This window comes from Halomonas organivorans (genome assembly GCF_014192055.1).
In the GTDB taxonomy this organism is placed as follows: Bacteria; Pseudomonadota; Gammaproteobacteria; order Pseudomonadales; family Halomonadaceae; genus Halomonas; species Halomonas organivorans.
In genome coordinates this window covers 112,745-170,415 of record NZ_JACHXM010000001.1, presented here as the reverse complement: position 1 = coordinate 170,415, position 57,671 = coordinate 112,745, and the positions used below count along the sequence as shown (strand labels likewise).

The 57,671-nt window shown below is 65.7% G+C and carries 48 protein-coding genes (2 of these 48 running past the window's edge); 34 read left to right on the top strand and 14 right to left on the bottom strand.

The window, feature by feature from the left end:
- Together FHR96_RS00760 and FHR96_RS00755 are read right to left on the bottom strand one after the other, a co-directional pair.
- Positions 1 to 99: the start of a DNA-3-methyladenine glycosylase 2 family protein gene (locus FHR96_RS00760; RefSeq protein WP_183385735.1), read on the bottom strand. The gene continues 1,323 nt to the left of window position 1, outside the view; 99 of the gene's 1,422 nt are visible here — the first part of the coding sequence; it begins with the start codon at positions 97 to 99; its stop codon lies off the left edge, out of view.
- 99 nt (positions 100 to 198) lie between these two features.
- Entirely contained in the window at positions 199 to 1,209 is a 1,011-nt protein-coding gene (locus FHR96_RS00755; RefSeq protein WP_183385734.1) for an AraC family transcriptional regulator, read from the bottom strand.
- A 215-nt stretch (positions 1,210 to 1,424) separates the two neighbouring features.
- On the opposite strand from FHR96_RS00755, the gene FHR96_RS00750 reads away from it, so the two are divergent.
- The 5 genes from FHR96_RS00750 (at position 1,425) to FHR96_RS00730 (ending at position 6,242) form a co-directional block, all read left to right on the top strand.
- Complete coding sequence (locus FHR96_RS00750) at positions 1,425 to 2,657, top strand: dienelactone hydrolase family protein (RefSeq protein WP_183385733.1); 1,233 nt, start codon at positions 1,425 to 1,427, stop codon at positions 2,655 to 2,657.
- 14 nt (positions 2,658 to 2,671) lie between these two features.
- Positions 2,672 to 3,460, top strand: coding sequence for an SDR family oxidoreductase (locus FHR96_RS00745; protein ID WP_183385732.1), 789 nt, complete (start codon positions 2,672 to 2,674; stop codon positions 3,458 to 3,460).
- A gap of 55 nt (positions 3,461 to 3,515) precedes the next feature.
- On the top strand, positions 3,516 to 4,757 hold the full coding sequence (locus FHR96_RS00740) for a styrene monooxygenase/indole monooxygenase family protein (protein ID WP_183385731.1): 1,242 nt from the start codon (positions 3,516 to 3,518) through the stop codon (positions 4,755 to 4,757).
- Position 4,758: 1 nt separating this feature from the next.
- On the top strand, positions 4,759 to 5,274 hold the full coding sequence (locus FHR96_RS00735) for a flavin reductase family protein (protein WP_183385730.1): 516 nt from the start codon (positions 4,759 to 4,761) through the stop codon (positions 5,272 to 5,274).
- Between the two features lie 74 nt (positions 5,275 to 5,348).
- On the top strand, positions 5,349 to 6,242 hold the full coding sequence (locus FHR96_RS00730; RefSeq protein ID WP_183385729.1) for a SphA family protein: 894 nt from the start codon (positions 5,349 to 5,351) through the stop codon (positions 6,240 to 6,242).
- Positions 6,243 to 6,363: 121 nt separating this feature from the next.
- Here the strand turns inward: FHR96_RS00730 and FHR96_RS00725 are convergent, their stop codons facing one another.
- Positions 6,364 to 7,365 (bottom strand): AraC family transcriptional regulator, encoded by a 1,002-nt coding sequence (locus FHR96_RS00725; protein WP_183385728.1) that lies wholly within the window; start codon positions 7,363 to 7,365, stop codon positions 6,364 to 6,366.
- A gap of 351 nt (positions 7,366 to 7,716) precedes the next feature.
- Here FHR96_RS00725 and antA point away from each other — a divergent pair, with 351 nt between their 5' ends.
- The 10 genes from antA to FHR96_RS00675 all read left to right on the top strand — a co-directional run bounded on the left by antA (position 7,717) and on the right by FHR96_RS00675 (position 17,312).
- The gene (gene antA / locus FHR96_RS00720; protein ID WP_183385727.1) at positions 7,717 to 9,105 is read left to right on the top strand and encodes an anthranilate 1,2-dioxygenase large subunit; all 1,389 of its coding nucleotides are present in this window, start codon (positions 7,717 to 7,719) and stop codon (positions 9,103 to 9,105) included.
- A gap of 3 nt (positions 9,106 to 9,108) precedes the next feature.
- Positions 9,109 to 9,594: an anthranilate 1,2-dioxygenase small subunit gene (gene antB, locus FHR96_RS00715; RefSeq protein ID WP_183385726.1), complete on the top strand. Its 486-nt coding sequence runs from the start codon at positions 9,109 to 9,111 to the stop codon at positions 9,592 to 9,594.
- A gap of 20 nt (positions 9,595 to 9,614) precedes the next feature.
- The gene (antC, locus tag FHR96_RS00710; protein ID WP_183385725.1) at positions 9,615 to 10,631 is read left to right on the top strand and encodes an anthranilate 1,2-dioxygenase electron transfer component AntC; all 1,017 of its coding nucleotides are present in this window, start codon (positions 9,615 to 9,617) and stop codon (positions 10,629 to 10,631) included.
- A gap of 88 nt (positions 10,632 to 10,719) precedes the next feature.
- Positions 10,720 to 11,841, top strand: coding sequence for a muconate cycloisomerase family protein (locus FHR96_RS00705; protein ID WP_183385724.1), 1,122 nt, complete (start codon positions 10,720 to 10,722; stop codon positions 11,839 to 11,841).
- A 35-nt stretch (positions 11,842 to 11,876) separates the two neighbouring features.
- Complete coding sequence (catC, locus tag FHR96_RS00700; protein ID WP_183385723.1) at positions 11,877 to 12,167, top strand: muconolactone Delta-isomerase; 291 nt, start codon at positions 11,877 to 11,879, stop codon at positions 12,165 to 12,167.
- Positions 12,168 to 12,232: 65 nt separating this feature from the next.
- Entirely contained in the window at positions 12,233 to 13,207 is a 975-nt protein-coding gene (gene catA / locus FHR96_RS00695; protein ID WP_183385722.1) for a catechol 1,2-dioxygenase, read from the top strand.
- A gap of 73 nt (positions 13,208 to 13,280) precedes the next feature.
- Entirely contained in the window at positions 13,281 to 14,264 is a 984-nt protein-coding gene (locus FHR96_RS00690) for a TRAP transporter substrate-binding protein (protein WP_183385721.1), read from the top strand.
- 53 nt (positions 14,265 to 14,317) lie between these two features.
- The gene (locus FHR96_RS00685; RefSeq protein ID WP_183385720.1) at positions 14,318 to 14,866 is read left to right on the top strand and encodes a TRAP transporter small permease; all 549 of its coding nucleotides are present in this window, start codon (positions 14,318 to 14,320) and stop codon (positions 14,864 to 14,866) included.
- The gene (locus tag FHR96_RS00680) at positions 14,863 to 16,125 is read left to right on the top strand and encodes a TRAP transporter large permease (RefSeq protein ID WP_183385719.1); all 1,263 of its coding nucleotides are present in this window, start codon (positions 14,863 to 14,865) and stop codon (positions 16,123 to 16,125) included. The genes FHR96_RS00685 and FHR96_RS00680 overlap by 4 nt, the downstream gene beginning before the upstream one ends.
- 5 nt (positions 16,126 to 16,130) lie before the next feature.
- Entirely contained in the window at positions 16,131 to 17,312 is a 1,182-nt protein-coding gene (locus FHR96_RS00675; protein WP_183385718.1) for an alpha/beta hydrolase, read from the top strand.
- A gap of 133 nt (positions 17,313 to 17,445) precedes the next feature.
- Here FHR96_RS00675 and FHR96_RS00670 read toward each other — a convergent pair whose 3' ends face one another.
- From FHR96_RS00670 to FHR96_RS00660, 3 genes are all read right to left on the bottom strand, one after another.
- Positions 17,446 to 18,867, bottom strand: coding sequence for a YfcC family protein (locus tag FHR96_RS00670; RefSeq protein ID WP_246392693.1), 1,422 nt, complete (start codon positions 18,865 to 18,867; stop codon positions 17,446 to 17,448).
- Between the two features lie 61 nt (positions 18,868 to 18,928).
- Positions 18,929 to 20,191, bottom strand: coding sequence for an allantoate amidohydrolase (locus FHR96_RS00665; protein WP_183385717.1), 1,263 nt, complete (start codon positions 20,189 to 20,191; stop codon positions 18,929 to 18,931).
- Positions 20,192 to 20,583: 392 nt separating this feature from the next.
- Positions 20,584 to 21,429 (bottom strand): FadR/GntR family transcriptional regulator, encoded by an 846-nt coding sequence (locus tag FHR96_RS00660; RefSeq protein WP_183385716.1) that lies wholly within the window; start codon positions 21,427 to 21,429, stop codon positions 20,584 to 20,586.
- A gap of 235 nt (positions 21,430 to 21,664) precedes the next feature.
- Here FHR96_RS00660 and FHR96_RS00655 point away from each other — a divergent pair, with 235 nt between their 5' ends.
- Complete coding sequence (locus tag FHR96_RS00655) at positions 21,665 to 22,333, top strand: DUF1028 domain-containing protein (RefSeq protein WP_183385715.1); 669 nt, start codon at positions 21,665 to 21,667, stop codon at positions 22,331 to 22,333.
- 383 nt (positions 22,334 to 22,716) lie between these two features.
- Here FHR96_RS00655 and FHR96_RS00650 read toward each other — a convergent pair whose 3' ends face one another.
- Positions 22,717 to 24,021, bottom strand: a complete 1,305-nt coding sequence (locus tag FHR96_RS00650; RefSeq protein ID WP_183385714.1) for an OprD family outer membrane porin — start codon at positions 24,019 to 24,021, stop codon at positions 22,717 to 22,719.
- A gap of 197 nt (positions 24,022 to 24,218) precedes the next feature.
- A complete protein-coding gene (locus tag FHR96_RS00645; RefSeq protein ID WP_183385713.1) occupies positions 24,219 to 25,667 on the bottom strand; it encodes a M20 family metallopeptidase in 1,449 nt (482 codons plus the stop codon).
- Between the two features lie 254 nt (positions 25,668 to 25,921).
- Here FHR96_RS00645 and FHR96_RS00640 point away from each other — a divergent pair, with 254 nt between their 5' ends.
- Positions 25,922 to 26,824 carry a LysR family transcriptional regulator gene (locus tag FHR96_RS00640; RefSeq protein WP_183385712.1) on the top strand — a complete coding sequence of 301 codons (903 nt, stop codon included), beginning with the start codon at positions 25,922 to 25,924 and terminating at the stop codon, positions 26,822 to 26,824.
- Positions 26,825 to 26,877: 53 nt separating this feature from the next.
- On the opposite strand, the gene FHR96_RS00635 is transcribed toward FHR96_RS00640, so the two are convergent.
- On the bottom strand, positions 26,878 to 28,308 hold the full coding sequence (locus FHR96_RS00635; protein WP_183385711.1) for a YfcC family protein: 1,431 nt from the start codon (positions 28,306 to 28,308) through the stop codon (positions 26,878 to 26,880).
- Positions 28,309 to 28,458: 150 nt separating this feature from the next.
- Positions 28,459 to 28,923: an Lrp/AsnC family transcriptional regulator gene (locus tag FHR96_RS00630; RefSeq protein WP_183385710.1), complete on the bottom strand. Its 465-nt coding sequence runs from the start codon at positions 28,921 to 28,923 to the stop codon at positions 28,459 to 28,461.
- Positions 28,924 to 29,057: 134 nt separating this feature from the next.
- Between FHR96_RS00630 and kynU the strand changes: the two genes are divergently transcribed.
- The 14 genes from kynU to FHR96_RS00560 all read left to right on the top strand — a co-directional run bounded on the left by kynU (position 29,058) and on the right by FHR96_RS00560 (position 49,022).
- Entirely contained in the window at positions 29,058 to 30,287 is a 1,230-nt protein-coding gene (gene kynU, locus FHR96_RS00625; RefSeq protein WP_183385709.1) for a kynureninase, read from the top strand.
- A gap of 28 nt (positions 30,288 to 30,315) precedes the next feature.
- A complete protein-coding gene (locus FHR96_RS00620; protein ID WP_183385708.1) occupies positions 30,316 to 31,158 on the top strand; it encodes an alpha/beta hydrolase in 843 nt (280 codons plus the stop codon).
- Positions 31,155 to 32,015 (top strand): tryptophan 2,3-dioxygenase, encoded by an 861-nt coding sequence (kynA, locus tag FHR96_RS00615; RefSeq protein WP_183385707.1) that lies wholly within the window; start codon positions 31,155 to 31,157, stop codon positions 32,013 to 32,015. Before FHR96_RS00620 ends, kynA begins: the two co-directional genes overlap by 4 nt.
- Positions 32,016 to 32,338: 323 nt before the next feature.
- Positions 32,339 to 33,553: an aromatic amino acid transporter gene (locus tag FHR96_RS00610; RefSeq protein WP_183385706.1), complete on the top strand. Its 1,215-nt coding sequence runs from the start codon at positions 32,339 to 32,341 to the stop codon at positions 33,551 to 33,553.
- A gap of 140 nt (positions 33,554 to 33,693) precedes the next feature.
- Complete coding sequence (locus FHR96_RS00605; protein WP_183385705.1) at positions 33,694 to 35,010, top strand: DUF2252 domain-containing protein; 1,317 nt, start codon at positions 33,694 to 33,696, stop codon at positions 35,008 to 35,010.
- A gap of 80 nt (positions 35,011 to 35,090) precedes the next feature.
- A complete protein-coding gene (locus FHR96_RS00600) occupies positions 35,091 to 36,578 on the top strand; it encodes a glutamate-cysteine ligase family protein (protein WP_183385704.1) in 1,488 nt (495 codons plus the stop codon).
- Positions 36,579 to 37,625 carry a M14 family metallopeptidase gene (locus FHR96_RS00595; RefSeq protein ID WP_183385703.1) on the top strand — a complete coding sequence of 349 codons (1,047 nt, stop codon included), beginning with the start codon at positions 36,579 to 36,581 and terminating at the stop codon, positions 37,623 to 37,625. It begins immediately after the preceding gene.
- Positions 37,626 to 37,691: 66 nt separating this feature from the next.
- On the top strand, positions 37,692 to 39,341 hold the full coding sequence (locus FHR96_RS00590; protein ID WP_183385702.1) for a Glu/Leu/Phe/Val dehydrogenase dimerization domain-containing protein: 1,650 nt from the start codon (positions 37,692 to 37,694) through the stop codon (positions 39,339 to 39,341).
- A 22-nt stretch (positions 39,342 to 39,363) separates the two neighbouring features.
- Positions 39,364 to 42,249 (top strand): response regulator, encoded by a 2,886-nt coding sequence (locus FHR96_RS00585; protein ID WP_183385701.1) that lies wholly within the window; start codon positions 39,364 to 39,366, stop codon positions 42,247 to 42,249.
- Between the two features lie 69 nt (positions 42,250 to 42,318).
- Entirely contained in the window at positions 42,319 to 43,797 is a 1,479-nt protein-coding gene (locus tag FHR96_RS00580) for a protein adenylyltransferase SelO (RefSeq protein ID WP_183385700.1), read from the top strand.
- Positions 43,798 to 44,042: 245 nt separating this feature from the next.
- Positions 44,043 to 44,825: an ATP-binding cassette domain-containing protein gene (locus FHR96_RS00575; RefSeq protein ID WP_343066313.1), complete on the top strand. Its 783-nt coding sequence runs from the start codon at positions 44,043 to 44,045 to the stop codon at positions 44,823 to 44,825.
- A 3-nt stretch (positions 44,826 to 44,828) separates the two neighbouring features.
- Positions 44,829 to 45,692: an ABC transporter ATP-binding protein gene (locus FHR96_RS00570; RefSeq protein ID WP_183385699.1), complete on the top strand. Its 864-nt coding sequence runs from the start codon at positions 44,829 to 44,831 to the stop codon at positions 45,690 to 45,692.
- Entirely contained in the window at positions 45,689 to 47,233 is a 1,545-nt protein-coding gene (locus tag FHR96_RS00565; protein WP_183385698.1) for an ABC transporter substrate-binding protein, read from the top strand. Before FHR96_RS00570 ends, FHR96_RS00565 begins: the two co-directional genes overlap by 4 nt.
- A complete protein-coding gene (locus tag FHR96_RS00560) occupies positions 47,220 to 49,022 on the top strand; it encodes an ABC transporter permease subunit (RefSeq protein WP_183385697.1) in 1,803 nt (600 codons plus the stop codon). Before FHR96_RS00565 ends, FHR96_RS00560 begins: the two co-directional genes overlap by 14 nt.
- Before the next feature lie 153 nt (positions 49,023 to 49,175).
- Here FHR96_RS00560 and katG read toward each other — a convergent pair whose 3' ends face one another.
- The 3 genes from katG to FHR96_RS00545 all read right to left on the bottom strand — a co-directional run bounded on the left by katG (position 49,176) and on the right by FHR96_RS00545 (position 53,376).
- Positions 49,176 to 51,353, bottom strand: coding sequence for a catalase/peroxidase HPI (katG, locus tag FHR96_RS00555; RefSeq protein ID WP_183385696.1), 2,178 nt, complete (start codon positions 51,351 to 51,353; stop codon positions 49,176 to 49,178).
- 221 nt (positions 51,354 to 51,574) lie between these two features.
- Positions 51,575 to 52,384 (bottom strand): hypothetical protein, encoded by an 810-nt coding sequence (locus tag FHR96_RS00550; RefSeq protein ID WP_183385695.1) that lies wholly within the window; start codon positions 52,382 to 52,384, stop codon positions 51,575 to 51,577.
- A complete protein-coding gene (locus FHR96_RS00545; RefSeq protein ID WP_343066302.1) occupies positions 52,381 to 53,376 on the bottom strand; it encodes a LysR family transcriptional regulator in 996 nt (331 codons plus the stop codon). Before FHR96_RS00545 ends, FHR96_RS00550 begins: the two co-directional genes overlap by 4 nt.
- Positions 53,377 to 53,608: 232 nt before the next feature.
- On the opposite strand from FHR96_RS00545, the gene FHR96_RS00540 reads away from it, so the two are divergent.
- Entirely contained in the window at positions 53,609 to 55,108 is a 1,500-nt protein-coding gene (locus FHR96_RS00540; protein WP_183385694.1) for a CoA-acylating methylmalonate-semialdehyde dehydrogenase, read from the top strand.
- 151 nt (positions 55,109 to 55,259) lie between these two features.
- The gene (locus FHR96_RS00535; protein ID WP_183385693.1) at positions 55,260 to 55,859 is read left to right on the top strand and encodes a peroxidase-related enzyme; all 600 of its coding nucleotides are present in this window, start codon (positions 55,260 to 55,262) and stop codon (positions 55,857 to 55,859) included.
- A gap of 167 nt (positions 55,860 to 56,026) precedes the next feature.
- Here the strand turns inward: FHR96_RS00535 and FHR96_RS00530 are convergent, their stop codons facing one another.
- On the bottom strand, positions 56,027 to 56,485 hold the full coding sequence (locus tag FHR96_RS00530; protein WP_183385692.1) for a very short patch repair endonuclease: 459 nt from the start codon (positions 56,483 to 56,485) through the stop codon (positions 56,027 to 56,029).
- Between the two features lie 53 nt (positions 56,486 to 56,538).
- On the opposite strand from FHR96_RS00530, the gene FHR96_RS00525 reads away from it, so the two are divergent.
- Positions 56,539 to 57,671: the 5' portion of a DNA cytosine methyltransferase gene (locus FHR96_RS00525; RefSeq protein ID WP_183385691.1), read on the top strand. Its footprint extends 580 nt past the window's final position; only the first 1,133 of its 1,713 coding nucleotides appear in the window; it begins with the start codon at positions 56,539 to 56,541; its stop codon lies off the right edge, out of view.

Below are 57,671 nucleotides of genomic sequence, written 5' to 3'. Positions count from 1 at the left end.
GCAGTAGATGCCGGTGGTAGTCACGGCGACCACGAAACGGCCGTCGAAGCGGGCGTCCCGGGCCAGACGGGCCTGGCGGCACTGGGCGGGGTCCAGCATGGCGGCGCTCCTCGATTCCGACTCTTCCTCGCCAGTGTATCGCGTCATGTGGACAAGACTCGCCGGAATCGGACGTCAAGCCGCCAACGGTGATGCCTCTCAGTCGTTGGCTCGGCGTCGAGTCTCGCTCGGCATTTCGCCGAAGACCTGGCGGTAGCGCTGGCTGAAGCGGCCCATATGGGTGAAGCCCCAGCGCATGGCGGTCTCGGTGATCGAGGCACTGTTGCCGTGCGCCTGCAGTGCCGTCCTGATCCGTTGCAGACGGACTTGGCGGAGGTATTCCATCGGGCTCTGTTGCCGGAAGTCGCGAAACCCGGCATAGAGCGTCCGCAGGCTGACGCCGGCGACCTCGGCCAGATGGGCCGGCGTCAATGGCTCTTCGGCATGCGCCTCGATGTACTCCTCGACCCGCTTGACGTGACGCGGAGCCAGGCGTCTCTCGCCCTGCTGCAGGGCCTCGGAGTAGTTGTGGGGCTGGATCGTCAGCAGGGTGCTGATCACGAGCTGCTCGAGCTGCGAGGCGATCAGCGGCTGGGCGGGGGCGCCGGGGGATTCCTTGAGCAGTCGGACCAGATAGGCGATGAGGTGGAACCAGTTAGGGTCGTCTCGCCAGCGCAGCGCTGGGGCGAAGCACAGTGGTTCGCGCAAGGGATGACCGAGATGGCGGCTGCAGGCCAACTCCAGGGCCTCGCGCTCGATGCGCAGCATCAGCTGGTCGCAGTCGCCGCTCCAGTGCATCTCCAGCCGCGCCGTCGGGTTGAGCACCGAGGCCAGACGCTCATGGGAGCCGATGGACTGCTGATCGCTGAGAATCTCGGCCTGCCCGCAGACGGGCATCTGGATCAGATAGAAGCGCTCCAGACGTTCGGGGTCGATGCGAACTTCGCGGCCATAGGCCAGGCGATTGAAAGAGACCCTGCCGAGGCCCACGGAGTGCAAGCGGGCCTTCCGGGGAGCATCGCCGCGCGGCGTATCCAGCCGGTGCGGCTTGAAGACGCTGGCCACGCTTTCCTGGATCTCATCCAGCGCCTCGGAGCTGAAGACCAGTCGACGCTCGTCCTCCAACAGGGCCGATCTCAACCAGGCGGGTGAACGGTCTTCCGGTGTCATGGGGTTCTCCCTTGTTGTTGTTGTCAGCCGCTTGGTCATGCCGAGCGGTCTCTCAGGGGGGGGCTCAGTATACGTCCGCGATGTCTCGAGCCGGGGATGGCCTGTGCACTTTCTGCACAGAACGGATAGTCGATGCACTGGCCGGCTCGTGTGGTGGGACAGGCCCTGCCTAAGGTGGATCCCGTGACGTTCAACAACAACGAGGAGGCACCATCATGAGCATGTCCATCGAGATCCAGGCGGCGGATGGCAGCGGGAGTTTCGGCGGGTATCTGGCCATTCCGGCCTCCGGCAGCGGGCCTGGCATCGTGCTGCTGCAGGAGATCTTCGGCATCAATGCCACCATCCGCGAGATCGCCGACTACTACGCCGAGGAAGGCTATGTGGTGCTGGCCCCGGACCTGTTCTGGCGCCAGGAAGTCGGCGTCGAACTCGACTATACCCCGGAGGATTGGCAACGCGCCTTTGGCTTCTATCAGGGCTTCGATCAAGATCGTGGCATAGAGGATATCGCCGCCGCCATCGCGGCCCTGCGTTCGCGTCCCGAGTGTAGCGGTCAGGTGGGGGCGCTGGGCTTCTGCCTCGGTGCGCGGATGGCCTATCTCACCGCCTGCCGCTGCGACGTCGACGTGGCCGTGGGCTACTACGGCATGGGTATCGAGCATCACCTCGACGAGGCGGAGAACATCCGGGGCCGGCTGGTGCTGCACTTCGCCGAGAACGACGAGTACTGTCCGGCGGCGGCGCGTCAGGACATCCAGGCCTCCCTGGAGGGTCGCGACCACGTCGAGCTGTATCTCTACCCCGGCGTGGATCACGCCTTCGCCCGTCCGGGCTCCGAGCACTACCACAAGCCGTCGGCGCTGATGGCGCACCAGCGCTCAGTGGCCGCCTTCCGCAAGGCGGTGGGGCCCCGCTATGACCTCTCCGCGCTGTGGGACAAGCACTGCGAGTACGAGTTTTCCACCCGCAACGTCGACGACACCATGGCCACCATGGTCGCCGAGCCTTACGTCAACCACATCCCGACCCTGACCGGCGGCGTCGGCTACCGGGATCTGTATCGCTTCTACAGGCATCACTTCGTCGACAGCAATCCGGCCGATACCCGGTTGATCCCCATCTCGCGGACCATCGGCGAGACCCAGATCGTCGACGAACTGCTGTTCTGCTTCACCCATGATCGGGAGGTTGACTGGCTGTTGCCGGGCATCGCCCCCACCGGCAAGTACGTGGAGATCCCGCTGGTGGCCATCGTCAAGTTCCGCGGCGACAAGCTCTACCACGAGCACATCTACTGGGATCAGGCCTCGGTGCTGGTGCAGATCGGGGTGATCGATCCCGCAGGACTGCCGGTAGCCGGGCATGCCACCGCCGCCAAGCTGCTGGACGAGACGCTGCCGTCCAACGAGCTCATGGCCAAGTGGGCCGAGAGCGCCGAGCGCTGAACGGGGGGATCGAGATGGAAGACTTTCACGCACGCACCGTGATCATCACCGGCGGCGCCACCCTGATCGGGCAGGCGGTGGCCGAGTCCTTCGTCGCCGCCGGAGCCGGCGTTGCCATCCTGGACATCGATGCCGAGGCGGGGGCCGCCCTGGCAGATCGCCTGGGGCCCGCGGCCTGCTTCCTCGCCACCGACATCACCGACGATGTCAGGCTGCAGCAAGCCGTTGAAGAGGTCGAGGCGCGCTTCGGCGGCATCGACGCACTCATCAATCTGGCCTGCAGCTACCTGGACGAGGGCGTTGCCTCCTCGCGCGCCGATTGGCTCCAGGCGCTCGACATCAACCTCGTCAGCGCCGTGATGGCGTCCAAGGCCGTGCTGCCGGCGATGCGCCGGCGCGGCAGTGGCGTCATCGTCAATTTCAGCAGCATCTCGGCCCAGGCCGCTCAGACCGGTCGCTGGCTGTATCCGGCCAGCAAGGCCGCTATCCGCCAGGTGACGCGCAGCATGGCGCTCGATTTCGCCGAGGAGGGCATCCGCGTCAACGCGGTGTCGCCGGGCTGGACCTGGTCACGGCTGATCGAGGAGGTCAGCGGCGGCGACCGCGAACGCACCGATGAGGTGGCGAGCGACTTCCACATGCTCGGCCGCGCCGGCGACCCGGCAGAGGTCGCCCAGGTGGTGCTCTTCCTGTGCTCCGATCGCGCCAGCTTCGTTACCGGCGCCGACTATGCCGTCGACGGCGGCTACTCGGCCCTGGGGCCCGAACAGCGCGTGCCGGCGATTCCCCGACTGGCCGGCTGAGTCCGACCAACCCAGCCTCCGGCTGGCACAACAACAATCGAAAGTGGAGATGATCATGACCCGACGCATTGCCATCGTAGGGGCCGGCCAGTCCGGCCTGCAGACCGGGATTGGCCTGCTCAAGCACGGCTACCAGGTGACCCTGCTGTCCAACCGCACCGGCGAACAGATTCGTCACGGGCGGGTGATGTCCAGCCAGTGCATGTTCGACCGGGCGCTGCAGACCGAGCGCGACCTGGGCCTGAACTTCTGGGAGCAAGATTGCCCGCCGGTCGAGGGCATCGGCATGACCGTGCCGGATCCCGAACGCAAAGGGGCTAAGGTGATCGATTGGGCCGCGCGACTGGATCGCCCGGCGCAATCGGTCGACCAGCGCCTCAAGATGCCGGTATGGATGGACGAGTTCGTTCGCCTCGGCGGCGAGCTGGTGATCCGGGACGCCGGGATCGACGACCTGGAGGAGCTGGCGGCCTCCCACGACCTGGTGCTGGTGGCCGCCGGCAAGGGCGACATCGTGCGGCTGTTCGAACGCGACGCCGAGCGCTCTCGCTTCGACAAGCCCCAGCGGGCCCTGGCGTTGACCTATGTGCAGGGCATGGCGCCCCGGGAACCCTTCTCCCGGGTGGCCTTCAACCTGATCCCCGGCGTCGGCGAGTACTTCGCCTTTCCGGCCCTGACCCTGAATGGCCCCTGCGAGATCATGGTCTTCGAGGGGATTCCCGGCGGTCCGCTGGACTGCTGGCAGGATGTCTCGACGCCCGAGCAGCATCTGGCCAGGAGTCTCGAGCTGCTGCGAACCTTCGCCCCCTGGGAGGCCGAGCGATGCAAGGACGTCCAGCTCACCGACGACCAGGGCATCCTGGCCGGCCGCTTCCCGCCGACCGTGCGTAAGCCGGTCGCGACCCTGCCTTCCGGGCGTCGGGTCATGGGTATCGCCGATACGTTGGTGGTCAATGACCCCATCACCGGCCAGGGCTCCAACAACGGTGCCAAGTGCAGCCGCATCTATCTGGACGCCATCTTGGCGCGAGGGGAGCAGGCCTTCGATGCCGACTGGATGAGCGCCACCTTCGAGGCCTACTGGGACTACGCCAGGGACGTGGTGAGCTGGACCAATAGCCTGCTGCTGCCGCCCGAGGAGCACATCGTCAACCTGCTCGGGGCGGCGCAGGAATCCCCGTCCCTGGCCGCGGTGCTTGCCAACGGTTTCAACAACCCGCCCGATTTCCTCCCTTGGTGGCTGGATGCCCAAGCCTGCGATCACTTCGTCAACGACCACATGAAGAAGGGGGCCTGACATGACGACCCTGACGGCTTCGCCTCGCGCCGAGGCAGCGTTGGCCATCGATGGCCGCGCCCTGCGCGACACCCTGGGCCGCTTTGCCACCGGCGTGACGATCGTCACCGCCCGGACCGAGGAAGGCGCCCCGGTGGGCATCACCGCCAACTCCTTCTCCTCGCTGTCGTTGGACCCGCCGCTGATCCTCTGGAGCCTGGCGCTCAAGTCACCCAGTCTGCCGGCCTTCGCCGAAGGACGTTCCTTCGCGGTCAACATTCTCGGCCAGCACCAGGATGCCCTGGCCATGCAGTTCGCCCGCCCGTCGGAGGACAAGTTCGAGGGGGTGGCCCAGCACGACAACACCGACGGCGTGCCGCTGTTGGACGGTGCGCTGGCCCGGCTCGAATGTCGCGTGGAATTCACCCGCATCGCCGGGGATCACTTGCTCATCGTCGGCCGGGTCCAGGCCTTCTCGACCGAGGAGGGCGAGCCCTTGCTGTTCTACCAGGGCGGTTTCCAGCGCCTTAGCGCTTGAGCATTAACGGGCTCCTCCTCGTCGGAGCCCGCCTCATGACAACGAATCAGAACAACAACGTATGGATGACTTTCATGACACATGTTCAGAAAGGCGTTGCGCTCGGTATCGCCGGGCTGGTGCTGTCGCTGGCAACGGCCGCCCAGGCAACCGAGGGGGGCGGCTCGAGCTACCCCATGGGAGCCGAGAACTACCTGATGGGAGCCCTGCCGCCGCCGGGATTCTACTCGCTGTTCTATGCCAACCACTATGCCGCCGATGACTTCCGGGACGACGACGGCGACAGCCTGCCGATGGATTTCCGCCTGCGTGCCGACGTGCTGGCGCCGCGGCTGCTGTGGGTGACCGAGCAGCGCCTCCTCGGCGGTCAGCTGGCCTTCGCCGCGCTGCTGCCGCTGGTGGACCTGGAGGTTTCGGTCAACGGCGTGCACGACAGCAATCGTGGCCTTGGCGATGTCGACCTGACCGCGGCACTGGCCTATCACCACAGTCCCACGCTGCACAGTGCCTTCGGCGTCGACCTGATCGCCCCCACTGGTGACTATGAGGCCGGAGAACTGGCCAACATCGGCCGCAACTACTGGACGGTGCAGGGCGTCTATGCCGCCTCTCGGATCGATCCGGCTGGCCTCAACTGGGACATCAAACTGATGTACGACTACAACTTCGAGAACGAGGATACCGACTACCGTTCCGGCCAGGAGCTGCATGCCGACTATGCCCTCGGTTACGGCATCCATCCGAACTGGGTGGTGGGAGTTGGCGGTTATGCGTACAAGCAGATCACCGGTGATCGGCTCAACGGCGTGGATATCGGCAACGAGGGGCAGGCTTTCTCCATCGGCCCGTCCATCAAGCTAGACGCCGGCCAGGGCGCCTTCGTGGCGCTGAAGTACGAGCGGGAGTTCTTCGTCGAGAACCGCCCGGAGGGCGACGCCTGGTGGATCAAGGCGGCCTGGCCGCTCTAACGCCGAGTAGCAGGTGAGAATGACAAGGGCACGGGCCGTCGTTGATGGCTTGTGCCCTTTCTCGTTGGAGGGCATGAAAGTGCCAGCCGAGGCGCCTGTGGCGGGTGCCGGGTGGCTCACATCAGTGCTGGATCGCCACGCCCTGGCTGGTGAAGCGACCGATGGCCTGTGAGGGCCGTTCGCCGAAGCGCTTCTGGTAGTCCTTGGAGAAGCGGCCGAGCTGCAGGAAGCCGCAGTCCATGGCGATGCTGGAAACGCTTTCGCGCAGGCCGGCATGTTCGAGGCGACGCTTCACCCAATCGAAGCGCAGGTTGCGGAAGTGGGCGATGGGAGTGGTACCGAAGTGGGAATGGAAGTCCTGGTAGAGGCGTTCCCGGGACACTCCGGAGGCCCTCTCGAGATCTTCGAGCGTGAGCGGCTGGTCGAGGGATTCACGCATCATGGCGTCGAGCTGGTTGAGGTACCCCGGACGCTCCTGCTGGCGGCCGAGCAGCTCTCCCGAGTAGTTGTGAGGCTGGGCGTAGAGCAGGCTGGTGATCAAGCTGCTCTCGAAGTTGCCCCAGACTTCCGGCAGGTCGCACAGCGAGCCCTCCGCGCCGAGCAGATCCTGCAGGTGGGCGACGGTCTTCCACCAGTCGCCGAGGTGGCCTTCGAGCGGCATCCGTGGGTCGAAGACCACCGGTGCTGTCACCTTGCGGCCTAGCAGCTGGCCGAGGCGGTGATGCACGGCCTCGCGAGAAAGACGCACCAGCTGCTTGCGACAGTCGTCGCCGATGTCCAGGTGCAGCGGCTGATTCGGGGAGATGATCGCCCCCACCCGAGTGTCCGAGGAGAATTCCTGCCGCGCGTATTCGATGTGCTGCTCGCCGGACAGCGGCAGGCTGATGCTGTAGCTGTGGGCCAGGTCGTCGACCCGGATGTTGACTCGGGTCGAATACTCGATGATGCCGAGAGCCACGTTGCCGAGCGCCGTGCCTTCGTGTCGGAAGGCCAGCTCCCGTGGCTTCGGGACCTCGAGCTCATGTGGGCCGTTGATGCCGCGCATCCAGCGACAGGCATCGTCGGGCTCGTGGATCAGGGTGGCGATCCGTTGCCGGGAAGATGCTTGGGGCATCAGTGTCATACGGTCTCCTCGCCTCCCGGGCCTGGCCGCTGGTCACGGCTTCTCGTTGCTTGTGTCGGGCCCAGCATTGGAGGCTGAAATGTTCGCCTGTCGGTATTAAGTGCGTAATGCGAACTTTGTTGTTGGAGTATAGCACCTTTATGCCATATCTCGATCCGCCTGGGGCTTGGCGCGAGCGGCTTTTCGCCGATGTTGCGACCAAAGTCTAGCCGCCTCGGGCCGGCCTGGCAGGCGGAGGACAGGGCGGCGCCGAAAAAGTGCATAGCGTTGGCCGAAGAAGCGAATAGTGGCCGGGGAGGAGCCTACTTAAGTTGGATCACACCACGACAAGCAACAAGACGGTGATGACCGATGACAGCACAACGCTCTATCCCCGAGTGGCAGCAATTCGTCGAGAACTGTCTCGATTTCCGCCCCGATGACGGGGTCTACCAGATGGCTCGGGAGATGTTTACCGACGAGGCCCTGTTCGATCTCGAGATGGAACTGATCTTCGAGAAACAGTGGATCTTCGCTTGCCACGAGAGTCAGATCCCCAACAACAACGACTTCATCACCATGCAGGCCGGTCGCCAGCCGATGATCATCGCGCGCGACGGCAAGGGTGAGCTGCGGGCGCTGGCCAACACCTGCCAGCACCGTGGCGCGACCCTGGTGCGCACCGAGTGCGGCAACCAGTCCACCTATACCTGCCCCTTCCACGCCTGGTGCTACAAGTCGGATGGTCGTCTGGTCAAGGTCAAGGCGCCGAGCGAGTACCCGGCGGACTTCGACAAGTCGAGCCGCGGCCTCAAGCAGGCTCGCATCGAGAGCTACAAGGGCTTCGTCTTCATCAGCCTCGACGCCGAGGGCACCGACAGCCTGGAGGACTTCCTCGGCGACACCCGGCTGTTCTTCGACATGATGGTCGAGCAGGCCGAGGACGGTGAGCTGGAGGTGCTGCCGGGCAAGTCCACCTACACCTTCAACGGCAACTGGAAGCTGCAGAACGAGAACGGCCTGGACGGCTATCACGTCAGCACCGTGCACTACAACTACGTGTCCACGGTGAAGCATCGCCGCGAGCTCGAGGCTCAGAAGCACGGCGACAGCGGCGACACCCTCGACTACAGCAAGCTCGGTGCCGGCGACAAGGATACCGACGACGGCTGGTTCTCCTTCACTAACGGCCACAGCCTGCTGTTCAGCGACATGCCCAACCCGCAGGTGCGGCCCGGTTACGCCACCGTGATGCCGCGGCTGCTCGAGCAGCATCCCCAGGAGCGTGCCGAGTGGACCATGCACCGGCTGCGCAACCTGAACATCTACCCGAGCCTGTTTTTCATGGACCAGATCAGCTCGCAGCTGCGCATCGTGCGCCCGGTGGCCTGGAACAAGACCGAGGTCATCAGCCTGTGCCTGGGCGTGAAGGGCGAGTCCGACGCCGACCGCGAGAACCGTATCCGCCAGTTCGAGGACTTCTTCAACGTCTCCGGCATGGGCACCCCCGACGACCTGGTGGAGTTCCGCGAGCAGCAGCGCGGCTTCCAGGCCCGCGCCTCCCGCTGGAGTGATATCTCGCGAGGCCATGAGCAGTGGCAGTACGGCGAGACCCACAACAGCCAGGTGCTCGGCATCCAACCGGTGATCACCGGCACCGAGTTCACCCACGAGGGGCTCTACGTCAACCAGCACGGCACCTGGCAGCGGCTGCTGCTCGAGGGCCTCGAAAAGAAAGCACTCAAGCTCCAGGAGGTGTAAGCCATGACTCTTCAGCAATCCATCGAGCAGTTCATGTACCGCCTGGCCGAGCTCTGCGATGACCGTGACTGGGACGGCTATATCGAGCAGTTCGCGCCGGAGTGTGAGTTCCATATCCCGCAGTGGAAGAACGAGTACGAGCTCACCCGCGATCCCAAGCGCGAGATGTCGCTGATGTACTACGCCGACCGCACCGGCATCGAGGACCGCGTCTTCCGCCTGCGCACCGGCAAGTCCGCGGCCTCCACGCCGCTGCCGCGCACCCTGCACCTGATCGACAACGTGCGCTGCACCGAGCAGGGCGACGGCATCGTCCAGGTGCGGGTCAACTGGGTGACCCACTTCTACCGCTTCGGCGAGAGCGGCCATTTCTTCGGCACCGCCGACTACACCCTGCGGGGCGAGGGCGACGGCTGGAAGGTCCTGCGCAAGCACACCGTGCTGCTCAACGACAAGATCGATTCCGTGCTGGATTTCTACCACGTCTGAGTTTCGCTGGAGGGCGAGTCATGCATAACACAGCCGCCATCGTCTTTCGGGACGGCACCACACGCTTCGTCAAGGTCGACGATAACGAGCTGCTGATGGACGCCGCCCAGCGTCACGGGGTCAACCTGCCGGTGGACTGCCGGGAGGGCGTCTGCGGGACCTGTCGTTGCCTGCGCGAGGCCGGTGAGGTCGACGTCGAGTACATCGACGAGGAAGCGCTGAGCGAGGAAGAGGTCGCCGAAGGCCACGTGCTGGCCTGTCAGACCCGCCTTCGCTCCCCCAACGCCTCTTTCTACTTCGACGTGGACTCCAGCGTGTGCAGCGTGGCCACCGAGGTCTTTGATGCCACCGTGAGCGCCGTGGAGCAGGTATCCGATGCCGCCGCCATCCTCGAGGTCACCCTCGACGATCCCGCCAAGGCGCTGCAGTACCTGCCCGGGCAGTATGCGCGCCTCGAGGTGCCGGGTTCCGACCAATGGCGGGCCTACTCCTTCGCCACCTCGTCGGCGAAGGACGGCCAGCTGCGCTTCCTGATTCGCCTGCTGCCCAGCGGGGTGATGAGCGACTACCTGCGCGAGCGCGCCAAGCCGGGCGATGCGATCTCCCTGGAGGCCCCGCTGGGCGCCTTCTACCTGCGCGAGGTGGAGCGCCCCCTGCTGATGGTCGCCGGTGGCACCGGGCTCTCGGCCTTCCTCGGCATGCTGGAGCGGTTCGAGGAATCGGGCGAGACCGATCAACCGATCCGGCTGTGCTACGGCGTGACCCAGGAAGCCGACCTCAGCGAGCTCGATCGCCTGGATCGCTTCACCGAAGTGCTGCCCGATTTCGCCTACGAGACGGTAGTGATGAACCCCTCCGAGGCCTGGCAGGGCAAGACGGGCGTGGTCTGCGATCTCTTCGATCTCGATTTCCTGGCCCAGTCCTTCGACGCCTACCTTTGCGGACCACCGCCGATGATCGAGGCCTCGAAGCAGTGGCTCGCCGAGCGCGAGGTCGGCGAGCACCGGGTGTTCTTCGAGAAGTTCGTCTCGAGCTGACCACTGCAGTCGGGTGGTGTCCCGCCTGGCACCAGCGACTTTCATTGCATGCAAGCGGCGCCCCGAGGCGAGCCGCCTGGAGACTTTCATGTCCGACACCCTGATCCACGAGATCGAGACCCTGCTGGTCGACCTGCCGACCATCCGCCCCCACAAGCTGTCGATGACCACCATGGCCTGCCAGACCATGGTCATCATCCGTCTGCGCCTGTCCGACGGCACCGAGGGGCTGGGCGAGGCCACTACCATTGGTGGCCTGTCTTATGGCCCGGAGAGCCCCGAGGGCATCAAGCAGACCATCGACACCTACCTGGCGCCGCTGCTGATCGGCCAGCCGTCGCACAACCTCAACGCCCTGCGAGCGTGCCTGGATCGCCATGCCCGCGGCAACAGCTTCGCCAAGTCGGGGCTCGAGACCGCGCTGCTCGACGCCGAGGGCAAGCGCCGCGGCCTGTCGGTGGCCGAGCTGCTGGGCGGCGCCCGCCACACGCATCTGCCGGTGCTGTGGACCCTGGCCAGCGGCGACACCCAGAAGGATATCGACGAGGCCTTCCAGCGCCTCGAGGAACGCCGCCACTGCGACTTCAAGCTCAAGATCGGCGCCAACCCGGTGGACCAGGACGTGCGCCATGTCGCGGCGATCAAGGCGGCGCTGGGCGATCGGGCCAGCGTGCGCGTCGACGTCAACCAGGCCTGGGACGAGGCCACCGCGGCCCGCGGCATCGACGCCCTGGAGGCCGCCGGCATCGACCTCATCGAGCAGCCGATCCCGGCCCGGGAGTTCGCCGGCCTGACCCGGCTGGCCCAGCGGTTCGTGGTGCCGATGCTGGCCGACGAGGCGGTCCATGACGCCCGCGACGGCTTCACCCTGGCCGCCGGCGGCTTCGGCGATGCCTTCGCCTTGAAGATCGCCAAGGCCGGTGGACCGCGCAGCGTGCTGGAACTGGCCCATGTGGCTCAGGCTGCCGGCGTCGGCCTGTACGGCGGCACCATGCTCGAGGGCACCATCGGCACCGCCGCTTCGCTGCACGCCTGGGCGACCCTGCCAGAGATGACCTGGGGCACCGAGATGTTCGGCCCGTTGCTGCTCAAGGACGACATCGTTGCCGAGCCGCTGCGTTACCACGAGTTCGGCGTCGACCTGCCGGCTGGTCCCGGCCTCGGCATCGCCCTCGACGAAGACAAGCTGACCCACTATTCGCGCAAGTAAGTCCGGACGCTGCGACTGAGAGAGAGGAAAGAATCATGCTGTTCCAGGTGGAAATGACAGTGAAACTGCCGCCGGAGATGCCGGCCGAACGGGCCGCCGAGATCAAGGCGACCGAGAAGGCCTACTCCCAGGAGCTGCAGCGCGCCGGCAAGTGGCGCCACCTGTGGCGGGTGGCCGGCAGCTACTCGAACGTCAGCATCTTCGACGTCGAGGACAACGCCGAACTGCAGGAGCTGGTCAGCAACCTGCCGCTGTTCCCCTACATGGAGATCCGCGTCAAGCCGCTGTGCCGGCATCCCTCGTCGATCCGCGACGACGACTCCTGAATCACGGTGGACGCCGGGCATGCGCGCCGGCCGTCACACAGACGACAACAACCGAGGAAACGACCATGACCGTGAAGATCTTCGACACTCCCGACGTCCAGGACTTCCTGAAGGCCGTCAGCGGCTTCGACAAGGACGGCGGCAACGAGCGCGCCAAGCAGATCATGCATCGCCTGCTCTCCGACCTGTATCGGCTGATCGACGACTTCGACGTCAGCCCCGAGGAATTCTGGAGCAGCGTCAGCGTGCTCAACGCGCTCGGCCAGGGCACCCAGTTCGGCCTGCTGGCCCCGGGGCTCGGCTTCGATCACTACCTGGACATGCGCCTGGACGCCGCCGACGCCGAGGCCGGCCGCACCGGCGGCACGCCGCGCACCATCGAGGGCCCGCTGTACGTGGCCGGCGCCCCCGAGCTCCAGGGCAGCGGGCGCATGGACGACGGCAGCGACACCGACGGCGAGGCGATGTGGCTGACCGGCCAGGTGCGCGACACCGACGGCCAGCCGGTCGCCGGGGCCAAGGTGGAGATCTGGCACGCCGACTCCAAGGGCGGTTACTCCTTCTTCGATCCGTCCCAGAGCGAGTACAACCTGCGCCGCTCGATCATCACCGACGCCGAGGGCCGCTACGCGGTGCGCAGCATCGTCCCCTCCGGCTACGGCGTGCCGGAAGGCGCGCCCACCGATCAGGTCCTCAAGGCCCTGGGTCGCCACGGCCAGCGCCCGGCGCATATCCACTACTTCGTCTCCGCCCCGGGGCACCAGCACCTGACGACCCAGATCAACCTGGCCGGCGACCCCTACACCTTCGACGACTTCGCCTTCGCCACCCGCGAGGAGCTGGTGGTCGAGGGCCGGCGCATCGAGGATGCCGCCACCATCGAAGCACGCGGCTTCGAAGGCCCTTTCACCGAGGTGGTGTTCGACGTCGCGCTGTCGGCGACCAATGCCGCCGAGTTGCAGCACCGCCACAAGCGCCCGCGGGCCAAGGAAGACGCGCAGGACCAGGCCAGCCAGCAGGCGGCCGCGGCCAAGGTGTAACGTTTCCCGCGTTGATGGCCGGCCCTCCGGGGCCGGTTACATTAGGCATGACTACAACAACAGAGGCACTCTGATGAATAAGCTCAAGACCCTGATGACGGCCGCCGTGGCGGCTTCGCTTTCCGTCACCGCCTTCACCGCCCAAGCACGCGACTTCCGGCTCGGCCTGATCACGCCGCAGTCGCACATCTGGACCCAGGAGGCCCAGGGGTTCGCGGACGACCTGGCCGAGCGTTCCGACGGCGAGCACAGCGTCAGCATCTTTCCCGCCCAGCAGCTCGGCACCGAGGCGCAGATGGTCCAGCAGCTCCAGGCCGGCTCCCTGGACATGGCCTTCCTGACCATCGCCGAGATCTCCAACCGCATCCCCGACTTCGGCGCCCTCTATGCGCCCTTCCTGGTGGAGGACATCGACCAGGCCGCGGCATTGCTGCGCTCCGACACCGCCGCCGGCCTGCTGGAGCAGATGCCGGCCCGCACCGGCTTGGTGGGGGTGGGCTACGGCATGGCCGGCATGCGCCAGATACTCAGCCGCGAACCCATCGAGTCCGCCGAGGACCTGAGTGGGCTCAAGGTGCGCATCACGCCCTTCGACCCGATCCGCGACTTCTACGCCGCGGCCGGGGCTGCGCCCACGCCGCTGCCGCTGCCCGCGGTCTACGATGCCCTGGCCAACGGCCAGGTCGATGCCATCGACATGGATTACGATTCCATCCGGCTGCTCAAATTTTATGAGCAGGCCGATAACCTGGTGGTTTCCAACCACATGATATTCCCCATGGTGGCGGTGGTCTCTGGGCGCGTCTGGGCGCAGCTCGACGAAGCGGATCGCGAGCTGATCCGAGCCAGCATGGCCGAGCACGCCGACAACGTCATGGCTCGCTTCCAGGAGCATCACGCGGCCTGGGGCGAGGACCTGCGCCAGCAGGACATCACCGTTACCGAGATCGATCCCGCCTTCTTCGCCGAGGCTGTCGAGAAGTGGGAGGGCGTCTGGGCGCCCAAGGCCCCGTCGCTGGCCAAGCTGCGCGAAACGGCCGCCGAGCTGGCCGACTGACCCCGTCCACCTGTCATTGCCCCGGCTCGGCGCCGGGGCGTCCGGAGGCCGTCATGTTCAAACGACTCTCGTCCGGCATCGCCCGCTGTGAGGGGGCTATCGCGGCGGTACTGGCGGCGCTGGTCACCCTGCTGATCCTGCTCAACATCGCCACCCGCGCCCTCGGCCATGCCCTCTATTGGACCGACGAGCTGGCCATCCACGCCATGATCTGGATGACCTTCTTCACCACCTCGGCGACGCTCAAGCGCCGCGAGGGCGTCGCCGTGACCCTGCTGCTCGATGCCCTGCCGGCGGGCCTGCGGCGCCTGCTGGCGCTGGTCGTCGATGCGCTGGTGCTGTTCTTCGCACTGTTCCTGGCCGTGTTGTGCTGGCGCTGGTACGACCCGGTGACCCTGTGGTCCAGCGGCTTCGATATCCAGGCCTTCCAGGGTGAGACCTTCAACTTCATGTACTCCGAGACCTCACGCACGCTGGGCATTCCCAAGTTCTGGGTCTGGCTGTGCCTGCCCATCTTCGCCGTCTCGCTCGCCCTACACGCCCTGGTCAATCTGGGCGAGGGGCTCAGGAACCTGGCCGCCGCGCCGAGGAGGTACGCATGACACTCGTCGTCTTCGCTGCGCTGCTGCTGGGTGCGGTGCCCATCGCGCTGGTGCTGGCGCTCACCGCCGCCTGGTACATCGCCGACTCGGGCAACACTTTGCTGTTCGCCTCCTATCCCCAGCAGCTCTACGGCGCCATCGAGAACTACGGATTGCTCGCGATTCCGCTGTTCATGCTGGCCGGCGAGCTGATGAACGAGGGTGGGCTGACCCGGCGGTTGATCGACCTGGCGCGGATCCTGGTCGGCGGCTTCCGCGGCGGGCTGGTGTACATCAACCTGGTGGCCAACATGATGATGGCGGCCATCGTCGGCTCGGCGGCTTCGCAGATCGCCATCATGTCCCGGGCCATGGTCCCGGCCATGGAGGAGGAGGGCTACGACAAGCCCTTCGCCGCGGCGATCACCGCCGCCGGCGGGCTACTGTCGCCGATCATCCCGCCGTCGATGCTGTTCGTGCTCTACGGGGTGATGGCCCAGGTGCCGATCGCCGACATGTTCATTGCCGGGATCCTGCCGGGGCTCATGATGGGCGGGCTGTTCTTCCTGGCCATCGCCGCGGTGGGCCTGGTGCAGCAGTACCCGCGCGGCCAGTGGCCGAACCGCGCCCAGGCCCGGCGCTTCCTGCTGATGGGCCTGCCGGCGATGAGCATCCCCTTGATCATCATCGGTGGCATCCTCGCCGGGCTGGCCACCCCCACCGAGTCGGCGGCACTGGCCTCGCTGGCGGCGCTGCTGATCGGCCGCTACGTCTACCGCGACCTGACCTTCGCCCGCCTGCCCGAGATCCTCAAGCGCACCGCCTTCAACGCCGGCCTGGTGATCATGCTGATCGCCGCCGCCGGGGTGTTCGGCTGGGTGATCGTCTACGAGGAACTGCCGCAGATGGCCGCCGCCTGGATCGCCGGGATGACCGACGACCCCTTCGCCTTCCTGCTGCTGGTGGTGGGCATCCTGCTGCTGGTAGGGATGATCGTCGATGGCATCGCTGCGCTGATACTGGTGGTGCCGATTCTGCTGCCGATCGCCCAGCAGCAGTTCGATATCAGCGCCTACCAGTTCGGGGTGGTGGTTTGTCTGACCCTGGTGCTGGGCCTGCTGACGCCGCCAGTAGGCGCGGGGCTGTATATCGGCTCGTCGATGACCGGGGTGCCGCCGATGCGGATCTTCCGTGCACTGTGGCCCTTTCTGTTGATGAGCCTGTTGGCCCTGGTGCTGCTGGCCTGGCAGCCCTGGCTGACGTTGGTGCTGATCGGATGACCGACATGACGACGACGACCCTGCGAGCCGAGTCGGCCCTGCACGACGACACTGCGGCGGCCATGTTGGACGCCTATCGCGAGGCAGTGGTGGCGTTGCTTGGCCGCTTCAAGGCCGAGCGACGCTCGCCGGCTGAGATATCGCGGTTGACCGTGACCTCGCCAGGCGGCTGTCTGGATCCCTGCGACCCGGCCTGTGATCGCCTCTGGCGCGAGGTCTTCGGCGGTTTCAAGCCGGTGGAGTTCATGACCGAGTCGGCGTCGGCGCCGCGGGTGACGTTGACCTTGGCACTGGATCAGGGGGCGACAGCGTCACCGCGTGACGAGCCGGTCTGGCACGGCCTGACCCCGGCCGAGGTCAATGCGGCCTACAGCGCCCGAGCGGCCGTACCTGATCATCTCGATATCTTCGCCCGTTGGCGGAAGGCCGGCGAGCGTTTCCTGGCGGCCCATGAGGTCCAGCAGGACCAGGCCTATGGCGACGCCCCGGAGCAGTGCCTCGACTTCTTTCCCGCGTCTCGGCCGGATGTTCCACTGCTGGTGTTCATCCACGGCGGCTACTGGCAGGCCATGGACAAGGCCGAGCACGCGCCCTTGATCGAGGGCCATCTCGACGCCGGCTGGGCGGTGGCGCTGCTCAACTACCGGCTGTGTCCGGAGGCGACGATCACCGACCAGGTCGAGGACGTACGCCTGGCGTTGCGTCATCTCTGGCATCGGGCCGAGCGCTATGGCGTCGACCGGTCGCGGATCCAGGTTTGCGGCCACAGCGCTGGCGGCCACCTGGGGGCCTGCCTGGCAAGCACCGACTGGCCGGCCCTGGACCCGGCCATGCCCGCCGCTCCGCTGCATTCGGCGCTGCTGGTCAGCGGGCTGTTCGAGCTCGAGCCGATGCGCCACATGAGCTTCAGCCATCTGCTTGGCCTGCCCGACGCCGACACGGCCCGGGCGCTGAGCCCCATGTTCGACACGCCCAATCCCGGCCTGCGCCTGCACCTGGCCGTGGGGGCGCAGGAGAGCGAGGAATTCTACTGGCAATCCAGGGCGCTCGCCGAGCGCTGGGGCGCCGATCTCGAGGGCATCGCGGTCTCTCGGGTGCCCGGCACCCACCACTTCTCGGTGATGGAAACCCTGGCCGACGGCGAGCTGCTGGCGGCATCGCGGGCGCTGATGGCGCCCCGGGGTTGATCGGTCGGCGACGGTCGGCAACGCAAAGTGGAGCAAGAAGCAAGAAAAGGGGCGAGCGCCGTCATGGACGCTCGCCCCGTTCGTGATGGCCATCGGCCCCGGACCGGGAGATCTCCCGGCCCGGCAGTCGAACTCAGTAGCCCAGGTAGTAACCGGCGATCAGCGCCACCCAGCACATGGCGTAGACCAGCACCATCAGCGGCATGATCACTCGCAGCCACTGGGCGTAGGAGACCCGGCCCAGGGCCAGCATCGCCAGGGTGCCGCCGGAGGTGGGCACGATGAGGTTGGTCAGGCCGTCGCCCACCTGGAAGGCGGTGATCATCAGCTGGCGGCTCATGTCGATCAGGTCGGCCAGCGGGATCAGGATCGGCATGGTCACCAGCGCCTGGCCCGAGCCGCTGGGCACGAACAGGTTGATGATGCCCTGGATGATGCTGGCGGCCACCGCCGCCAGGGCGGTCGGCATGTCGCCCACCAGTCCGCTCAGGCCGTGGACGATGGTGTCGATGATCTGAGCGTCCTTGAGGATGACCTGGATCGACGCCGCCACCCCGATCACCAGCGCGCCGGCGGTGACGGTGGAGGCCCCCTCCATCATCTGCTTGACCAGCTCGTTGGCGCCCAGGCCGTTGGCGAAGCCGATCACGATCGCCATCAGCAGGAACATGCCGGCGATCTCGTTGATGTACCAGTCGCGGGTGAACACCCCGATCAGCATGATCACCAGGCCGGCCACGAAGATGCCCAGAGTCATCAGGTCGCGGCGCGTCAGGGTGTAGTCCTCGAGCCGCTTGGTGAGCTCGGCGGGCTGGTCGTCGCGATAGTCGATGTGGACCACGTAGCGGCAGATGAAGGCGCTCAGAGTGGCCAGGCAGCCGACCACCATCAGGGTCCTCAGCCCCCAGCCGGAGAAGGTGGGCAGCTCGCCGATGCCCTGCGCCACCCCGACGGTGTAGGGGTTGATCGGCGAGAGAGCGAAGCCGATCCCGATGCCGCCGACGGCCATGGTCACGCCGACCAGCCGCGAGCAGCCGATCGCCGTGGCGATCAGCACGCCGATGGGCACCAGGGCGATGTTGTTCTCGAAGCCGACGGCCACGCCGAAGAAGCCATAGATGAAGGTGCCGGCGACGATGATCAGGTTGCGGCTGCGAGCACTGTTCTCGGCGCCGACCCGGTGGACGGCGACGCCGATGGCGTTCTCCAGGGCCCCGGTGCGCTGCAGGATGTGGAAGAGCCCACCGGCGATGAAGACGATGAACAGGTACTGCGAGGCGGCGATCAATCCCTCGGGGATGGCCACGAAGATGTCGAAGACATGGAGGTTGGCCACGTCCGCGAGATAGCGGAAGGAGTCTGGAATGACCGACGTCCTGCCGTTGTCGAGCATTTCGCGCTGGTACTCGCCGGCCGGCACGATGAAAGTCATCAGGTAGGCGGCCACCAGGATCAGGAAGATCAGGACCATCGGGTCCGGCACGCGCTGGTACCACTTTTGCGCGGTCGATGCCGATGGTGCCGAGGTCTGGGTATGTTGTTGGGATTGGCTCATGGTCGACCCTCGGAGCGTTGTCGGTGTTGTCGTGTGGGGTGGAACGAATCGGGGATGGGTGTCACACCGCCGCGTGGCGCTTGGCCAGGCGGTGGCAGACGTGGACCAGGACCTCGACGGCGGCCGTCAGGTCCTCGGGTTCGATGGCCTCGCCGGGATGGTGGCTGATACCCCCTTCGCAGCGCAGGAAGAGCATGCCGATGTCGCACAGCGAGCGCATGGCCAGGCCGTCATGCCCCGCGCCGCTGAACAGCACCCGCGGCGGGAGGCCACTGTCGCGCACGGCGCCCTGCAGCTCCTCGGAGAGCCAGGCGGAGCACTGTACGGCGGATTGCTCGTAGGTCAGGGCATGATCGAACCCCAGGCGGGAGGCGGTCAGCGCGCTGTCGATGCGCTCGAGCAGCGTGTCCCGCGCCTTCCGGCGGATCTCGTCACGAGGCGAGCGCAGCTCGATGGAGAGGGTGGTGGTCTGGGGAATGACGTTCACCCCATTGGGGGCGTTCTCGATCTTGCCCACCACGCCGACCAGGTCGTCGGTCTCCCGGCACAGGGTGTCCACCTGGCGGATCACCTCGGCGGCGCCGACCAGGGCGTCCTGGCGCACGTGCATGGGCACCGTGCCGGCATGGCCGGCCAGGCCCTGGATGGTCAGTCGATGGCGCTCGATGCCGGTGATGGCGCTCACCACGCCGACCGGCAGGTCTTCGAGCTCGAGCTGGGGGCCCTGCTCGATATGGACCTCGAGGAAGGCGAGGACCTCCTCGGGGGCATAGCGATCCTCGGCGATGCGTTCGGGGCGGCAGCCGAAGGCCTCGAGGGCCTCGCGCAGCGTCACGCCGTCGTCGTCGCTGGCCTCCAGCATGGCGTCGTCGAAGCTGCCGGCGAGCACCTTGGAGCCCAGCAGCGTCGAGCTGAAGCGCGTGCCTTCCTCGTCGCTGAAGGCCACCACGTCGATATGGAAGGGCAGCTCGATGGCGTGGTCCTGGAGATACTTGATCAGCGCCAGCGGCAGGATCACGCCCAGGATGCCGTCGTACTTGCCGCCATGGGGCACGGTGTCCTGGTGCGAGCCGAGCAGCAGCGTGCGGGCGCCAGGCGTCGCGCTGGCATGCCGACCGATCAGGTTGGCACCGTTGTCCATCCGCACCGCCATGCCGAGCTCGCGCATCCAGCCGCCCAGGGCCTCCAGCACGTCGCGGTGCTCCGGCGTCGCGCAGCGCCGGGTGACGCCCTCGCGGTCCGGGTCCCGGGTTTCACTGAAGCGGGCCACCGTTTCCAGCCACTGCCAGGCCTGCCGGGCGGCCGGTTCGTATGAATGACTCATGGACTCCCCTTGCCGAGGCGGCCGGAGGGGCATCGCCAAGGCGCCGTTAATTTATCATGATAAATAGAGGCTAGCGGGGCCCGACGAAGGCTGTCAATCGCTGCCAGATGCCTTTCGGAGGCACCGATTCGCTCCCGAGCGGGCGGAATCGGGAAAAAACAATTTGTTATGATAAATTTTCGGGAATGACAGCTCGGCGGACTACGACGATGGTCTAGTCATCCGGTGCCCCAGGACGGCAGGCGGGGAAGAGGCAAGGGAAGAAGGAAGTGGGGAAGTAGGGAAGAGGCGAGTGAAACAACAGTAAGGAGGGCACCTGCGCATCGCTCGGCTCGCTCCTTGGCGTGCCCCGAGCACCGGTTGTTCCAGGGGCTCGGAAGATTCGGTAGCGGCTAGCGTGAGGGCGCCGTGGAGGGATCGATGGCGTTGGACAGGTCGCGCAGCGCAAGGTATTCGCGGCTAGGGGATTCGCCCGCGGTGTCGTCGGCCCGGAAGAAGGCCTTGTCGAGGGTGGCTTCCCGCGCTTCCATCAGCGCCTGGGCGGCCTGCATGTGCTCGGTCATGATGTGTCGCGCTCGGTCGATGTCGTCATCGCGCAGGGCGTCGAGCAGCCGGCGCTGGAAGTCGTAGCCGCGCTGGCGCAGCTCCGGGTAGGGCTGCTCGTAGATGCGCTGGCAGGTGGTCAGGCTCATCAGCAGGCGGATCATGAAGCGGCACATCAGCGCCAGCAGCGGATTGGGGCAGTAATCCACCAGCACCAGGTGGAACTCCAGCTCCTTGATGCGCTGGGTGCGTTCCTCCTCCAGCGAGGCGGGGGGATGGGTGTAGTAGGCCATCACCGCCTCCAGGCGCTGGAAGGCGTCGTCGTCCAACACGCCTGCGAGGCTCGCCACCATGGCGGGCTGGAGCTGCTTGCGGACCTCGTAGATGTCGTGGATGGTCGGTGGGCGAAAGAAGAAATAGTTGCCCAGCAGCTCCATGGCCCGATCGTCGCTCACCTCGCAGATGAAGGCGCCGCCGCCGGGGCCGGTGCGGGTCTGGATCAACCCCTGGGCCGCCAGGCCACGCAGCGCCTCGCGAATGGTGCCCTTGGAGGCATCCAGCGCTTCGACCAGGTGGGACTCCTGGGGCAGGCGATCGCCCGGGGCGAGGCCGTGGCGGGCGATGTATTCCTTGATCGCCTCGCCGATGACCTCGGGGCGGGCACGGCGTGCGGCGTGTCGTGGTGACTGGCTCATCACTCTCCTTGCGGTGGGGCGGGGCCGGTCGACGGCCATGGGTTCCAGGCTGACCGAGGCGGGCGGGCCGCTGTCGGAGCCGACTGGCCCGATGATCCGGCTTCTCCGATACGCTGTCCAGATGGGCCCTCGTTCCGGCGGCGATTGTCGCCGACCCGAATGCCATGGTATTTGTCATGATAAATATTCGAGACGCTTAGCGCCGATGCCGCCGGGCTTCTCAAAGGAGTGTGCCATGACTTTTAGCCTGATCGCTCTGGATCGCGACCGTCAGACCTTAGGAATCGCCTGCGCCACGGGCGGCCCCGCCCTCGGCGGCTTCGTGCCGCACCTACATGCCGGCGTCGGTGCCGCCATCACCCAGGGTTACAGCACCAACGTGATGGCCGCCGAACGCGGCCTGGCACGGCTCGCCGCCGGTGAGGCGGTGACCTCGGCGGTGGCCGAGCTGCGCCGCGAGGACGACGGCGAGGCCTGGCGCCAGCTGGCGCTGATGGATGGTCGCGGCGAGGTGGCGGGCTGGACCGGGGAGAGCAACGTGCCGGTCTGCGATCTGCATCTCGAGACCGGCCTGGCGGTGGCGGGCAACATGCTGGGCAGCGACGAGGTGGTGCCAGCGATGCTCGCGGCCTATCGCCAGGCGATGGCCGCCGGTGAGGCGCTGGCCGAAGCGCTGCTGGACGCCCTGGTGGCGGGCCAGCGGGCTGGCGGCGACCGGCGCGGGCTGGTGTCGGCGGCGCTCAAGGTACGCGCCCCCGGCGGTCTGCCCCTGGACCTGCGCATCGACCACTCGGACGAGGCAGTGACGGCGCTGGTCGAGCTGCATCAGCGGATCCAGGCTGACCAGAACTTCCAGGCCTTCCTGGCGCGCCTGCCTACCGACGAGGCGCCGGATCGGTACTAGAGCGGCACGCTATACCCGAGGGTGTTACCCCGTGAATCGTGGCCCCGAGTGTGCCCGGCACCCATTACTTTTCGGGATTGAGGCCCTGGCTGGCGGCGAGCTGCTGTCGGCCTCGCGGGCGCTGATGGCCGCCTGATGCCAAGGATCGTGCGTCTACCGTTTTCACTTGAGGCCTCGCCGATCACCCGGGATAGCACGGAAACGAACAGGGCGAGCGTCCATCGCGGATGCCCGCCCTTGTCGTTTGGCTTGGTCATGACGGGGTGGGATAATTCCCGGCCTGGCAGCCGAGCTCAGTAGTCTACGCGAGGCGTAGTGGTGAGCATCGCCGATCTGTCCTGCATCCAGCTATTGGCGCCCTGAAGGGCGTCGCATCGTCTCGATCAGAACGTGTAGCGGTAGGTCAGATATAGTCGATCGGTGTCATGGGTGATGAATCCCGACGCCGCGTAGGTCAGCGTCTTATCGCTGCCCGGAGCCGGCTTGCCGAGGGTCTCGAAATCGATATGCAGCCAGGCCAGCGACAGGCCATCCAGTGCGCCGGAGAAGCGATACCGCAGCATGCTCAGGAACTCTCGGCGTGAGAAGTCCTGGTAGCCGTCGGCCGAATCGGAGAAGGCGTAGTGGCCATCCCACCGCAGGCCCTCGAGCCCTAGTGGAGAAAGGTCGAGGCCGCCGCTGACTTTCCACATGGCTTCGCCCGCCAGCCCGAACCAGTAGAAGTTCTTGGCTTCGCTGTCCCAGGTGCCGTGATCCTCGGCGAACAGGGTGCGGTCGTAGTTGTCGCCGTCGACCCGGGTGTAGGCGAGCCCCAGATACTTGTCCGGCAGCCGCCAGGTGAGCGAGGCCTCGTCATAGAGGGCGTCATGGGAGTCCTCCGCCTGGTAGCGACGCGGCACGCCCTGCGTCTCGAACAGGTTGCCGCCATCGCGCTGTGAGCCATGGGCCAGGCTCATCGACAGCGTCGAATCCAGCGGCAGCGCGAGGTCATGGCTGAGTCCGAAGAACGACTCGTCGAGGTAGTCGCGGGCCGTCAAGTATTCGGTCTCGAACGTAACGTCGCCCGGCAGGTCGACGCTCAGGCCGGCCAGCTCCACTCGGTTGATGGACTGGCCGTCGAAGGTGGCCAGGTCGTCGCCCCAGCTGGACTCATCGCGCGGGCTGAAGCGGTCGATGCGGGCTGCATAGAGGCTAAGGTCGCGGAAGTCGTAGGCGACGTCGTATCCTATCGACGAGGCGGGCAGGATGCGCGTGGTGTTGTCGGCGTACAGGTGATAGTCACGGCTCTTCTTGCCCCAGCCCAGGCGCAGGCGGTTGCCCTCGTCGCCGAGGCGCAGCTTCAGATAGGCCGTGGTCGGGGTGGAGATCGAGTGCGGGTCCTGAACGTCATCGTCGGCGGAGAGGTTGGTGATGCTATCGGCCCCGTTGCCGATATGCAGGGCATCGGCGACGCCGTAGCCGAGATCGAGGCCGATGACATCACGATAGAAGCCTGACTGGTAATCGACCAGCACTCCCTGGACCCATTCATCGCGGGTCGGGCCGGTGCCCGAATCGGGGTCGGCATTGAAGTAATACTGGCGATATTCCAGCTTCGCGTGGCCCTCGGAGAGGAAGTTGTCGGCAAGGGCGAGGGTGGGAGCAATACCCAGGATCAGGATGCTGCCTTTCAGCATATGGGGGGACATGGCGACCTCTTGTTGTGAGTTGTCGTTATGGTTGGTCCGTGGAGTGGCGTCCTCCAGGACGCACGTGGTCGGGGCGGTTCACCGTGAACCGCCCTTGAGCTGCTCTTGATGGGGAAGTAGGCAGGCGCCGTCGATCGGTCTTGCCGGGGCATGCCTCCTCGGGGTGAAGGCGACTCTTGGTGTCTGGGGCAACGCCGCTAGGCGTCGAGTGGCGCTTCCCGGCAGGTGTCCATGCGCTCGGCGAGGCCTCGGCTGCTGGGTTCGCCTAGGTCCCAGAAAATGCCGGCCGCCAGCTTTATACCTTCCTCGACGATGTTCTCGAGCAGGTGCTCGTCGGGCGCATGCTGTTTGCACGAGGGGTACGAGTGGGGGAGCCACACGGTGGGCAACCGCAGGACGTCGGAGAAACAGTGGTTGGGAATGGTGCCGCCCAGATTGGGCAGGACAGAAGGCGTCTCTCCCAGGCTATCGGCGGCGGAGCGGGTGACGAACTCGACCCATGGGTGCGCCGGGTCGAGCCGGGTAGCCGCGTATCCGCCCGCATGCTGCACTTCGATGTGGCCCAGCCCCTGGGCGTCGAGATGCTCCCTGAGGTTGCGCTCCACCGCCTGCCAGTCGGTGCCCTTGACGAATCTCAGCTGCAGGATCGCCTCGGCCCGTTCCGGAATCGCCCCGACCGGCTTGTCGGTCCGGCCGGCGCTGAAGCCGACGATCTCGAGGGTGTTGGTGCCGTAGAGGCGTTCGCCATCCGTCAGGCCCGCTTCGCCCCAGGCCGGGTTTACCTCCGGGTCGCCGTCGCTGCCGCCCACGGGGAGGTCGCGGATGAGCCGGGCGACGTCGTCCGGGATCTCCGGTGCCCTGAGGAAGTCGGCCAGTATCTTGCCCGTGGGCGAGATCAGCGTCGCGACGGCATTGGCAAGCTCGGCCGCCGGATTGGTGATGATGCCGCCCCAGTTGCCGGAATGGCGGGCGCCGTTGCCCGGGTCGGCGATCAGCCGGAACTGCACGACCCCGCGCGATCCCAGGAAAAGGGTCGGCATGTCGTGCCGGATCCGTGGGCCATCCGAGGCCAGGAACAGGTCGGATGCCAGCTCTTCCCGGTAGGCCTTGCAGACTTCCTCGAGGCCGGGAGAGCCGATCTCCTCGCTCATCTCGAAGAGCATCTTGATGTTGTAGCCCAGGGTGCCCTTGCGAGCCTCGATGACGGATTCCAGGGCGGCCAGGTTGATGCTGTGCTGCCCCTTGTTGTCGGCGGAGCCTCGGCCGTAGATGCGCCCCTTCTCGAAGGTGGTGGACCAGGGCGACAGATCGCCCGACCACAGCTCATCCTGTCCACTGGTGACATCCCCGTGGCCGTAGGTCAGCAGCGTGGGCAGTTCGGAGTCCTCGATCCGATGGCCTATCAGAAGGGGAGGATGGCCGGGCTTGGGGTTTTCAATGATCCGGCAGGAAAATCCCATGCCTTCCAGACTGGGCGCGATGTCATCGGTCAGGTAGCGACGTAGCTGTTCAGCACATGACGGGTCTTGACTGACAGTCTGTCGGGAGATACGCCTCTCGAGTAGTTTGTATAGCTGCCCCGTGGAAACCTTGGTGGCCGCCAGGTGGATGGCAAGGTCTCTTCCATAAAAGTGTTGGTGATTCATTCGCCGTCCTTTCTGATGTTTGTCATAGTTGTTTGGGATAATTTTAGGATAATCCTTGTCTGCTGTTGCAACAATGATTAATATTTCAATGAGGTGTTCTAATTAATGTAATTCAGGGTCGATCCTTGAGCTCATCGAGATATTGGTTGTGGGCGTTATAGAAGGTTGGTTGAGGAATATAACGGACAATATGGTCGTTGAGGTTCATTATAAGGCCGGCTGGATGTCTGAGGTTGTTCTGGTGAGGTGGGAGAATGAAAGAGCTCAACTTGCGCTATTTCCAGAGCGTTGCCTTGACCGGCTCGCTGTCGGCGGCAGCGGAGGATTTACATGTGGCGGTATCCGCCGTCAGTCGGCAGATCACTAACCTGGAAAACCGGCTAGAGATCAAGCTTTTCGATAGGCAGCCAAGAGGGATGAAGCTGACCGACGCTGGAGAGATGCTGCTTGCCTACTCCCTGCGAAATCAGCTGGAAATAAATCGCGTTATCTCCGAAATGCAAGGAGTGACGAAGCGTAAAAAGCAGACCGTTAAGGTGGCTTGCCCGGAAGGCATGGCGTGGCACTTTCTCCCCAGTGCTATCTCCCGTTTTACCGCGAAGTTTCCCGAAACTCGGTTCGATCTTCTCGTCGTGGATTCGGTGCGTGCCTCGGAGCTGGTAAAGGAGGGTGCCGTGGATATTGCCCTGACGTTCAGCCTGTCACCGGACGTCGGCGTGAAGGTGGTCTCCAGTCATGATGCCTCTATCTGTGCCCTCATGCCGAGGACACACCCTCTGGCGAGCCGGGAAAGCGTTGGTGTCGAGGATGTCGTCGACTACCCGCTGGCCATGTCGCTGAGCGGCACCACCATGCGCTACCTCTTCGATATGGCATGCAGCCTGGCCGGCGTAAAGGTGTTGCCGGACTTTTCCTGCGACTCCCTGGGGGCCATTTACACCATGGTCAGCGAGAGTTCGAGCATGATCGCCCTGTGCAGTGCCGTCGCCGTCAGTGGCAAGGTGGAATGGGATGGGTTGATCCTCAAGCCCATGAAGGAGCCGCAGCTTTCGCTGCGGAACCTTCAGTTGCAGGTGATGGCGGATCGAAAGCTGCCGGGGAACGTCGATGACTTCTTGGTGTTCCTGGACGACCGGTTGACGTTCATCTGCCGTTAGGCGAGTCGGCCGCCTGGCCGGACGTGTTTGCCAGGCAGCTGACGATGCTCCCCTCAGAAGGGCCCGTAGTTGATGCCGACGGCGACGGCGACGAAGATGCCGCCCACTACGACCCAGATCAATGCCAGCGGCAGGACGAACCTGAACCACGCCACATAGGAAACCCTGGCGATTGCCAGACAGGCCATCAAGGTACCCGACAGCGGCGTTATGATGTTGGTGACGGCATCGCCAAGCTTGAAGGTGATGAAGGTGGACTGGCGGGTAACCTCCAGCATGTCGCCGATCGGGACCATGATTGGCATGACGATGGCCGCTTGCCCCGTGCCCGAGGTGATGAGCCCGTTGAAGGTCAGATTGAAGGCATACAGCAACTGCATGGCCATGATCTTCCCGTGACTGTCCAGCGAGTTCACGATGCTGTGCACGATGGTGTCGATCAGGCTGGCCTGCTTGAGCAGCACGATGACGGCTGCCGCAACGCCGACGACCAGGGCCCCGTACATGACCTCGCTTGCCCCGGCCATCATCCGCTTGACGAAATCATTGGGCGTGATGCGACAGATCATGGCGGTGGCGATGCCGAGGATGATGAAGATCGCGGAGAGCTCCTTGATCCCCCAGCCGAAGTTGAAGCCGCCGTAGAGGAAGGCGCCGATGGCCGCTGGAATGAGTAGTAAGACGGCCTTGTGCGAAAGGCTGAGCATCGGTGCGGCCTCGAGGTCGTCCTTCTCCTGGCGAGACGCCATGGTCGCACTACCCATGAGGCTGCTGTCGGGATCCTGCTTGATACGTCGGGCATAGCGGCAGATATAGGCGATGGTGATGCCCAGGAAAACGAGGAAGATGACGCCACGGAAGAGAAAACCAGAGAACAGAGGAAGCTCGGCGATCTTCTGGCCAGTGACGGTGACCACCGGGTCGAAGACACCACCGGAGAAACCTGCATAGGCGCCGAGGAAGATCATCGCCACGCCGACGATGGGATCAAGCTGTAGCGACCTCGATAGGAGCAAGCCGATGGGAATGAAGGCGATCGCAAGATTGGGAGCGATACCGACGGAAGCGAGAATCGCGAAGGTCGTACAGAACATGATGATCAGTATGTTCTGCCGACCTTTGGCCAGGTGGATGAGCCGGTAGATCCCTTTGTTGATGACACCCGTCGACTCGATGACTTTCAGGGCGCCTCCCACCACCAGGATGAGGAAAATGATGCTGGAGGCTCCCGTCAGTCCTTGGTGGATGGCCGTGAAAAGATCGAGAAAGCCCAGCGGTGTCGAGTCGATATACTGGAAGCTGTCTGTGGAAACCTGGGTGAGTCCGTTTTTCTGTATTCTCTCGTAACTCCCGGCCGGGATGATATGTGAGAGTATCATCACGAGTATCATGAAGCTGAACAGGATCACGAAGACATCGGGCATTGGCAGCTTCCTGCCCTTCGGCGCCCTGGCCGATGATTCCATTGTTGTCTCTTCCGCCATGTCTCACTCCGATATTGATTCTTGTGTTTTCGAGGTCTTGTTGCGGATTTTTCACGCTAGCAAGGTGCTTGCATTATTAACAATTACGGATTTTTCAAGTGCTTCTTCTGTTTTTTGCAAGCGACGACCTCGTTCATGACAGGACAGGCGCTACCCCGTCTTCAGCGGCCCTCCGCTCTTGAGCGTGTCCATGGCTACCTGGGTGGCGACGTCGTGGAGGCCGTCGAGCGGGCTCACCGCCTCGGCGAGGAAGGTCGACAGCGCGCCCAGGCTTTCGACCACCACCTTGAACAGGAAGTCGTGATTGCCGGTGACGGTATGGCACTCGGTGACTTCGTCGCGGGCCAGCAGCGCCGCCACGGCCTCGTGGGGATGGTGCATGCGCGACTTGTCCATGGAGACGAAGATGAAGGCGGTTACCGCCAGCCCCAGGGCGGGCGGGTCAAGCCGCAGCGAGTAGCCCTGGATGACGCCTTCGCGCTCCAGTCGCGCCAGTCGTCGTGAACACTGGCTGGGTGAGAGGCTGACGGCCTCGGAGAGTGCGCCGAGGGTGAGGCGGGCGTCGCGCTGCAGGGCGTGGAGGAGCTTCAGGTCGAAGCGGTCGAGTGACGTCATTTGTCGTTTTTCTCTATTTAGTGAAAAAGTCTTGCACATAAGGTGCTGTCGAGCGCATAAGAACGCAACCCCGCGTCATCCCTCTCCCCCTAGAATGTTCCCAGGTGATTCCCTTTCCTTTCCGGAGACCCGACATGAGCGTGAGCCTGGAACGCGTCCGCGAGCTTGATCGCCAGGATCCCCTGGCCGACTTCAAGTGCCGCTTCGCCCTGCCCGAAGGCGTCCTTTATCTCGACGGCAACTCCCTCGGCGCCCAGCCGACGGCGGCCCGCCAGGCGGTGGACGGAACCCTGGACCAGTGGCGCGACGAGCTGATCAAGGGCTGGAACCAGGGCTGGTTCGACGCCCCCGAGCGCCTCGGCGACCTGATGGCACCCATCATCGGCGCCCGCGACGGTGAGGTGGTGGTCACCGACAACATCACGCTCAATCTCTTCAAGCTGCTGGGCTACATCACCGGGCAGCGCAGCGACGACCGCCGCACGGTGCTCAGCGAGGGCGGCAACTTCCCCACCGACGGCTATATCGCCCAGGGCTTCTGCCGGGTCAGCGGTCACGAGCATCGTTTCCTGCCGGAGGGCGGAGAGCTCGCCGCGCACCTGGACGGCGTGGCGGTGGTGGTGCTGAGCCAGGTCAACTACCGCACCGGGCGGCTGCGTGACATGGCGGCTACCACGCGGCTGGTGCACGAACATGGCGCCGAGGTGATCTGGGACCTGGCCCACTCGGCCGGGGCGCTGCCGGTGGACCTCAACGGCTGCGGGGCGCGCTATGCGGTGGGCTGCACCTACAAGTACCTCAACGGCGGTCCCGGCGCCCCGGCCTTCCTGTACGTCCACCGCGACCACCAGGACGGCGGCTGGCAGCCGCTCTCCGGCTGGCACGGCCACGCCGCGCCCTTCGCCTTCGAGGCCGACTATGCGCCGGCCGGCGATATCACGCGGTTTCGCACCGGCACCCACTCGGCGTTGATCTACAGCGCCCTGGAGGCCTCGCTTTCCGTGTGGGCCGAGGTCGACATGCAGGCCCTGCGCGACAAAAGCCTGGCGATGAGCGAGCTGTTCCGCGAGTGCCTGGCCGGCATCTTCGCCGCCCATGGCATCGAGGATCTCACCCCGCCCACCGAGGCGCGTGGCAGCCAGGTCTCGCTGGTGGATACCGAGCACGGCTACGCCATCGTTCAGGCGCTGATCGCCCGAGGGGTGATCGGCGACTACCGCGAGCCGGGCCTGATGCGCTTCGGCTTCACGCCGCTCTACCTGAGCTTCGAGGACGTCTGGCGGGCGGCGCGGCATTTCCGCGAGGTGGTCGAAAGCGGTGAGTACCGGGAGCCGCGCTTCCAGGTACGCGGCGCGGTGACCTGAAGGCTGGGAAAGCAAAGGAGCGGATGTCATGACCGACCAGGCACTGGACCATGCCTACTCGCCGAGCCGTTGGGCACGGAATTTCGACGCCAGCCTGGAGCGCCAGGCAGCGCTTGGCAGGCGCCTGCGGGAACGCCATGTGCCGCAGCGCCTGAGCTATGGATCGGGAGCCTGGGAGGGGATCAATCTCTTCCTGCCGGCGACGGGCAAACCACGCTCGCTGATGGCGTTCTTGCACGGAGGCTACTGGCAGGAGCTCGACGCCTCTGCGACGGACTTCATGGCCGCTGATTGGCTCGAGGCCGGTTGGGCCTTTGCGTCAGTGGATTATCCACTTGCGCCTCAGGCTTCCATCGAGGCAATGATCGAGGCCTGCCGGCACGCGGTAGCGGTTCTGCGACATGTGCTCGGCGAGCTGAACCGGGAAGCCAGCCTTCACCTGGGCGGCCATAGTGCTGGCGCACACTTGGCATTGATGAGCTGCCTGGGCGGGAAAGGGCTGTCTGGTATCGACTCGCTATGGTTGATCAGCGGTATTTATGACCTGCGCCCCCTGGTGGAGACATACATCAATGAGCCGCTGGGGCTGGATCATGAACGTGCCGAGCGGCTCAGTCCCCTGTGTCAGCCACTGGCGGGGCTTCCGCCATTGCATCTGGTATGCGGGGCGTTCGATCCGCCGGCGTTCCACGCGCAGAGCGAATGGCTCGATGAGCAGGTGCGAGCGGCCAGGGTGCCCAGCCGACTCACCGTACTCAAGGACTGTGACCATTTCGACATTCTCGAACGACTCGGCTGCATGCCAGGCCGCTCGAGGGACGATCCATCGGCAAACGTATCATCATGGGTGGAAGTAGGAGAGCAACCGTGAACCATTCAAACGAGAACAAGACACGCCGGAATGCCGTGAACCTGCAGGACGAAAAAAGTGTTCACTGGGATCAGGGCATGAGCTATGGGCAGTACCTTGGGCTCGAGGCTCTGCTGTCCTGTCAGCGCCCTGTCTCTGACGAGCATGATGAAATGCTCTTCGTGATTATCCACCAGGTCTCCGAGCTATGGCTCAAGCAGGGCCTGCACGAGGCGCATGCGGCGGCGCGGCATATTGCGGCGGACCAACTCCGGCCGGCCTTCAAGATGCTCAGCCGGGTTGCGCGAATCCAGGAGCAGATGATCCAGGCCTGGGAAGTGCTGGTTACCATGACACCTACCGACTATGTCAGTTTCCGCGACAGCCTTGGGCAGAGCTCCGGTTTTCAGTCGTATCAGTACCGGGAGCTGGAGTTTCTGTTGGGCAACAAGCACCCCGGTATGGTCAAGGTGCATCGCTCGCACGCCGAGCATTACCAGAGGCTCATGAGTGTCTTGCAGGCCCCAAGCCTGTATGACGTCAGCCTGCAGTTGCTGGCTCGGCGAGGTTTCAAGCTGCCGGCATCGGTACTGGAGCGAGACTGGTCGGAGCCGTACGAGGCTTGTGCCGAGGTCGAAGCCGTGTGGGCAGACATCTACGCCAATACTGATCAGCACTGGGACCTGTACGAACTGGCGGAAAAGCTGGTAGATACCGAGTACAACTTCCACAAATGGCGCTTTAGCCACATGAAAACCGTGGAACGTATCATTGGCCACAAGAGCGGGACTGGCGGCACCTCAGGGGTGTCCTATCTGCAGAAGGCGCTGGATCTGAAGTTCTTTCCTGAGCTCTGGTCGGTCAGGACCTCGCTGTAGCCGGCTTGCCCGGCGCTCCATTAGAAGCGGTGACAGTGTTCGGTACGCGCTTGAGGATGTCATGACGCGTGCCGAAAGCATGCTTGGATGGTGACAAATAACCTTCAAGCTTCACGAGAAGCCTGGAGCAACCTTTCCTGCGCAGTGGGGTGCTGGGTAAGGCGCGGTGCGGTTGTCAACTGCAGGGCGCGTCAGAGGCGTTTTGCGAAGGAAGGCTTGGGAAGACCAGGGAAGACCAGGCCGACATTTCGGAACAGGTATCGCGTTCGTGCCCGTTGGATCATGTCGGTCGACAAGCAATTTTTGACTATCGGATGATGACTATGACAAGAAAATCCTCGGTTGTCGGTGGCGCCAGCATAGTGGCAAGCGTATGCGTCGGCGCGGGCATGCTTGGGCTGCCCAGTGCCGGTGCCGGCGCCTGGATGCTGTGGTCGGGGCTGGCGCTGTGTATCACCATGATCGTGATGACGCTATCCGGGTGGATGCTGCTCGAAACACTTGGACAGTATGAGTACAGGGCGTCTTTCAATACGGTCACAAAAGCCATTCTTGGCAAGAGAGTGTGCTTTTTCAACAACTTGATGGTGTATTTCGTTGGCGCTATCTTGCTTTATGCCTACACGACATCTTCCGGCTTGATGATAGAAAGTGCCTTGGGTATTAACGAGAAGCTGGCTTCCGTCATTTTCGTGGCAGTGTTTTCGTCCTTCGTGCTTCATTCCACTCGTGCCGTGGATCGGCTGTCCGTTCTACTGATTCTGTTCATGGTGTTGAGCTTCGTGTTTGGTGTCTTTGGCTTGACAGTCGAGGTGAATATTTCCTCTCTTGTGAGTAGCCTTGAAGAGGAAGTGAAGAGGTTACCTTTTGTGCTGGCCATGTTCCCCGTTGCCCTGACTTCCTTTGGCTATCATCACTCCGTGGCCTCCCTGCGGTCGTACTATCAGGATGAGAGGAAAGCCGGGCAGGCCATTCTTGGCGGTACTGTCATCGCCCTTCTGCTGTATGTTTTGTGGGTCGTCAGCATATTCGGCAATCTGCCTCGGTCAGCATTTGATGGAATTCTTTCCCAGGGTGGTGAGGTCGACGTCCTTCTCTCTTCTCTTGGCGGGGTGATCGTGTCAGAGAGGGTTTCCGATATCATCGGTGCCTTTTCATCCGCTGCTGTTTTTTCCTCCTTTGTCGGCGTTGGTCTGGGAGTTTTCGACTTCATGGCAGACTTGGCAGGGTTCGACGATGATCGAAGAGGGCGCCTGAAAACCTGGGCCATCACGTTCCTTCCCCCTCTTGTCCTGTCACTGCTGTTTCCATTCGGTTTCCTGCTGGCTATTGGCTACGCGGGGGCTGCTGCGACGGTTTGGACGTGCATCATACCTGCCATGTTGGCAAGAAAGTCCCGCATGACGGTGGAAGGGAAGCGTGCGTTCCTGGCGCCGGGCGGCAATGCCGCGATCTTTCTGGTACTGCTGTTCGGCGTTACCGTTGGAGTCCTGCATTTCATGGGGGTTTTTGGCCTGCTGCCGGTCCCTGAGTTCTAAATGACCGCATGAGCGTGCAGGCTCATGCCTGGGGTGAAGGCCACAGGGTTGACGCGTCCGGCTTGCCGGCGGTCGCCAGGCTTGCTTGACTGACGAGGGCCGCGGGACTGCGGCCCTCTTCTGCCATTGGGAGTCTACGCATGTCGCCACCGCTGACCCGCCACAATCGCCCCCGCCGGGTGCTCGATGCCATCGAGGCGGCCAACGCCGACCTGAGCGCCGACGAGCGTGCCGCCAAGTACGCCAAGCTGGCCGAGTCGCCGTATCGCTTCTTCCGCGGCACCAACCATCTTTACTGGGACGACGTCTGGCACGACTGGCGCTTCGCGCTCTACGGCGGACTGCCCGAGACCCAGACCTGGCTGCAGGGTGACGCCCACGTCTACAACTTCGGCGCCTATGGTCACCACGACGATGCCGTGCGCTACGGCATGGACGACTTCGACGACGCCCTGGTCGGCGACTACCAGTACGATCTCTGGCGGCTGGCCATCAGCCTGGTGCTGGACGCCCGGGAAAATGCGGAGCTGTCGCGCAAGGGCATCGACAAGTCGCTCGCAACGCTTATCGAAGCTTACCTGGACGAGCTCGACGATCACGCCGAGGGCGAGATCCCCGGCGCGGTGACCCTGGATACCGCCAAGGGGCCGCTGGGTCCCTTCCTGGAGAAGGTGGCGCGCAAGGAGAGCCGGGAGAAAATGCTCGACAAGTGGACCACGCTTGGTGAGGACGGCCGGCGCTTCGCCGTTGACGAGCGTCCGGAAAAGCTGGCCCGGCTGCCGGCGCACCTGGCCAGCCAGCTACGCAAGGCCGTCGAGGGCGAGTATCGCGATACCCTGCGCGGCGCCCGTGCCGAGGCCGAGGAGGATCATTTCCGGGTCAAGGACATGGCGCGACGGCTCGATGCCGGCACCGGCTCGTTGGGGCTCGAGCGCTACTACGTGCTGATCGAGGGCGGGCGCGACCACGCTCACGACGACGTCATCCTCGACGTCAAGCGTCAGACCCCGCCCGAGGGCTGGCGGTTGATGAACGCCGCCGAGAAACGAGACTGGCGCCGCGCCTTTGCCCACGAGGGCGCCCGTCATGCCGCCGCCTTCACCGCTATCGCCGAGCACCCCGATGTCTACCTCGGCTGGCTGCATCTGGGCCAGGCGGTGTTCTCGGTGCGCGAGCGCTCGCCCTTCAAGGAAGACTTTCCCACCCACAAGCTCGACGGCGACAAGCCCTATCGCAAGCTGGCCAAGCAGTGGGGGCGGATCCTCGCTCGCGAGCACCTGCGCGGCGCCCGGGTGCTTCACGCCGACGACCCCGGGCGTTTTGCCCGCGTGGTGGGCGAGCGTGTCGAGGGCGGGCGAGACCACTTCGTCGACATGGTGGCGACCCTGGCCTTCAGCTACGCCGATTGCGTGGCCCTGGATCATCGCACCTTCGTCGAGGCCCGGGAGACGGAGTAGGCCTTCGCAGTAGATCGGCATCAAGTCCGACGGGGTCCTAGACTGACACTATCGGCGGCCACTTTCCCGGAGGGGCGGCGATGGGTGCGGTCATCGATCGCGAGGCCTTCTCGGCGTCGGACTACCAGCATTTCGGCAAGCGCCTGCGCCAGAGCCTCGACATCCTGCACGAGCTGCTTGGCCAGCCGGGCTTCGGTGTCGGCGCGCCCAGCATCGGCGCCGAGCTGGAGGCCTATATCGTCGACGGCCGGGGGCGGGTGGCGCTCCTCAACCAGGCGTTGCTCGAGGGCCTCGGGGATCCCCAGCTGCAGCTGGAGCTCAACCGCTTCAACATCGAGTACAACCTGGCGCCGTTGTCGCTGTCGGGGTGCCCGATGCATGCCCTGGAGGACCAGTTGCGCCTGGCCCTGCGGCGGCTCGAAGAGGCTGCCTCGGCGTACCGGGCCCATATCGTGCCGATCGGTATTCTGCCCACCTTGAGGCGCGCCGATCTGGGCAGTCATGCGATGAGCGACTTGCCGCGCTATCGCGCCCTGGAACGCGAGCTCCAGCGGATGCGCGGCGAGCCCTTCGATGTGGAGATCCGCGGCGAGGACAGCGTGCGGGTCTCGAGCGATCATGTGGTGCTGGAGGGCGCCAACACCTCCTTGCAAGTGCACCTGCGGGTTGACCCCGAACGCTTTGCCGACACCTATAACGCTGCCCAGCTGGTCACGCCCCTGGTGCTGGCGCTGGCCGCCAACTCGCCGCTGTTCCTGCAGCGGCTGCTGTGGGACGAGACCCGCATCGCGCTGTTCAAGCAGTCCGTGGACTGCCGGATGCGCGACGCCCGCTGGCGCGAGCCGGCACGGGTGAACTTCGGCCAGGGCTGGGTCCGTCAGAGCCCATGGGAGCTGTTCGCCGAGGCGGTCGCCCTCTATCCGCCCATCCTGCCGATCATCGCCGATGCCTGGCCCGAGGATTCGCCATCCGGCTCCACGGCGCCGGGCCTGGCGGAGCTGCGCTTGCACATGGGAACCGTCTGGCCCTGGAATCGGGCCGTCTACGATCCCGTCGGCGATGGTCATCTGCGCCTGGAGATGCGCGCCCTGCCGTCGGGGCCGACCGCCGTGGACATGGTGGCCAACGTGGTCCTGATGCTGGGCCTGGTGGCGGCCCTGCGCGACGACATCGCACGCTGGCTGAGCGCCATGCCGTTCCGCTATGCCGAATACAATTTCTATCGCGCCGCCCAGTCGGGGCTCGACGCCCGGCTGCTGTGGCCGCATCGCAAGCACCATCGGCTGGAGGAGACGCCGGTGGTCGACCTCCTCGAGCGGCTGCTGCCGGACGTTCAGCGAGGCCTGCGCTCGCTGGGAGTGGGCGATGCCGACACCTCACCCTATCTGGCGGTGATCGGCGAGCGTCTGGCGGCGCGGACCAGCGGCGCCGTCTGGCAGCGTCGTGCGCTGTCGCACTTCGAAGGTCAGGGACGCTCCCGGCATCGGGCCTGCCAACGCCTGCTGGAGGCCTATCAGGCCGCCATGGCGACCAACCTGCCGGTGGCGCGCTGGCCCCTGGAGGACTGAATGAACGCGCTCGAACTCCCCGTGATCCGCGATCCCAGGGTCGAGCATGCGGATATTGCGGCTTGGCTACAGTCGCTGGGTGGCCCGGTATGGCTGATCCTCGAGGGTGAGGACACCCGGCGCTGTCGGGTCGTCACGACCCTGCTGCATGGCAACGAGCCGTCCGGGACGCTGGCGCTGCATCGCTGGCTGATGAGCGGCCCGCGGCCCCGCACGCGCCTGGCGGTGCTGCTGGCCAACGTGCACGGGGCCCTGAGTCATCCCCTGTTCACCCATCGCCATACCGTGGACGGGCGAGACCTCAACCGCTGTTTCCGGGCGCCCTTCGAAGGGCCATCCGGGGCGCTGGCCCGGGCGATCGCCCATGACCTGGCGGCGCTGGTGCCGGAGCTCGTGGTCGATCTGCACAACACCTCGGGCAACGGCCCGGCCTTCGCCGTCGCCACCCGCCGCCACCCCGTCATCGAGGCGCTGGCCGGACGCTTCTGCGAGCGGCTTGTCGTCACCGACCTGCGGCTCGGCAGCCTGATGGAGCTGCCCCACGAGATGCCGGCACTCGCTGACTGTCCGGTATTCACCCTGGAGTGCGGCGGCGCCCTGCAGCCCGAGGCCCGGGAGGTCGCCGAGGGGCTGTTTCGTCTGCTTTCCGACTGTCTCGATCCGGCGGCGCTGTCATCGATCCCGTATCTCGAGGTGCTGGTCCATCCGCTGCGCGTCGAGCTGCGGCCGGGCGCGAGCGTCGTCTATGCCCGGGAGCCGCGCCCCGGCGTCGACCTGACCCTGTGGGCGCGCATCGACGAGCACAACCGCGGCGTGACCCAGCCAGACGCACGACTCGGCTGGCTGGGCGAGCGGGGGGTGGCCTGCCTGACGGCGCGCGATGGCCTGGGTCGAGAACGCGTGGACGAGCTGCTCGAGGCGCGTGACGGCCGACTGCACGCCCGGCGGCCGCTGCGCCTGTTCATGGCCACCACCAACAGCGAGATCGCCCGCAGTGACTGCCTGTTCTATGCGGTGTCCGCTGTGAGCGAGGGTAGCCTACGCTGATAGAAACCCGTGCCACCGGCGCCACATCGGGCGGCGTAGCGCGTGTCCCTACGGGAGGACTCGATCATGCAGGATTCCCCGGTGCAGCTGCTGCTGGTCGAGGACAACCCCATGCATCGCGAGCTGATCATGAAGCTGCTCGGCGATGACCCCCAACTGCGCTGCGAGGTCGAGGCGGTGGGCAACCTGGCCGATGGCCTGACTCGACTGGTCAAGCAGGGCGTGGACCTGGTGCTGCTGGATCTGGTGCTGCCCGACAGCGAGGAGCTGGAGACCCTGTTTCGGGTGCGCCTGGTGGCGCCCCAGGTGCCGGTGGTGGTGCTCACCAGCCTCGACGATGTCAAGCTGGCGGCGCGGGCCGTGGAGTCCGGCGCCTACGACTACCTGGTGAAGTCGCACCTCAAGAGCGTGTCGCTCGGCCGGGCGATCCGCTACACCCTGTCGCGGGCCCGGGCGCGGGGCGGCGAGTGGGACTCGCCGATGTTCCGCCTGGCCCAGCAGCAGTTCCTCAAGGCCGCCCAGTACATGGGGCTGGACGACAACCTGCGCCAGCGCCTGCTGTTTCCTCAGCGCACCCAGATGGTCAGCTTCCCGTTTTTCCGCGACGACCGTGCCCAGGTGGAGACGGTGTTCGGCTATCGGGTCCAGCACCTGCTCTCCATGGGGCCGACCAAGGGCGGCATTCGCTACCACGAGGACGTCGACCTGGGCGAGGTGGCGGCCCTGGCGATGTGGATGACCTGGAAGTGCGCGCTGATGAAGCTGCCCTTCGGCGGCGCCAAGGGCGGCGTGCGGGTCGACCCGACCACTCTTAGCGACCGCGAGCTGCAGCGCCTGACGCGGCGCTACACCACCGAGATCATCGACATCATCGGCCCCGACAAGGACATCCCGGCCCCGGACCTGGGCACCGACGAGCGTGTCATGGCGTGGCTGATGGACACCTACAGCCAGCAGGTCGGCCATACGGTGCCGGCGGTGGTGACCGGCAAGCCGGTAGTGCTGGGCGGTTCGCTGGGGCGCAAGGAAGCTACCGGCCGTGGACTGGTCTATCTGATCGAGGCCTCTGCCCGCCACCTGGGGCTCCAGCTGAGCGGCGCCACCGCGGTGGTGCAGGGCTTCGGTAACGTGGGCAGCCATGCGGCGCGCTTCCTCGCCGAACGTGGGGTGAAGATCATCGGCGTCGGTGACGCGTCCACCGCGCTCCACGACGAGGCCGGGCTGTCGGTAGAGGCGCTGACCGCCTATGCCGATGAGCATCGCCGCCTGCAAGGTTTTCCCGCGCCGGAGATCGTCGACCACGACGAGCTGCTGGAGCTGGACTGCGACATCCTGGTGCTGGCCGCGCTGCAGAACCAGGTCACGGTGGAGAACGCTGCGCGCCTGGAGTGCCGCCTGCTCGCCGAGGGGGCCAATGGCCCGACCACGCTGGAAGCCGATGACATCCTCCAGGAGCGCGGCATCTTCGTGCTGCCGGATATCCTCGGCAATGCCGGTGGCGTCACGGTGTCCTACTTCGAGTGGGTGCAGGGCATGCAGAACCTGATGTGGAGCCTCGACGAGATCCACGAGCGCCTGCAGGCGATCCTGCTCGATGCCTTCCAGCGCACCCTTACCAGGGCCGAGGCGCAGCACCTCGACATGCGCACCGCGGCGCTGATCGAGGGCATCAGCCGGGTCACCGAGGCCAAGCTGATGCGCGGCATCTTTCCGTGAGCCGCCGCAAGGGGGTGCGGCGATGAACGACGACGACCGCGAGCGGGCGGATCGGGCCGAAGCGGTACATCGTCAGTTGATCGAGGCCCTGGAGGCGATCTCCGAGGGTTTTACCCTCTATGACGCCGAGGATCGCCTGGTGGCGTTCAACCGGCGTTTCCGTGATGACTGCTCCGGTGTCCCGCAGATGGTCCGAGTCGGCATGTGCTTCGAGGACATGATTCGCAGCGTGGCCGAGCAGGGCGTCATCCTCACCGGAGAGCGTTCGATAGAGGAGTGGGTCGCCTGGCGCCTTGCACAGCGCCGCGATCCCGGGCCGCCCTTCAAGCTCGAGCGCGGCGACGGGAGGCGGCTGATGATCAGCGAGCGCCGCACTCGCAACGGTGGGATCGTGGCTATCTACACCGACATCACCGAGCTTGAAGAGCAGCGCGAGTGCCTCGAGGCTCAGATGCGGCTGACCGAGGAGGCTCGCCACCAGCTCACCGAGGCCCTGGAATCGATCGCCGAGGGCTTTGCGATCTTCGACGCCGAGGACCGCCTGGTGCTCTACAACTCACGCTTCAAGGAGCATTTCGTCACCCCGGTGGACGTGGTCGAACCCGGGCTGCGCTTCGAGGACCTGCTGCGGGCGGTGGTCGCTCGGGGCACGATCCCCCGTGAGTATGCCAGCGGGGAGCAGTACGTCACCGAGCGCCTCGCTCAGCACCGTGAGCCGGTCGGCCCCTACCAGTTCACCCGCAGCGATGGGGTATGCGTGCAGATCAGCGAGCATCGCACCCGCGACGGAGACTACGTCGCCGTCTATTCCGACATCACCGAGCTCGAGCGCCACCGGCACCGTCTGGAGGAGCTGGTCACCGAGCGTACCGCCGAGCTGCAGTCCACCACCGAGGCGCTGCGCCGCTCCCAGGACGACCTGCGCCGTGCCCGAGACCAGGCGGAGCGGGCCAGTCAGGCCAAGGGCGAGTTCCTGGCCAACATGAGTCACGAGATCCGCACGCCCATGAACGGCGTGATCGGGGTGGCCGAGCTGCTGGAGCGCACCACGCTCACCGAGCAGCAGGCCGAGTACGTGGCGCTGATCCAGAAATCCGCCGATACCCTGCTGGGACTGATCAACAACATTCTCGACTTCTCCAAGATCGAGGCCGGCCGGCTCGAGCTCGAGGCCACGCCCTTCCCGCTGCGCGACACCTTGAGCGACACCCTCCAGACCCTGTCGCTACATGCCGCCGACAAGGGCCTGGAGCTGGCGGTGCACATTCCGCCGGAGGTGCCCGACCGGGTGCTGGGCGATCCCGTTCGCCTGCGCCAGGTGGTGGTCAACCTGGTCGGCAACGCCATCAAGTTCACCGAACGCGGCGAGGTGGTAGTCGATCTGCGCCTGGTCGCCCGCGAAACGGGGCGGATCCGGCTGGGCGTCGAGATCCGAGATACCGGCATCGGCATTCCCGTTGCCAAGCGCCACAGGATCTTCGAGGCCTTCGGCCAGGCCGACAGCTCCACCACCCGTCAGAGTGGTGGCACCGGGCTGGGGCTGTCGATCGCCGCCCAGCTGGTGGAGATGATGGGGGGCCATATCGAGGTCCGTGAGGGACTGGACGGTCGAGGCAGCCGCTTCGTCTTCGAGATCGACCTGGAGGTGCTCGAGGACGGGGCCGCCATGTCGCCGCCCGGCCTGAAGGGGATCGACGTACTGGTGGTGGATGACAATGCCACCAATCGGCGCATCCTCGACGAGATCCTGGTCGGCTGGGGCATGCACCCGGTATGCGTGGAGAGCGGACGCGAGGCCCTGGCGGCCCTGGCCCGGGCCGAGCAGGCGGGCGAGCGCTTCCCGCTGGCGCTGCTCGACATGATGATGCCGCACATGGATGGCCTGGCGCTGGCCGCACGCATCCGTGCTCACCCCTCCCATGCCGCCATGCCAATCCTGATGCTTTCCTCGGGTGGACGCTCCGGGGACGTGACGCGGCGTCGGCGATTGGGCATCGCCCGGCTGCTGCTCAAGCCGCTCAAGCAGTCCGAGCTGCTCGATGCCATCGGCGAGGCGTTGGGCGACAAGGGCGCGGCGAAGCGGAGCGGCGAGCCCGTTGCCCCGGCCACGGTGACGCCCCGGCGGGTGCTGCTGGTCGAGGACGGGCGCATCAACCAGCAGGTTGCCTGCGACCTGCTGAGACAGCGCGGCCACGCCGTGGTGCTGGCCGAGAACGGACGCGAGGCCGTCGATACCGTGGCGCGCGAGGCCTTCGACGTGGTGCTGATGGACATTCACATGCCGGTGATGGACGGTCTGGAGGCCGCCCGGGCGATCCGAGGGGCCGGGTATCGGCTGCCGATCGTCGCCATGACGGCCAGTGCCACCCGCGAGGATCGCGAGCGCTGCCTGGCGGCCGGGATGGATGATTTCGTTTCCAAGCCGTTTCGCGCCGCAGAACTTTATGCCGCGGTCGAACGCTCGGAAGGGGGAAAGGAGACGGGCCAGGAGGTGGAGGAGGGTGTCACATCGGACGCGTTGATATCGGCCGCAGTACTGGGTGGCGTCGAGGCCGCGCAGCTGCCCTGCCTGGACTGGGCAGGCGCCTTGAAGGCGTTGGACGGCAACCACGAGATGCTCGTCGAGATGGTCGAGATGTTTCGCCATGAGGGGCCGCGACTGATGGCGGAGATCGATACCGCCCTGGCGGCCGGTGAGGTCCGCACGCTGCGCCGCGCCGCCCATACCCTCAAGGGCTCGGCGCAAGTAGTGGGCGGCCTGGCGGCCGGTGAGGCCGCCAGGCGGCTGGAGGCGCTGGCCAAGACCGGCGAGCTGGCGCGGGCCGTGTCGGCCAGGGAGGCACTGGCGCGCCGATTGGACGAGCTGATGCCTGCGCTGGAGGCGACGTGCCGCGACGAAGGCGATTGAAACGTCGGGAATCTTGGTCGTCCCCGTCTGTCTCTGTAGGGTAGGCGTCACCAACCATGAGGAGGCGCCATGTTTCCCCCCTTTACCCTGCGCTATGCCCGTTTCCCCGATCGGCTGCGCGCCGAATGTTTGCCGACCCCGGTCGAGCGGCCGCGGCTGGTGGCCTTCAACCGGCCGCTGGCCGAGGAGCTGGGCTTCGATCTCGAGGCCTTCGACGTCGAGCGGGCCGCCGAAGCGCTGTCCGGCAACGCCGTGCCCGAGGGCGCCGAGCCCGTGGCCATGGCCTACGCCGGGCATCAGTTCGGCAACTTCGTGCCCCAGCTCGGCGACGGGCGGGCGTTGCTGCTGGGCGAGGTGATCGACCGGATGGGCAGGGTGCGCGACCTCCAGCTCAAGGGCAGTGGGCGCACGCCCTTCTCTCGGGGCGGCGACGGCCGGGCGCCGCTGGGACCGGTGCTGCGCGAGTACCTGGTCAGCGAGGCCATGCACGCCCTCGGCGTGCCCACCACCCGGGCGCTGGCCGCAGTGACCAGCGGCGAACGGGTGTTCCGGCACATCCCCGAACCCGGCGCGGTGCTGACCCGGGTGGCCGCCAGCCACCTGCGCGTGGGCACCTTCCAGTATTTTGCTGCCCGTCGCGATACCGAGGCCCTGCAGCTGCTGGCCGACGAGGCGATTGAGCGCCATTATCCTCACCTCGCCGAGCGTGAGGGCGGCGAGCGCTATCTGGGCCTGCTCGAGGCGGTGGTGGCGGCTCAGGCCGAGCTGGTGGCCCGCTGGATGGGGATCGGCTTCATCCACGGAGTGATGAACACCGACAACGCCGCCATCTCCGGCGAGACCATCGACTACGGGCCCTGCGCCTTCATGGACGCCTACGATCCGCGCACCGTGTTCAGCTCCATCGATGAGCGCGGCCGTTACGCCTTCGTCAACCAGCCGACCATCGCCCAGTGGAACCTGGCGCGCTTCGCCGAGACGCTGTTGGCGCTGATCGACGACGACACCGACCGCGCCATCGAACGTGCCACGGCGGCGATCGAGGCCTTCACCGAGCGCTTCGAGGCCAACCGCCTCGGCGTGATGCGCGCCAAGCTGGGGCTCGAGACCGCCGAGGAGGGCGACGGCGAGCTGATCGAGGCGCTGCTCGCGGCGATGCACGCCGGCCGCGCCGACTTCACCCTGGCCTTCCGCCGCCTGGCCGATGCCCTGGAAGGAGCCGAGGGCGAGGCACGGCTGGCCGAGCTGTTCGCCGACCGCGAGGCGCTGGACGCGTGGCTGTCGCGCTGGCGCGAGCGGCTGACTCGGGAAAACGCCGACGCCGCCGAGCTGGCGCGGCGCCTGCGCGCCACCAACCCGGCGGTCATCCCCCGCAACCACCGCGTCGAGCAGGCCATCGTCGCGGCCGCCGAGGACGACGATTTCGCCCCCTTCGAGGCGCTGCTGGCGGCGATCACCCGGCCCTTCGAGGAACCCCACGGCGAGATCGACTACATGCGCCCGCCGCATGACGACGAGAAGGTGCTGCGGACCTTCTGCGGCACCTGAGCCATTGCCTGGCGTTCGTTTACAGCGATGTGGCCTTTGGCCTCGTGAGCGCCCGACGCGGTCGCGAGGCCTGGGGGCGAGAGAACAGGTCCGGGCTATATCCGGCCGAACGAGACAGGGCTAGAGCGCGTTGTTTTTGCATCTGTTGTTATGATATAACCTTTCGCCTTTCGGCATCCCCAAGGCAGAAACATCTCGTGACCTCACCGGAAAGCGCCCCTGTTCTGAGGGTGGATCAATTGAGCGTGCGCCTGGGCGGACAAGACGTGGTGGATGGCCTGTCCTTCCAGCTGCAGCCCGGTGAGCGTGTCTGCCTGCTTGGCCCCTCCGGCTCAGGCAAGTCCCTCACGGCCAAGGCGATCCTCGGCCTGCTGCCCCCAGGGTCCTCAGTGGGGGGAGGCATACGGATCAATGGCATCGATGTCGGCAGGATGCGTGCGACCCGTCGCCCGTCGACAGCGCGCGCCGGCATGGTCTTTCAGGACACCCAGGCGGCACTGAACCCGCTGGTGAGTGTTGGCACCCAGCTTCGCGAGCCGTTCTTGCGCGCTCATGGCATGTCACGCCGTGAGGCGGAAAGGGCAGTCGTCGACCTCCTGGCGCGGATGAGGATCTCGGCCCCGGAGCGGGTCGTGCGACGTTCGTCGGCGGAGCTGTCCGGCGGCCAGCGCCAGCGTGTCTGCCTGGCCCTGGCGTTGGCCTGCAAGCCGGCGCTGATCGTCGCCGACGAGCCCACCACCGCGCTGGATGTGCTGTCCCAGGACGAGGTGCTGACGCTGCTGAGCGATGCCACCGGAACCGCTGGGACACCGTCGCTGCTGTTCATTTCCCACGACATGCACGCCGCAGCCCGGCTCTGCGAGCGGGCGGTGATCATCGACGATGGCCGGCTGGTAGAGAGCGGCGCCCTGGCAAACATCATCAAGGCTCCCGGGCATCGCTTCTCCCGCGAGCTGCTCGCGGCACTTCGCCATGGCGCAGGCCCCGGTGCCTATCGCGTGTCACCGGTCTGCGAGGTTACCGGATAGATCATGTCGGACACGGCACTCAACGACGACGGCTCCCTACTGCGGGTCGCCGGGCTCAACAAGTATATGCCCGGTTCCCGGCGGCTTTGGCGAGCGCGTGAGTGGTATCACACGCTCAAGGACGTGGACTTCCGCATCCATTGTGGCGAGCTCATCGGCCTGGCCGGGGTATCCGGCGCCGGCAAGAGCACGTTACTGAATCTGATGCTCGGGCTGACCCGGGCCGATGCCGGCGAGATCGTCTGTCAGGGCCGCCCGATCTTGCCCGGAACGGTGCGGGCGATGCGCTGGTACAGGCGCACCGTGCAGTACATTCCCCAGGACCCGGCGTCATCGCTGGACCCTCGCATGAGCGTGGGCGAGCTGATCCAGGAGCCGCTCGCGCGGCTGCGCATCGACTGCCACCGCGAGCGACGCGCAGCCGAGTCGCTGGAGCAGGTCGGCCTGGACGCCAGTTTCCTGCGCCGCCGGCCCACCGAGCTCTCCGGCGGTCAGGCGCAGCGCGTGGCCATTGCCCGGGCCATCGCCGTACGCCCACGCCTGCTGCTGGCCGACGAGCCGCTCAGCGGCCTGGACCTGCCGACCCAGTCCCGTGTCACCGAGGTACTGAAGTCGCTGCACCACGATGCCGGCATCGGGCTGCTGCTCATCTCGCATGACCTCTCGGTGGTCTGCCGACTGTGCCAGCGAACCATCGTGCTGGACGACGGCAAGATCATCGAGGATCGCCCCACGGCAGCTCTGTTCCGGTCTCCCGAGCACGCGCGCACCGCGGCCCTGCTGCGTGCCTCTCCCGGGCTGCCGCACTTCGCCACGCACCATAACGACACCATGCCGGCCACCTACGACAAGGAAAGCCCACCATGACGCTACGCCACGTCCTGCCCCTTCCGTTCGCCATGCTCTCGCTGGCCATGCTGGCCGGTTGTCAGCAGGAAGACAGCGATACCGCCAAGACCGAGACGGCCGAAACCGCCGAGGCCACCACCGAGCAAGGCGATCCACGCATCCGCGTCGCCATGCTGCAGCCGCCGCGCTCCGGTCTGAACCCGCTGACCGACGACGCCTTTAAGCTGTCTCGCTGGAGCACCGCCGAGACGCTGATTCGGCTCGACGCCGACGGCAGTCCCCAGCCCTTCCTCGCCACCGAGTGGGAGCGGCTCGACCCGCGCACCTGGCGCTTCGCGATCCGTGACGATGTGATCTTCCACGACGGCACCCCGCTGACCGCAAAGCGCGTGGTGGCCTCGCTGACCGCCGCCACCAACGCCGCGCCCAAGCCGCGTATCCTCGATGGCGTGGATATGGTGATCGAGGCCGACGGCGACGACGCCGTCATCGTGCGTACCGCCGAGTCCGACCCGCTGGTGCCGAACCGACTATCCAGTCCCCAGCTCGCGATCCTCGCCGAGCAGGCCTACCGCGACAACGGTACCGTCAATCCGATCGAGGCCGGCACCGGGCCCTTCGTGCTTGAGGAGATCAACGGCACCCAGAGCGCCCACCTCGACCGCTTCGAGGACTACTGGGGAGAGCGAGCCGAGCTCGCGGGCATCGACGCCGACTATGTGCCGGACGGCACGGCTCGCGGCGCCGCCCTGCGCACCGGCGAGGCCGACGTGGTCGAGGCGGTACCGGTTTCCCAGGTCGCGCTGATCGATCCCGAGCTGATCCACGAGGTGCCGATGCCACGCACCAACACCCTCTATCTCAACACCGAGTCCGGCCCGCTGGCGGACCCCGCGCTGCGCGCCACGGCCCGCGAGGCGGTCGACCGTGAGGCCATCGTGCGTACCGTCTATGAGGGCCGCGCCGACGTCGCCAACGGCCTGCTGGGCCCGGCTTTGCAGTGGGCCGACGGCCTGCGCTCGCCGGTCGAGGGCCGCCCCGAGCCCAAGGACCCGAACGGCGTCGCCATCACGCTGGGCACCTTCACCGACCGGGCGGAGCTGCCGGAGGTTGCAGTGCTGCTGGAGCAGCAGCTCGAGGCTGCCGGTTTCGACGTCCAACAGGAGGTGCGCCAGTACGCACACATCGAGGCCGACATGCTGGCCGGCGAGTTCGACGCCTTCATCCTATCCCGGGCGACCATGCTCGACTCTGGCGACCCGGTGGCCTACATGGTCAGCGACTTCGCCTGCGAGGGCTCGTTCAACATCGCTCAGCTCTGCGATCCCGAGGTCGAGGCGGCACTGGAGAAGGCCGCTGACCTGGCGCCGGGTGAGGCGCGTCGCGAGGCGATCATCGACGCCGAGGCCGCCATCCTTGCCACCGACGCTGCGGTGCCGATGCTCCATGAGCGCGTCATCCAGGGGGAATCTACCCGCGTCGAGGGTGCGGTGCGCGACCCGCGCGAGCGCGAGCTGATCAATGAACACACCCGGCTGATCGACGATGGCGACGCATAGCGTCGACCCCGACGTTCGACAGACCCCGGCGCCGCGTCGCCCCCTGGAATGGGGCGCCCTGCTGCCGGGGCTATCGCGTCTGGTGACGCTGGCCGCCGTGGTGGCGTTGGTGGGGTTGTTGCCCTGGTTGTCCGGGCGCGACCCGGCGCTGAGTATCCTGCGTGCCCGGGCCGGCGACCAGAACCCGACCCAGGAGGCGCTCGACGCGATCCGCGTGCAGCTCGGCCTCGACATGGGGCCGCTCGAGAAGCTGCAGCACTGGTTCGCCGGCCTGTTGCACGGTGACGCCGGCACTTCCTGGATCTCGGGCACGCCGGTACTGCCGGGCATGCTCAAGGCCACCGAGGTGTCACTCGCGCTGATGGCCGCGGCCCTGGTCGTGTCGTTCGTCACCGCGACCCTGATTTGCCTGCCGGCGCTGCGCCGCGGCCTGGCCGGGCGGCCGATGCCGACCTCCGGCGCGGTCGGGGCGGCGATCACGGCGCTGCCGGAGTTTCTGCTGGCCGCCCTGCTGCTGGTGGTGTTCGCCGCCTGGCTTCGCTGGCTGCCGCCCTACGGCTGGGGCGAGTGGCATCATGCGATCCTGCCCGCCCTGTCGCTGGGCCTGCCTGCCGGCGGCCTGCTGGGCCGGCTGTTCAGCGATGGCCTGACCTCGGCCTTCGCCGAGCGCTGGGTGGCGACCTGGCACGTGGCCGGCTTTTCGCGGCGACGCATCGTGCTGGCCGTGCTGCAGCGCACGCTGCCGAGCCTCATGCCCCAGGTGGGCCTGGTAGTGGTCGGGCTGACCGGGGGCGCCATCGCCGTCGAGCAGGTGTTCTCGATCCCGGGGCTTGGCCGGGCCACCCTTGGCGCGGCTTCCGCCCAGGACCTGCCGGCGCTGCAGACCGGTATCCTGATCCTGCTCGGTATCGCCGTGGTGCTGGGTGGGCTGGCCAACCTGTGTCGCACCTTGCTGCTTGGCGGGGCGATGCGGGCGGGGGCCGTGCCTGTGTCGGTGCCGACCGACCACGGTGGCGGTCACCGTTGGATCGTGCCGGCTCTGGCTGCGCTACTGCTGGCGGTCATCGTGGTGGCCGGCCTGTCGCGGGACCCGATGACCTCCGCCTATCTGCGCCTGCAGCCGCCCAGCCTGGGGCTACCGCTGGGTGCCGACGGCATCGGGCGGGATATCCTGGCGCGAGTCAGCCATGGCGCGATCTCCACCATGGGCATGGCGTTGGCCACGGTACTGGTCACCTTCGTACTGGGTCTGGCGATCGGCCTGATGCCGCGGCTAGCCGCTGGCCCCATCGAGATCACCAACGCCACACCGCCAGTGATCGCCGGGTTGATCGTGGCGGGCCTCATGGGCCCCAGCGCCAGCGGCGCCGTGATTGCCGTCACGGCGGTAACCTGGGCGCCGCTGGCCGCGCATACGGCGGCGCTGGTGAGCGAGACGCTGGGCCAGCCCCATGTCCGCATCACACCGGTATTGGGCGTCGGGCGCTGGCGGCTACTGTCGCGCTATGTGCTGCCCGCCGTCGCCGGCCCGGTGTTTCGCCATGCGATGCTGCGTCTGCCCGGCACCGCCCTGGCGCTGGCCGCGCTGGGTTTCCTGGGCCTTGGCCCGCGCCCGCCGGCGCCGGAGTGGGGCCTGCTGCTCTCCGAGAGCATGCCATATCTCGAGCGAGCCCCCTGGGCCGTGCTGGTGCCGTCGCTGGCACTGGTGCTGATGTCGATTCTCGCGGTCTCGCTGGCCAGCCTGTGGCGAGTCCCAAGTACTCGTCATGCTGTATCCCCGCGTGGGTGATTCTCTGCAAATCGGGGGCATTCGAGGGCAGGGTAGATGACCGCCGGGGCAAAGCATCGCGCCGACCCTCGGGTCGGCGCGGTGGTCTGAGAGGGGGTGGCGGGACAAGCCTCGCCGCCGTGGGTGACGGCGAGGCTTGGCGGTCGATCTCTATCAGGCCAGGTCGAAGCGGTCGGCGTTCATCACCTTGGTCCAGGCGGCGACGAAGTCTTCGACGAACTTCGCCTGGTTGTCGTCCTGGGCATAGACCTCCGCGTAGGCGCGCAGGATGGAGTTGGAGCCGAACACCAGGTCGATGCGGCTGGCGGTCCACTTCACCTGGTCGCTGTTGCGGTCGCGAATCTCGTAGATCCCGTTGCCGGCGGGCTTCCAGATGTTGGCCATGTCGGTCAGGTTGACGAAGAAATCGTTGGTTAACTGACCCTCACGGCTCGTCAGTACGCCATGCTTGGTACCGCCATGGTTGGTGCCCAGCGCCCTCAAGCCGCCGATCAGCACGGTCATCTCGGGGGCGGTGAGGCCCAGCAGCTGGGCGCGGTCGAGCAGCAGCTCCTCGGGCTTGACCACGTATTCCTTCTTCTGCCAGTTGCGGAAGCCGTCCGCCAGCGGTTCCAGCGGCTCGAAGGACTCGGCGTCGGTCATCTCGTCGCTGGCGTCGCCGCGGCCCGGCGAGAAGGGCACCAGGATGTCGTGGCCGGCGGCCCGGGCGGCCCGTTCGATGCCTACGCTGCCGCCCAGCACGATCAGGTCGGCCAGGCTGGCGCCGGTGTCGGCGGCGATACCCTCGTAGACCTTCAGCACCTTGCTCAGGCGATCGGGCTCATTGCCTTCCCAGTCCTTCTGCGGGGCCAGGCGAATCCGTGCACCATTGGCGCCGCCGCGCATGTCGGAGCCGCGGAAGGTCCGCGCGCTGTCCCAGGCGGTGGCGACCATGTCGGAAACGGAAAGCCCGCTCTCGGCGATCTTTTGCTTGGCGACTTCCACCGAGTAGTGGGTGCTACCGGCCGGCACCGGGTCCTGCCAGATCAGGTCCTCGTCGGGCACTTCCGGACCTATGTAGCGCGACTTCGGTCCCATGTCGCGGTGGGTCAGCTTGAACCAGGCGCGGGCGAAGCAGTCCTCGAAGTAAGCGGGATCCTGGCGGAAGCGTTCGATGATGTCCCGGTAGGCGGGATCCATCTTCATCGCCATGTCGGCGTCGGTCATCATCGGGTTATGGCGAATCGACGGGTCGCTGGCGTCGACCGGCTTGTCCTCTTCCTTGATGTCGACCGGCTCCCACTGGTTGGCGCCGGCGGGGCTCTTGCGCACCTCCCACTCGTGGTCGAGCAGCATGTCGAAGTAGCCCATGTCGAACTTGGTCGGGTACTTGGTCCAGGCCCCTTCGAGGCCGGAGGTCACCGCGTTGGCGGCCTTGCCGTGCATGTTGGGGTTTCGCCAACCCAGGCCCTGTTCCTCGACGTCGGCCGCTTCGGGCTCCGGCCCGAGGGCGTCGGCGTCGCCGTTGCCGTGGGTCTTGCCGACCGTGTGGCCGCCGGCGGTCAGGGCAGCGGTTTCCTCGTCGTCCATCGCCATGCGCTTGAAGGTCTCGCGCACCTGCTCGGCGGTCTTGAGCGGGTCCGGATTGCCGTTGACGCCCTCCGGGTTCACGTAGATCAGGCCCATCTGCACCGCGGCCAGCGGATTCTCCATGGTGTCGGGCTTGTCGACGTTCTCGTAGCGCTCATCCGAGGGCGCCAGCCATTCCTTCTCGGCGCCCCAGTAGGTGTCTTTCTCGGGGTGCCAGATGTCCTCGCGGCCGAAGGAGAAGCCGAAGGTCTTCAGCCCCATACTCTCGTAGGCGGCGTTGCCGGCCAGGATGATCAGGTCGGCCCAGCTGATCTTGTTGCCGTACTTCTTCTTGATTGGCCACAGCAGGCGACGCGCCTTGTCCAGGCTGACGTTGTCCGGCCAGCTGTTGAGCGGGGCGAAGCGCTGGTTACCGGTACCGCCGCCGCCGCGGCCGTCGGCGATGCGATAGGAGCCGGCCGCGTGCCAGGCCATGCGGATCATCAGGCCGCCGTAATGCCCCCAGTCGGCCGGCCACCATGCCTGGCTGTCGGTCATCAGGGCGTGCATGTCCTTCCTGAGCGCCTCGAAGTCGAGCTTCCTGACTTCCTGGCGATAGTCGAAGTCCTCGCCCATCGGGTTGGTCTTGCGATCGTGCTGGTGAAGGATGTCGAGGTTCAGCGCTTCCGGCCACCAGTCCATGTTGGAGTGGCCGGTGGCGGTGTTGCCGCCGTGCATCACCGGGCACTTGCCTGCACTGTCTTGCTGCGTTGCGTCACCCATCTCGTGTCTCCCTCATCGCGAAGTCGTTGGCTGCTCCAGAAATGCTTCAAGGTGGTCTTCCTGACCCTCCGGCGGCCGAAACGCGCCACTCGACCCGGGGATCTCCATCCTCTTGTTTTCAGCTTAGTGATGAGGATCGAGACTTCCATTGTTCTTTCTCGAAGGCGTCGATAGCCCTCCTTTATCGTGAATCATGCATACAGCCGCGGCCAGCGTGTCGGTCATTCTCGCCGGGGGCGTGTCCACTCACGAATGCCGGCCGCGGCAAGCCGGTAGAGCAGGTACAGGAAGCCCAGTGGAAACAGCATCGTCTGGGTGATGAAGATCATGGTCAGGTCGATGACGCGATCGGTGAGGGCGTCGAAGCGTTCCGTCATGCCCTCGACCGGATTGTCCACCAGGCTGCCGACGCGATCGGTGAGGCCTTCCCACCAGCTCCTGTCGTCGGCCTCGCCTTGGGCGAGGCGATGCTCGGCCAGCGTTTCCAGTTGTTCCTGGCTGCTGCGCAGTTCGGTCATGGCCTGGTTCCTGGGGGCTTCCAGGAAGGCGTGCTCGGCCATTCCGCTGGCCAGGGCGACGGCGACCACGGCGAAGCGAAGGAAGGCGCACACCAGCACGCCTCGTAGCGCCGCACGCCGCCAGCGCGGTGCGTTGCCGGCGAGCGCGAGTGCGGCGATCAGGCAGGCCAGGCTCAGCAGGCCCTTGATGATGGCACTCGAGGAAATGCCGAGCAGCAGCTTCTGCAGCGCCAGCGACCCCGAGGCAGCGAACATCACCCACGAGAAGCGCTCGATCATGTCGTTGGCTGGGTCCAGCGCCTCACCCACCGAGAGCTGGAAGACCTGGAAGTCCAGGGTCGAGGACTGCAGCACCGAGATGCTGGCGTTGAGCCCCTTGGCGATGGCGAAGGCCGAGAAGGCGTCGCCGAGGGCGGCGTCGAGGGTCTCGGTGGCCAGGGTGCGGGGCAGGTCCAGCCAGGCCAGGGCGGCGAGCAGCAGCAGCGCCGCCAGCAGCGGGAGGCGTCGAGTCATGATGCCGGCTCCGAGGAGGCCTCCGAGGCCTCGTTGGGTGGGGAGGGTTCGGCGGCGGGAATCACCAGCTCGCCGCGTCGTTCGCCCATCAGCAGGTCGCGGTTGGCCTCGACGGCCTCGCGCAGGAAGTCCCACAGCAGGCGGACTCGGGACAGCCGTCGCTGCTCCTGGCGAGCGGTGATCCAGAATTGGCGCACCACCTCCACCTCATCCTCGAGCACGGCGACCAGGTCGTCGTCGGGCTCGGCCATGAAACAGGGCAGGATCGCCAGGCCGGCGCCCTGGCGAACGGCGCGATACTGCGCGGTGACGCTGGTGCTGCGGATGCCGAAGTGGGGCGGCGTGTCGACACGGCCGGGGGCGAGCAGCGGATCCAGGTAGTGCAGTTGGTCACTGAAGATCAGGTCGTCGACGTAGCCGATCAGTCGGTGCTGGCCCAGCTCGGCGAGCCGCTCGGGGGTGCCATGGCGGGCTAGATAGTTGCGGCTGGCGTAGAGGCGCAGCCGGTAGTCGCACAGCCGCGAGGTCACCAGGCCGGCGCTGCCGGGACGCTCCACGGTGATCGCCAGGTCGGCCTCGTGACGGCTCAGGTTGACCACCCGTGGCAGGGCGAGGAGATCCAGGGTCAGGCGAGGATGGCGCTCGCCGAACCCCGCCAGCAGCGGGGTGATCACCCAGGTGCCGAAGCCCTCGGTGACGCCGAGGCGGATCTGGCCGCTGAGCTGGCGATTCTGGTCGCTGAGCGTCTCCAGGGCCTCGTTGGCATGTCGGGCCATTTCCTCGGCGTGGGCCAGCAGCCGCTGGCCGGCCTCGGTCAGCCGGTAGCCGTGGGTGCTACGCTCGAACAGCTGGGCGTTGAGCCGCTGCTCGAAGCGGCGGGTGCGCCGCGACAGGGTGGAGTGGTCGACGCCCAGGCGTCGGGCGGCCTCGGTGAGGCGCTCGGTGTGCGCCACCTCGAGGAACAGCTGGATGTCCTGCCAGTCGAGGATCACGGGGCGTCTCCGTTCGATCTGCTTGTGCATAATGGCACAAGCAATGTGCGCGCCTGGCGGTTGCCTGTCAATTCGCCTCCTTTCTACACTCGAAACACCCGCTTTCGGTGAGATGGCCTTGTCGATATGCACATAAGGTCGAATGTCGGATAACAACCACAATGCTTGGGTCTATAGGAGGAGGGTGGCACGCCGAGCCATCCATTCCTGGGCCCGCCAAGGAGCCGCAACCATGACTGTCCGAGAGATTCCGCTATACATCGATGGCCAGGCCGTGCCGTCCCAGAGCCAGGAGTGGCGCGACGTGGTCAATCCGGCCACCCAGGAGGTCGTCGCCCGGGTGCCCTTCTGCACCGTGGAGGAGGTCGACCGTGCCGTGGCCAGCGCCAAGGCCGCCTTTCGGGAGTGGCGCAAGACGCCGCTGGCCAAGCGGCAGCGCATCATGCTCAAGCTGCAGGCGCTGATTCGCGAGCACACCGAGGAGCTGGCCGCGCTGATCACCGAGGAGCACGGCAAGACCCTGCCCGACGCCGCCGGCGAGGTGGGCCGCGGCCTCGAGGTGGTGGAACACGCCTGCTCGATCACCTCGCTGCAGCTCGGCGAGCTGGCCGAGAACGCCGCCACAGAGGTCGACGTCTATACCCTCAACCAGCCGCTGGGCGTGGGCGCCGGGATCACCGCCTTCAACTTCCCGATCATGCTGCCCTGCTTCATGTTCCCGCTGGCCATCGCCACCGGCAACGCCTTCGTGCTCAAGCCCTCCGAGCAGGATCCCAGCTCCACCATGCGCCTGGTCGAGCTGGCGCACGAGGCCGGCGTGCCGCCCGGAGTGCTCAACGTGGTGCATGGCGGCCCGGACGTGGCCAACCGCCTCTGCGACCATCCGGACATCAAGGCGATGTCGTTCATCGGTTCCACCCACGTCGGCACCCAGCTCTATCGTCGCGCCTCCGAGGCCGGCAAGCGCGCCCAGGCGATGATGGGTGCCAAGAACCACTGCGTGGTGATGCCCGATGCCAACCGCAGCCAGGCCATCAACAACCTGCTGGGCTCGGCCTTCGGCGCCGCCGGCCAGCGCTGCATGGCCAACTCGGTGGTGGTACTGGTCGGTGAGGCTCGCGAGTGGCTCGACGATCTGGTCGAGAGCGCCCGCAACATGAAGGTCGGCCCCGGCACCCAGCGCGACGCCGATCTCGGCCCGCTGGTCTCGCCGGCCGCCAAGGCGCGGGTGGAGGACCTGATCGCCACCGGCGAGCGGGAAGGCGCCAGGCTGCTGGTCGACGGCCGTGGCTGCCAGGTGAAGGGCTACCCGGACGGCAACTTCGTCGGCCCGACCCTGTTCAGCGACGTCACCGCCGAGATGACCATCTATCGCGAGGAGATCTTTGGCCCGGTGCTGTGCGTGGTGAGCGTCGACACCCTGGACGAGGCGATCGAGTTCGTGAACGCCAATCCCAACGGCAATGGCACCTCGATCTTCACCAACTCCGGCTGGGTGGCGCGGCGCTTCGAGACCGAGATCGACGTCGGCCAGGTGGGCATCAACGTGCCGATCCCGGTGCCGGTGGCCTACTTCAGCTTCACCGGCTCGCGGGCCTCCAAGCTCGGCGACCTGGGGCCCAACGGCAAGCAGGCCATCGCCTTCTGGACCCAGACCAAGACGATCACCGCTCGCTGGTTCGAGCCCGAGAACGTCTCCAGCGGTATCAACAGCACCATCTCGCTGCACTGATTCCGGCCAGCGATACGGCATCCGCCGGCCCCGTCTCGATAGAGGCGGGGCCGCTTTATGTGTGGGCCACGAAAGATGAGTGGAAATTAGGTTGACGTTAACGTTAACTAGAAGGGTGTAGCCCGTCACGATCATCGCTCCAGGAGCCGCCATGAACGCCCCCATCAGCCGTTTCCCCGTGCCCGATTCCCTCGATGACCTGCCCGAAGACATTCGCGACGCCATCCTGGCGGTGCAGGAGAAGGCCGGCTTCGTGCCCAACGTCTTTCTGATGCTGGCCCACCGGCCGGCGGAGTTCCGGGCCTTCTTCGCCTATCACGACGCCTTGATGGAGCGCGAGTCCGATACGCTCACCAAGGCCGAGAAGGAGATGATCGTGGTGGCCACCAGCGCTCGCAATCGCTGTCTCTATTGTGTGGTGGCCCACGGCGCCCTGGTGCGGATCTATAGCAAGGATCCGCTGCTGGCCGACCAGGTGGCCATCAACCATCGCACCGCACCGATCGACGAGCGGCACCGGGTGATGCTCGACTTCGCCCTCTACAGCGGCCTGGAGGTTGGCGAGCTCACCGACGAATGGGAGACGCGGCTGACCGAGGCCGGCTTCACCCGGGAAGACATCTGGGACATCGGCGCCATTGCCGCCTTCTTCGGCCTGTCCAATCGCCTGGTGACCCTCACCGCCACCCCGCCCAACGAGGAGTTCTACCTGATGGGGCGGGTGCCGAGGGAGAAGTGGCCCAACCGGTAACTGAGGCGGCCCGGCCATACTTCGCGCATTCTCTTCCAGGCTATCTCGAACCCGAACCTGAAATACAGTGCGCGACCTGGTATGATGGCGCGCTGATCAAGGAGCGGAACCAGGATCTGGTTGGCGAAAAGTCTTGTATGCATATACAGTAATCATGATCCAGCCGGCTATCGGCAGGTTCTGGGAGGGACGGCTGGCCATTCCTGATACTGGTTGACACCCTCGATCAGCACAGGGATTTCGGTGAAACGATCCGAGCTGTGCTTGAAACCACATTCCCATACTACTAGGACACGCCAGTCGAGATACATGAGGTCTTTGTGGTTACGACGGTCCCGTTCGACATTGATGCTGAACTTTTCCTGCCAGAATGCGACTCTGGTGGACGGTGTCGTTGCGTAGAAACAGCTGGAATGCCGGTGCCAGAAGCAGCCATTGACGAAGATGGCGAGGGAATATCGAGGCAAGACGAGGTCCGGCGCACCGGGCAGGTCATTGCGATGCAGCCGGAATCGGTATCCGCGGTGATGAAGGAACCTACGGAGAAGCAGCTCCGGCTTGGTGTGCTTCCCGCGAATGCGGCTCATCATCCTCGAGCGAGTTGTCTTGTCGACCACATCTGTCATCAAGAAGACTCCTGCGTCGTCCGGTTGTCGTCTCCTTTCAGGTTATTCGAACAATGAGTAAACCGATACAGGTAGTGGATCTATTTGCTGGTCCTGGTGGCTTGGGAGAAGGCTTCAACTCTGTTCGAGACGAGGATGGGCACCGAGTATTCAGAACGCTGGTATCGGTAGAGAAGGAAAGGCCGGCCCATAGGACATTGACACTGCGTGCCTTCTACCGCTTGCTGCAGGATAGCGGGCGTAGCATGAGGGGCTATTTTGATTACCTGAACGGGGGGGAGCATCCCTCGGAACGGCGGGAAGCCAAGGATCTGTGGAAACAGGCTGAGCATGAAGCGCTACAACTTGAGCTTGGCGGTGCGGCAGGCAACCATGCTTTAGAAGACCGCCTCAACTCAGAGCTCGATGTTACCCGTGACTGGGTTCTCATTGGCGGGCCACCCTGTCAGGCCTATTCTGTCGTAGGGCGTGTCAGGAATCGAGGCAAGAAAAACTATAGTCCCGAAGAAGACAACCGCCACTTCCTGTACCGAGAATATCTTGATGTCATCGCCAAGTACAGGCCGGCTATCTTTGTCATGGAGAATGTCAGAGGAATACTGACATCCCGGGTGGGCCGGGAAAAAATCTTTGGCCAGATACTCAATGACCTGCATGATCCTACCAAGGCAACAGGCCAAGAGGGAGTTGTCGTGCCGGCGTACAGGGAAGACGGTTACACAATCTTCTCGCTCGAAGATGAGAGCGTCTATTTCCCGAAGGAGAAAGGGCTCTTCTCACCAAAGCAGCTCGATGAGGAAGAGTACAATGCATTCGTGATCAAGGCCGAAGATCACGGTATACCGCAGGCTCGTCACCGAGTCATCTTGGTCGGGGTGAGAAACGATATCGTGACCCGAGTTGGAGCCCCGGCCATGGCCCGCCAGTTACGTATGGTGAAGGTTGAAGATGAGGACAAGGTGACCGTCAGGAGAGTCCTCAAGGATCTGCCACCATTACGTAGCGGGCTGAGCCGAAACGACAGTGATGAAGCTTGGTATACTGCGATCAAGCGCGTAGCGACTCGTGTTGCAGAAGAGCTTCTTGAGCACAAAAGTGAACATATAAATCAAGACGTTATAAGGAAAATTGCAGCGGAGCTTCACGGCATAGCAAAAACACCACGTGAGGGGCTTAGTCGTCGCCA

Bases quoted from the DNA above. Each gene is read 5' to 3' on its own strand.
- FHR96_RS00755 (WP_183385734.1), bottom strand. From the start codon at position 1,209: ATGACACCGGAAGACCGTTCACCCGCCTGGTTGAGATCGGCCCTGTTG.
- FHR96_RS00750 (WP_183385733.1), top strand. From the start codon at position 1,425: ATGAGCATGTCCATCGAGATCCAGGCGGCGGATGGCAGCGGGAGTTTC.
- FHR96_RS00745 (WP_183385732.1), top strand. From the start codon at position 2,672: ATGGAAGACTTTCACGCACGCACCGTGATCATCACCGGCGGCGCCACC.
- FHR96_RS00740 (WP_183385731.1), top strand. From the start codon at position 3,516: ATGACCCGACGCATTGCCATCGTAGGGGCCGGCCAGTCCGGCCTGCAG.
- FHR96_RS00735 (WP_183385730.1), top strand. From the start codon at position 4,759: ATGACGACCCTGACGGCTTCGCCTCGCGCCGAGGCAGCGTTGGCCATC.
- FHR96_RS00730 (WP_183385729.1), top strand. From the start codon at position 5,349: ATGACACATGTTCAGAAAGGCGTTGCGCTCGGTATCGCCGGGCTGGTG.
- FHR96_RS00725 (WP_183385728.1), bottom strand. From the start codon at position 7,365: ATGACACTGATGCCCCAAGCATCTTCCCGGCAACGGATCGCCACCCTG.
- antA (WP_183385727.1), top strand. From the start codon at position 7,717: ATGACAGCACAACGCTCTATCCCCGAGTGGCAGCAATTCGTCGAGAAC.
- antB (WP_183385726.1), top strand. From the start codon at position 9,109: ATGACTCTTCAGCAATCCATCGAGCAGTTCATGTACCGCCTGGCCGAG.
- antC (WP_183385725.1), top strand. From the start codon at position 9,615: ATGCATAACACAGCCGCCATCGTCTTTCGGGACGGCACCACACGCTTC.
- FHR96_RS00705 (WP_183385724.1), top strand. From the start codon at position 10,720: ATGTCCGACACCCTGATCCACGAGATCGAGACCCTGCTGGTCGACCTG.
- catC (WP_183385723.1), top strand. From the start codon at position 11,877: ATGCTGTTCCAGGTGGAAATGACAGTGAAACTGCCGCCGGAGATGCCG.
- catA (WP_183385722.1), top strand. From the start codon at position 12,233: ATGACCGTGAAGATCTTCGACACTCCCGACGTCCAGGACTTCCTGAAG.
- FHR96_RS00690 (WP_183385721.1), top strand. From the start codon at position 13,281: ATGAATAAGCTCAAGACCCTGATGACGGCCGCCGTGGCGGCTTCGCTT.
- FHR96_RS00685 (WP_183385720.1), top strand. From the start codon at position 14,318: ATGTTCAAACGACTCTCGTCCGGCATCGCCCGCTGTGAGGGGGCTATC.
- FHR96_RS00680 (WP_183385719.1), top strand. From the start codon at position 14,863: ATGACACTCGTCGTCTTCGCTGCGCTGCTGCTGGGTGCGGTGCCCATC.
- FHR96_RS00675 (WP_183385718.1), top strand. From the start codon at position 16,131: ATGACGACGACGACCCTGCGAGCCGAGTCGGCCCTGCACGACGACACT.
- FHR96_RS00670 (WP_246392693.1), bottom strand. From the start codon at position 18,867: ATGAGCCAATCCCAACAACATACCCAGACCTCGGCACCATCGGCATCG.
- FHR96_RS00665 (WP_183385717.1), bottom strand. From the start codon at position 20,191: ATGAGTCATTCATACGAACCGGCCGCCCGGCAGGCCTGGCAGTGGCTG.
- FHR96_RS00660 (WP_183385716.1), bottom strand. From the start codon at position 21,429: ATGAGCCAGTCACCACGACACGCCGCACGCCGTGCCCGCCCCGAGGTC.
- FHR96_RS00655 (WP_183385715.1), top strand. From the start codon at position 21,665: ATGACTTTTAGCCTGATCGCTCTGGATCGCGACCGTCAGACCTTAGGA.
- FHR96_RS00650 (WP_183385714.1), bottom strand. From the start codon at position 24,021: ATGTCCCCCCATATGCTGAAAGGCAGCATCCTGATCCTGGGTATTGCT.
- FHR96_RS00645 (WP_183385713.1), bottom strand. From the start codon at position 25,667: ATGAATCACCAACACTTTTATGGAAGAGACCTTGCCATCCACCTGGCG.
- FHR96_RS00640 (WP_183385712.1), top strand. From the start codon at position 25,922: ATGAAAGAGCTCAACTTGCGCTATTTCCAGAGCGTTGCCTTGACCGGC.
- FHR96_RS00635 (WP_183385711.1), bottom strand. From the start codon at position 28,308: ATGGCGGAAGAGACAACAATGGAATCATCGGCCAGGGCGCCGAAGGGC.
- FHR96_RS00630 (WP_183385710.1), bottom strand. From the start codon at position 28,923: ATGACGTCACTCGACCGCTTCGACCTGAAGCTCCTCCACGCCCTGCAG.
- kynU (WP_183385709.1), top strand. From the start codon at position 29,058: ATGAGCGTGAGCCTGGAACGCGTCCGCGAGCTTGATCGCCAGGATCCC.
- FHR96_RS00620 (WP_183385708.1), top strand. From the start codon at position 30,316: ATGACCGACCAGGCACTGGACCATGCCTACTCGCCGAGCCGTTGGGCA.
- FHR96_RS00610 (WP_183385706.1), top strand. From the start codon at position 32,339: ATGACAAGAAAATCCTCGGTTGTCGGTGGCGCCAGCATAGTGGCAAGC.
- FHR96_RS00605 (WP_183385705.1), top strand. From the start codon at position 33,694: ATGTCGCCACCGCTGACCCGCCACAATCGCCCCCGCCGGGTGCTCGAT.
- FHR96_RS00600 (WP_183385704.1), top strand. From the start codon at position 35,091: ATGGGTGCGGTCATCGATCGCGAGGCCTTCTCGGCGTCGGACTACCAG.
- FHR96_RS00595 (WP_183385703.1), top strand. From the start codon at position 36,579: ATGAACGCGCTCGAACTCCCCGTGATCCGCGATCCCAGGGTCGAGCAT.
- FHR96_RS00590 (WP_183385702.1), top strand. From the start codon at position 37,692: ATGCAGGATTCCCCGGTGCAGCTGCTGCTGGTCGAGGACAACCCCATG.
- FHR96_RS00585 (WP_183385701.1), top strand. From the start codon at position 39,364: ATGAACGACGACGACCGCGAGCGGGCGGATCGGGCCGAAGCGGTACAT.
- FHR96_RS00580 (WP_183385700.1), top strand. From the start codon at position 42,319: ATGTTTCCCCCCTTTACCCTGCGCTATGCCCGTTTCCCCGATCGGCTG.
- FHR96_RS00570 (WP_183385699.1), top strand. From the start codon at position 44,829: ATGTCGGACACGGCACTCAACGACGACGGCTCCCTACTGCGGGTCGCC.
- FHR96_RS00565 (WP_183385698.1), top strand. From the start codon at position 45,689: ATGACGCTACGCCACGTCCTGCCCCTTCCGTTCGCCATGCTCTCGCTG.
- FHR96_RS00560 (WP_183385697.1), top strand. From the start codon at position 47,220: ATGGCGACGCATAGCGTCGACCCCGACGTTCGACAGACCCCGGCGCCG.
- katG (WP_183385696.1), bottom strand. From the start codon at position 51,353: ATGGGTGACGCAACGCAGCAAGACAGTGCAGGCAAGTGCCCGGTGATG.
- FHR96_RS00550 (WP_183385695.1), bottom strand. From the start codon at position 52,384: ATGACTCGACGCCTCCCGCTGCTGGCGGCGCTGCTGCTGCTCGCCGCC.
- FHR96_RS00540 (WP_183385694.1), top strand. From the start codon at position 53,609: ATGACTGTCCGAGAGATTCCGCTATACATCGATGGCCAGGCCGTGCCG.
- FHR96_RS00535 (WP_183385693.1), top strand. From the start codon at position 55,260: ATGAACGCCCCCATCAGCCGTTTCCCCGTGCCCGATTCCCTCGATGAC.
- FHR96_RS00530 (WP_183385692.1), bottom strand. From the start codon at position 56,485: ATGACAGATGTGGTCGACAAGACAACTCGCTCGAGGATGATGAGCCGC.